Genomic DNA, 53,976 nt, shown 5'->3' with positions numbered 1-53,976 from the left:
CCGTGTGCTCGTCCCAGTGGTCGCCGCTGCGGTTCTGGATCCATTCGTAGTAGCTCACGATCACGCCGCCGGCATTGGCCAGCACGTCGGGCAACACCGCGATGCCGGCTTTTTCCAGGATCGCTTCGGCCTCGCAGGTGACCGGCCCGTTGGCGATTTCGAGGATCAGGTCGGCGCGTACGTCGGCGGCGTTGTCGGTATCGATCTGGTCTTCCAGGGCCGCCAGCACCAGCACGTCGACATCGAGCGCGAGCAGATCGGCGTTGCTGATCGCCTCGATGCCGTCGGCCTCGCAACTGGCCGAGGTCTCGCAATACACCAGCCCCTTGCGCTCGCGGCTCTCGTGCTTGTGCCGCCAGATCGCTTCGGGGTCGAGGCCCTCGGGGCGGTGAATGGCGCCTTGTGAATCGGACACGGCGACGATCCGGTAGCCGGCCTCATGCGCCAGGCGGGCGAAGTGATAGCCCGCGTTGCCGAAGCCCTGGACCGCCACGCGCAGCTTGGCCGGGTCGAGTTCCTGGCGCTTGACCCACAGGTCGAGCACCTGCAGTGCGCCGCGCCCGGTGGCTTCGAGGCGCCCGGGCGAGCCGCCCAGTTCGAGCGGTTTGCCGGTGATGGCAGCGGGCGCGTGTTCGCGCTGGAGGGTGTCGTACTCGTCGGCCATCCAGCCCATGATGGTGGGGTTGGTGTTGACGTCCGGCGCGAGGATGTCCCGGGCGGGGCCGACCACGTCCTCCACGGCGCGCATGTAATTGCGGGAGAGGCGCTCCAACTCGCCGCGCGACAATTGCTTCGGGTCCACCCGCACGCCGCCCTTGCCGCCGCCGAAGGGCAGGTCCGCAATGGCGCATTTGATGGCCATCCAGAAGCTCAGGGTGGCCACTTCGTCCTGGCACACCGCCGGGTGAAAGCGCACCCCGCCCTTGGCCGGGCCGCGCAGGGTGGCGAACTGCACCCGCCAACCGGTGAAGACTTGCAGCCGGCCGTCGTCCATGCGCAGCGGCACCGCCACCTGCAGCGCCAGCCGGGGCTGGGACAGGCGGGCGCGCACGTCGTCGGCGACGTCCAGATGGGAGAAAACCTCGTCGAGGCGTGACAGGGCGCCAGTGAGCTGAGGCCCTTGGTCCAGCGCAAGGTCTGTCATGGAATGTTCCTCACATGCGTCCCCGGCCATGCCGCGCCGGGGGCGGTTCACGCCTCAGGGCTTTTTCTTGTCACCGGCGGCGACATCCTTCTCGGTGTTCTTCCAGGCATCCTGCAGTGCCTGGTAGGCGCCAGCGAAACCGTCCTTGACTTCCTCCCAGGCCTCGACCGACCCGTCGCGCATGCTGCCGAACCAGGTGGCCACTTCGCGGCGCTGTTCGCGCAGGGCTTTCAGGCTGGCGCGCGCCTTGTCGCGGGCGGCCTGGTCCATCTTGTCCCAACGCTGGTCGACCTGGGCTTCGAGGGCCTCGATGCGGCGGTCGATCGCGTCCAGCGCGGCCTGGCTCTTCTCGAGCGCTTCGTCGCGCTGCTTGACGGTATAGGCCTTGAGCGCCTTCATCAGGTCTTCGGACTCCTGGCTGATGCGCTCCACCGAGGCCTTGTCGTCCGCGGGCGGGTTGGCGGCCAGGGTGGGCTGGCCGACGCCCAGCGCGATGGCCAGCAAGACCGGCGGCAGTGGCATGAAGAAGCGTTTGGCGAGCTTCATGGGGACCTCCTGTGCGTGTTGGTTGTCGGTGTGTCGGCCCACCGGGCACGGCCACGCGCAAGGCGTGACACGGCGTCAAAGAGGCGACGCGGGCGGCCTCGGTGGGCACGCCGTGGTTGGACGCGCGATCACTTGAATCGCGAGGTGGCCGACTTGACCGCCACGGCCATCGAATCCCAAGCGTTTTCGATGCCGGCTTTCAGATCCTCCCAAGCATCGTCGCCGGCCGCTTCAAGCTCGGCCAGCTTGGCGGCGGCGCCGTCGCGCATCGATTGCAGCTTGGCGATTTCTTCGTTGTACTGCAGCTGGGCATCCGCCTCGGCGCGCTCGGCCTTGGCCTTGAGCTTGTCGATCTCGGCGTTCCACTCGTCCAGATGGGCCCTGAGTTTCTTTTCGTAAGCCGCTTTCATGCTCATGCTGATCCTCCGTTCTTTCGTGATTGAAATGATCGGTGACGGGCATGTCAGACGTTCGACGACATGACCTCGGCGGGCTGCCGGACAACGCTCGTCAAATGACATAGATATGCCGTCCGCCACGGGTCACGTGTCAGGGTCGACTGCATCGGTCCGGGAGGGTTCCGCCTGTTTTGGTTCAAGACGTCAGCGGCAGCCGGGTGCCGAAGCAGGTGAGAGGCTCCGCGCGCAGACGACGGAAAGCGGTGCAGCAGGGCGCGGCGGGGAAGGGGCATCCCGCGCGAATGGTGGGATGGAGACGGATGGGTCGCCTTGCCAATTTTTGCCAAGCTGACTAATCATGCGCCCATGAGCACGATGAATATTTCCTTGCCCGACAGCCTGAAATCCTTCGTGGACGAGCAGGTGACCGAACGGGGTTACGGCACCAGCAGCGAGTACGTGCGCGCGTTGATTCGCAAGGACCAGGATCGTCAGCGCTTGCGCGGGCTGCTGCTGGCCGGGGCAGCCACGGCGCCGGCGTCTGAGGCCAATGCTGCTTACTTCGACGGTCTGCGCGACCGGATACGCAGGGCGGCCAAGCCGGCTTCTGGCGGGTGAAGGTCAAACCCGTCGTTCCGCGCGAGCAGGCCACGCAGGACGTTGACGACGCGATCGCCGACTATCTCGAAGAGACCCCCGTCGGTTGCGCTCGGCTTCGTCGACGCACTGGAACAGGCCTATGCCCACATCGCCCGCCGTCCTGGCACGGGGTCGCCGCGCCATCGGCGCCCCAATGGGGCGGCTCGCCGTCCATTGTTTCCGTCGGTGGCGAAGGTGGCTCGGCGCTCACGTGGTATCGGCACCAGACGGGCTGAAGCGCAAGGCGCAATAGCCGGTAATGGCAGCGATCATCGAGGCGGCCATGATCGACAGCTTGGCCACTGCCAGTGCCGACGAGGCGGGGTCGAAGGCCAGGTTGGCGATGAAGGTGGACATGGTGAAACCGATGCCGGCCAGCGCGCCGATGCCGAACAGGCGCCGCCAGCTCAACGCCTCGGGGCGCGTCGCCCAGCCGCAGCGCTCGGCGATGAAGATGCCGGTGAGCAGGCCCGCGGGCTTGCCGACGATCAGGGCCACCATCACGCCGAGGCCGACCGGATCGGTGAGGATCTGCGCCAGGTCGTCGGTGTCGACCGGCAGCCCGGCGTTCATGAACACGAACAGCGGCAGCACGATCAGCGCCACCGGCAGTTCCAGCCCGTCTTCCCAGCGGCGCAGCGGGGTGGTGGCCACCTGCGCCAGCGACTCGAGCTTGGCGATCTTGCGGTGCGTTTTGCCTTCGCCGAGTACCGCTTCGGGCGGCGCGTCGTCGGGCACGTCATCGACTGCGCCATGCACCTTGCGCTTGAGCGATTCGGGCGCGATGCGCGGCCGGGCCGGCACGGTGATGGCCACCACCACCCCGGCGATGCTGGCGTGCACGCCCGAGCGCACGATGGCGATCCACAGCATGACACCGGCCAGCGCATAGACGACCGGATGGCGCAGACCGGCGCGGTTGAACGCCATCAGCACCGAAAACAGCAGGGCCGAGGCGGCCAGCGCCGGCAGGGAGACCTGCTCGGTATACACCACGGCGATGATGATGATGGCGCCGATGTCGTCGATGATCGCCACCCCGACCAGGAAGGCCACCGCCGCGCGCGGTACGCGTGCGCCGAGGGCGGCCAGCACGGCAATGGCCAGCGCCGTGTCGGTGGCCATCGGGATGCCCCAGCCTTGCACCTGGTCGCCGCCCATGCCAAGGTGAATCACCACATACAGGCTGGCCGGCACCACCATGCCGCCCAGCGCCGCGGCAAGGAGCAGGCGCACGCGCTGCCGGTCCTTCAACTCGCCGGCGAGCAGTTCGCGCTTGACCTCCAGGCCGAGCAGCACGAAGAAAAAGGCGATCAGACCGTCATTGACCAGGTGCAGCGCAGACCACGACACCTCCTGCGATCCGAACACCATGCCAATGCGGAAATGGCGGATCGCCTCGTAGTGATCGGCCAGCGGCGAATTGGCCAGCGCCATGGCGGCGAACAGCGCCAGCAGCAGGAAGCCGCTGGTCGTGGTCTGCGCCTTGATGAAGCTGGCGAAGGGCTCGCGCAGCTTGTCGATGGTGCGTTCGAGTGCCGGTTTGTCGATCGTCATGAACCTCCCGGAGGTGTCTGTACGGTCTTCCGCGGACGGCACGACCGGGCCACGGATGCGGCCAAGATACGTGATATGGCCGTCGGTCGGCAACGACACCCGCCCCGGTGGCGGCGCCGGAATAGGGGACGGATCGATGCATGGATTCTTGCAGCACTGGCATGAGGCGGCGCTGACCAGCGTCGGATTCTTCTGGATGGCCTTGTGGGCGTTTGCGCTGGGCTACCTGATCAGCAGCCTGATCCAGGTGCTGGTGACGCGTCGCCGCATGCAACGGGCGATGGGGCGCAGCGGCCCCAAAAGCATGGCGCTGGGCACCTTCTTCGGCTTCATCTCCAGCTCCTGCAGCTTCGCCGCGCTGGCCACCACCCGCGCCCTGTTTCGCAAGGGCGCGGGGCTGGCGCCGTCGCTGGCTTTTCTGCTCGCGTCGACCAACCTCGTGATCGAGCTGGGCATCGTCATCGCGCTGTTTCTCGGCTGGCAATTCGTGGTCGGCGAGTATGTCGGCGGGCTGTTGCTGATCCTGTTCGCCTGGGCCTTCGTGCGGCTGACCCGCCCGACGCAGCTGATCGAGGAAGCACGCCAACGCGCCGGTGGCGACGACGCGGACGATGACGGCGAGACGCAGGACTGGCGCCGCATGTTGTGCAGCCACGAGGGTTGGCGGCGCATTGGCCGGACCTATGTCATGGAATGGCAGATGGTGTGGAAGGACGTGCTGATCGGCTTCACCGTGGCCGGCATCATCGCCGCCTTCGTGCCGACCGCATTCTTCGCGGCGCTGTTCGTCGGCTCGGGCGGCGCCGACGCGGCCAACCCCGGTCTGCTGGCGGTGCTGGCGCAGACGCTGGTCGGGCCGGTGGCGGCCTTCTTCACCTTCATCGGCTCGATGGGCAACATCCCGCTCGCCGCGCTGCTCTATGAGCGCGGCGTGAGCTTTGCCGGGGTGATGGCCTTCATCTTTTCCGACCTGGTGGTGCTGCCGGTGCTGCGCATCAACGCCGCCTACTACGGCTGGAAAATGGCGCTCTACATCCTCGCCGTGCTGCTCAGCGGCCTGGTTGTGGTGTCGCTGGCGCTGCACTACGGCCTGCTGGCCCTCGATCTGCTGCCCAGCGGCGGCGCCGGCCAGCTGCCGGGCGAGCGCGAGTTCTTTGCCCTCAACACCGGTTTCGTCCTCAACCTGGTGTTTCTCGCCGTCTCGGCGCTCCTCGGCGTGCTGTGGTGGCGCGGCAAGGCGGCGGACGATGGCCACGACCATCACCATCATGAGGGCGGGGATGCGTCGGTGGCCGAGTGGATCCTGCGCGGGGTGACGGTCGCCGCGGCGCTGTGGCTGATCGGCGGGCTGGTGCTGGCACCGGCGCTGGCAGCCGGCTGACATGCGCCTAATGCGCGCCGCCGTCGGGACGCCGATCCAGGCTGAGAAAGAGCTGGCCGCCGTGCTGCGGCGCATGAGGGTCGAAATAGGTGGCCGCGGGCGTGAAGCCGGCCGGGGGCGCGAGCGCATCGTCGGGCATCAGGGTGTCGCCGGTGCCGCCGAGCACCCGATGCGCGACCGTCAGATAGAGCCGGTCGAGCGCATCGCCGGCGAGCAGCGTGTGCAGCATGCGCGGGCCGGCGATCGAGTAGATGCAGCGGTGCCCTTCGCCGTCGAGGCCGGCGAGGATCTCGGCGGCCGTGAGGCGGGCCGTGGCGCCGACCTGTCGGACATTGGCGCCTTCCAGGGTCAGCGCCATGACACGCGCCGAGGGCGCCCCCCGGTGGGTGAGCACCAGCAACGGCCCGACCACACGGCGCAGCGCGGCGGCCGGCACCTTGAGCTCGGCGCTGGCGATGGCCACGGTCGGCGCCGGTGCCAGCCCGCGCGCTTCACGCCAGGCGGCCAGTCCGGCGGCCTCGGGGCCGGTCAGCCCCGGCAGCGGTCGCTCGCGCCCGGCGGCAATGGCGCGCAGGTGGCGGGCGGTGGTGAGCACCACGTCGGCTTGCGCCATCAGTTCGAGGTAGAGGCGCCAGTCGCGGGCGTTGGCAATGGCCTCGGGCACGCGCCGCCGACCGCTCGCGTCGCGTTCGCTGATGCGTCCGTCCAGGCTGGTGATGAAGTTGGTGTAGACGAAGGGCCGGCCGGGCGTGCCGCGCGCGCGCAGCTCGTGGGCCAGATACAGGCCGGCGAGCGGCCGGGGGCCGGACGGTGGTGGGTACAGTTGGGTGACCGGGTCGTCAGCGAAGGGCATCGGTGCCGTCCGGGGCGGGGCGATGGGGCGGTGGGGTCATGCGGTCTCCTTCTGGGCGCGGCGCCGCGTCACTCGGCGGCTTGCTTGAGCCAGGCCAGCGCGGGCGCCTTGTCGTGAAAGGCAAAGTGGCGCAGTTCGGCGTCGACGAAGTGACGGGCGATTTGCGGGGCGACGGCCAGAAAGCTGTTGTCGGTGACGGCGGCGACGCGCGCGATGCGCTGGTGGTGGTCGCGCACGAAGCGAAAATGCGAGATCAGCGCCGCGAAGTCGCGCCAGCCGGGGAAGGCCTCGGCGCGGATCATCAGGCCGTGCAGGTGGCCGTGGCGTTCGATCCACGGGTCGACCGCTTGCGCCAGTTGCTCGAAATCCCGGGCCTCCAGCGGGCCTTCGGGCGTGACGGTGAGAATGCCGTTCACGTCGTCCAGTTCGTAGTTGAGCATCGGCTTGTCCTCCTCGCGGGGGGCCGCCTGCCGGGCGGCCGTCTGTCTGGTGTGACCGGTGTGCCGGACAGGGGTTCGGTCGGCGTGGCGGGGTCTGGCGATGCAAGCGCGCTGGAACCGGTGCGGGGCGTGACGGGTCGGAATTTCAAGTGCCTGTGCAGCGTGCCCGGCGATCGGCCGGCGCGCCGGGCACGGCAGATGTCGGGCCGATGGCCCGGCAGAGGAGACCCGATGACCGCTTGCCACGCGCCGTTTCGTGCCGCCGCCCCGAGGCCCGGCGAGCTGCCCTTGCCGCCCGAGCCCGAGCGCCCGCCGCATAGCCCCAGCCCACTGCCGCCCGCACCCCCGCCGGCCCCTCCGCAGCCGGGCCCGCCACCCGTGCCGCCCGACGAGCCCCAGCCCGTCCCGCCGGTCCCCGAGCCACCGGTGCCCGAACCGATCAAGCGTCGGCCCCATGTCGCGTGACGGAAAAACGGCTTCTGGCATGTTCGAACGCGCAAGACAAGGCTGGCGCGCGTTGAAGCGCAGCGAACCGGGAGAACGTTTTCAGGACCGTTACCACCGGTATCAGTCGCAGCGCGCAGGGCGCCCTGGTCCGGCGGTGGTGGTCCGCATGGTGGGTGGCGTGGGGATGGCGCTGCTGGGGTTCATGATGCTGTTCACGCCGGGCCCTGGCCTGGTGTTCCTGGCAGCCGGTGGGGCCTTGCTCGGATCGGAGTCGCGGCGCGTTGCCCGCGGCCTCGACCGCCTGGAGATTCTCGTGCGCCAAGCGGCGGCGCGCTTCAGCGCTTGGCGGTCGTGATACCGGACGGACAGCGACAAAAGCAGCGGGGGCCGGTGTGTCCGGCCCCCGGCAGACGGGGTGAGGTACTGCGGGTGCTTACTTCGTCTTGGCCTTGCCCTGCGCTTCGTCGATGGCCGGATTCAGCTGCGCGGCTGGCAGGAAGCCGCCGATGCGGCTGCCGTCGGCGAGGAAGATGGTGGGGGTGCCGCTGACGCGCAGCTTCTGGCCGAGGGCGACGTTGCGCTCGATGGCCGCGGTGTCGCAGTCGGCCTTGGCGGCGGGGGCCTTGCCATTGGCGATCCAGTCGAGCCAGGCGGTGCCCTGCTTCTCGCTGCACCAGATGCGCTTGGACTTGTCGAGCGAATCGGGGCTGAGGATCGGGTAGAGGAAGGTGTAGACGGTGACGTTGTCCATGCTCAGCAGCTCGTTGGCCAGACGCTTGCAGAAGCCGCAGTTGGGGTCTTCGAAGGTGGCGATGACGCGCTCGCCCTTGCCGCGCACATGCTTGACCGCGTCCTTGAGCGGCAGGCTGGCGAAGTCGATGGACGACAGGGCGTTGAGGCGGGCCTGGGTGACGTTGCTGCGGGTCTTGGCGTCGATGATGTTGCCGTCGATGATGAAGCTCACCGCTTCATCGGTGTAGACCAGCTCGCCGGATTTGAGCACCACTTCGTACAACTTGCCGTAGGGCGTGGCGGTGACGCTGCTGACGGCGGGTGCGCCGATGAAGGCTTCGACTTTCTTCTGTACATCGGCCTCGCCGGCATGGGCGACGCCTGCGGCCAGGGTGAGGGTGGCCAGCATGGCGCGCAGTCGGGGGTGGTTCATCCGGTTCTCCAGGGGTCAAAAATGTCCGCTGATGGCATATCGCACCAGCGCGTTGCGTACGACAGGGATTTGGTTGGTGAGGTTCAGTCCGAGGTTGCGCAGGCCCGACAAAAGGCCGTTGTCGGGCTTGAACAGGCGGTTGAGCGCATGGGTGGTGGACTGCAGCAGCCGGGTTTCTTCGGCGCGGGCGCGGGCGTAGCTGGCCAGCAGGGCGGCCTCGCCGGGCTCGCGCCAGACGGGCAGGGGGCCGATCAGCTCGGCCAGGGCCTTGGCGTCTTGATAGCCGAGGTTGATGCCGTGGCCCGACAGCGGATGGATGGCATGGGCGGCATCGCCGATCAGCGCCACGCGCGGGGCGGTCGGCTGCGGTACGCGCATCAGGCGCAGCGGGAAGGCGGCGGCCGGCGTCTCCAGCGTGAGCGCGCCCAGGGTGTACTCGCCGGCTTCGGCGACGCGGGCGCACAGTGCCTCGGGCGGCAGGGCGACGAGCTCGTCGGCCAGCGCATCGGGGGCCGACCAGACGATGGAGATCCGGTTCTCAGGCAGCGGCAGCCAGGCCAGGATGCCGTCGTGGCGGAACCACTGGGTGGCGATGTTGCGGTGCGGTTTCTCGCAGCGGAAGTTGGCCACCACGCCTTTTTCTTCGTAGGGTGTGGTGGCGGCGGCGATGCCGACCTGCTCGCGCACCCATGAGCGCGCGCCGTCGGCGGCGACCACCAGCGAGGCGGTGAGCGTCTTGCCGGTGTCGAGGGTGAGCACCGCGGCTTTCTCATCGACCGCCAGACCGAGAGGATGGGCTGGGCACAGCAGCGTGAGGTTGTGCTGGCGCTTGATGGTCTCCCACAGTTCGCGCTGCATCAGGCCGGATTCGACGATCCAGGCCAGCTCGCGCAGGCCGCAATCGTAGGCCGAGAAGTCGAGCCGACCGCCGGCGTCGCCATGGATGGCCATGTCGTAGACCGGCGTCAGGCGGGCGCTGTCGAGATGTTGCCAGACACCGATATGGGTCAGGAAATCCACATTGGCCGGGCTGATCGCGTAGATGCGGCTGTCCCAGCCCTCGACCCGGGCGGGCGGCTGGGACTCCACGACGGCGATCTTCAGCCGGCTGCCGCGCAGCGCGGCGGCGAGGCTGGCACCGGCGAGTCCGGCACCGACGATGATGAGGTCGAATTTCATGGGCTGGGCCTGAAAAACAGCAGGGTGGGGCACGCGCCCCGGCTGGGGCTGAACGTTACCCCATTGGCGGTTTTCGGCAAAGCGGCGACCTCAAAACCCGGCGCATAGGCAGTGCCTATCGATAAAATTTGGATGTTCAATTGGATCTATGTGCTGCAGGGCAATAACATCCACCCATCGATTTCGCAGCACCCGCTAACCACAAGGAGAGAAACCATGTCGAACCTCATCAACAGCAAGATCAAGCCTTTCAAAGCCACCGCCTACAAGAACGGCGAGTTCAAGGAAGTGACCGAGCAGTCCCTGCTGGGCAAGTGGTCGGTGGTGTTCTTCTACCCGGCCGACTTCACCTTCGTGTGCCCGACCGAACTGGGCGATCTGGCTGACTACTACCCGCAGCTCAAGGACATGGGCGTCGAAGTGTACTCGGTCTCCACCGACACCCACTTCACCCACAAGGCCTGGCATGACGCCTCGGAGACGATCAAGAAGATCAACTACGCCATGATCGGCGACCCGACCGGCACCATCTCGCGCAACTTCGAGGTGATGATCGAGGAAGAAGGCCTGGCCCTGCGCGGCACCTTCGTGATCAACCCGGAAGGCGAGATCAAGGTTGCCGAGATTCACGACCTGGGCATCGGCCGTGACGCCAAAGAGCTGGTCCGCAAGATCCAGGCTGCCCAGTACGTGGCCGCCCACCCGGGTGAAGTGTGCCCGGCCAAGTGGACCCCGGGTGAGCAGACCCTGGCACCGTCGCTGGACCTCGTCGGCAAGATCTGATTGGCCCCCACGGCCACCGAGTGCGGTGGCCTGCCCCCCGAGGGGGCGGAGGAAGCTTGGGGCGGCCCGGCGCTTCCTCGGCTCCCACGGCCGCCGCTTGCGCGGCGGTCGTCGCCCCTCTTCGAGGCGGCGACGGAAAAGCGTTGGACCGCCCGAACGCCTTTCCGACACCGCTTCACCCCATGCCCGGGGCAAAGGCCCGGGCATTTTTACGCCCAAATTTCGATCCAGGAGACCTGCCATGCTCGATGCCAATCTCAAACAACAGCTTGCGACCTACCTGCAGAACGTCACCCAGCCGATCGAGATCACGGCCAATGTCGATGGCAGCGCCAAATCCGTCGAGATGGTGGCCCTGCTCGAGGACATCGCCGGCCTGAGCGACAAGATCACCGTGGTCGAGACCCGCGATGCGGCCGTGCGGGCGCCGTCGTTCGCCCTGAACCGCAGCGGTGCCGACATGGGCGTGCGCTTCGCCGGCATCCCGATGGGCCATGAATTCACCTCGCTGGTGCTGGCGCTGCTGCAGGTCGGCGGCCATCCGCCCAAGGTCGAGGCCGATGTGATCGCGCAGATTCAGGCCATCGAGGGCCGCTTCGAATTCGTCACCTACATCTCGCTGTCCTGCCAGAACTGCCCGGAGGTGGTGCAGGCGCTGAACCTGATGGCGGTGCTCAACCCCAATATCCGCCACACCATGGTCGATGGCGCGCTGTTTCAGGACGAGGTCGAGGCTCGCAAGATCCTCGCCGTGCCCAGCGTCTATCTGAACGGCGAGGTCTTCGGCCAGGGCCGCACCAGCCTCAAGGAAATCCTTGCCAAGCTCGACACCGGCGCCGCCGCCCGTGACGCGGCGAAGATCGCCGACAAGGATCCGTTCGACGTGCTCATCGTCGGTGGCGGCCCGGCCGGCGCGGCCGCGGCCATCTACGCGGCGCGCAAGGGCGTGCGCACCGGCGTGGTGTCGGAGCGTTTCGGCGGCCAGGTGATGGACACCATGGCCATCGAGAACTTCATCTCGTTGAAGGAAACCGAGGGGCCCAAGCTGGCCGCCGCGCTCGAACAGCATGTGAAGCAGTACGAAGTGGACGTGATGGACGGCCAGCGGGCCGAAGCGCTGATCCCCGGCGAACTCGCCGAGATCCGTCTGGCCAGCGGCGCCACGGTCAAGGCTAAGGCTGTCATCCTCGCCACCGGCGCACGCTGGCGCGAGATGAACGTGCCCGGCGAGCGCGAATACCGCGGCCGCGGCGTGGCCTACTGCCCGCACTGCGACGGCCCGCTCTTCAAGGGCAAGCGCGTGGCGGTGATCGGCGGCGGCAACTCGGGTGTCGAGGCGGCCATCGACCTGGCCGGCATCGTGGCGCATGTGACGCTGCTCGAATTCGGCAGCGAGCTGCGCGCCGACGCGGTGCTGCAGGCCAAGCTCAAGAGCCTGCCGAATGTCACCATCCACACCGATGCGCATACCACCGAAGTGACCGGCGCCGACGGCAAGGTCAATGGCCTGGTCTATACCGACCGCAAGACGGGCGAGTCGCATACCGTGGCGCTCGAAGGCGTGTTCGTGCAGATCGGCCTGCTGCCCAACACCGACTGGCTCAAGGGCGTGGTCGATTTGAGCAAGCATGGCGAGATCGAAGTGAATGCGCGCGGCGAAACCAGCGTGCCTGGCGTGTTCGCGGCGGGGGATGCGACCACCGTGCCTTACAAGCAGATCATCATCGCCATGGGCGAGGGCTCGAAGGCGGCGCTGTCGGCCTTCGATCACCTGATCCGCAGTTCGGTGAACGAGGCAGCGACGGTGTAACGGCGCATCGGCGCCAGTCGTGAGAACGGGCCCCGCGGGGCCCGTTTTTCATGTGCCCGGCGCCAGCTCGGGGCGGCCCCAGGCCAGCCGGGGCGAGGGGTCGTCTGCCTCGTGGTGGGTGCCGGCGCGCAGTGCCCGGAGGACGGTGCGCATGCGTTCGGCGTCGTCGTCCATGAAGCCGCATTTGAAATCGGTGAGGAGCAGCCGGGCGCGGGTCGGCCAGTTGCCGGGGGCGTCGTCGATGGCCAGCCAGGGCGCATCGGCCGCCTGCCGCTGGGCCAGCCACTGGCGGGCCTCGGCTTCGCGCAGGCCATAGAAATCGGCCCCGTGCGTCGGCAAGAGCAGCGGCGTGGTGCCGATCACGCGCTCGCGGATGTCGTCGGAAAAATGCGTCTGCAGGCGCCGCAGCGAGAACAGCGTGCGCCAGTCGGAGGTGATCACCACCCGGCATTCGTCGAACTCGCGCAGCACCGCCTCGATGCGCGGCAGGCAGCGGAAATCTTCGACCTCCCGCAGGGGGTGGGTCACGCCGTCGAAGTCCAGAAAGACGTAGATCTCGGATCGATGCATCGGGGGCTCCTGTTGCTGCCATTTTAGCCCGGGCATGACGCAGCGCAATAAAACTGAACGATGCTGCGGCCACAATGGCTGCCAAGTACTACGGCACGACAGAACCGGAACTGAAATGTCAGATGCGCGTCTGGTCTTGTGCAAAGCAAAATCCAGCATCCCACAGGAGCGAACAACATGGCAGCAATCGTCGATCTCAGCGGTAAAGTCGGCCTGGTGACGGGCATCGCCAACGAAAAGTCGATCTCGACCGGCGTGGCGGAGTCCTGCGTCGAGGCCGGCGCCAAGCTCATCGTCACCTATCAGAATGACAAGACGCGCGCCTTCATCGAGCCGGTGGTCCACCGCCTGGGCATCGAGCATGTGTACGCGCTCGACGTCACCCGGCCGGAGACCATGGCCGAGGTGCAGGCGAAGATCGGCGAGCACTTCGGCAAGCTCGATTTCGCCATCCACAGCATGGCCTTCGCCAAGCGCGACGATCTGCACGGCCGGGTGGTCGATACCTCGGCCGACGGCTTTGCCATGGCCATGGATGTGTCGACCCACTCCTTCGTGCGCCTGGCCAAGATGGTCGAGCCCTTGATGGAGAAGGCCGGTGGCGGCTCGCTGGTGACCATGACCTACCTGGGCTCGGAAAAGGTCATCGCCAACTACGGCGTGATGGGCTTGTGCAAGGCCGCGCTCGAGGCCGCCACCCGCTACATGGCCTGCGAACTGGGCCCCAAGAACATCCGTGTCAACGCGATCTCGCCGGGCCCGCTGATGACCCGCGCCGCCTCGGGCATCGCCCGTTTCGACGACCTGATGGCCTCGGCCATCGAGCGCGCGCCGATGCATTCGCTGGTGACGCCCGAAGACATCGGCGCCCTGACCGCCTTCCTGGTGTCGGACGCCGGGCGTCTGGTCACCGGCGGCATCCACTTCGTGGACGCGGGCTACAACATCGTCGGCTAGACTGCGCTCATGCGCACGGCCCGTTTTCTTCCTCCGCGTCGCTGCCGCGCGTCGGTCCCGGCATGGCGCTTGCCATGAACGCCGCGCTCAGCGATACCGGCTCCCGGGCACGCTTCGGGCGTGCCGAGCTGCTGTTTGCCGATCCGGTGCCGCCGCACCCCTTGCTCGACGGTCTCGCCGAGATCGGGCGCGGCGAATACAGCGTCGTGCTCGACCGGGGCGATGGCGAGCGGGTGTTCAAGCTGATCAGCTCGCCGGCGGACTACTTCTACTACACCGCCGACGATCGCCCCCGCGGGCCGCATTTCCCGCGTGTCTTTGCCGACATGGGCGTGATCGGCCGCGCCTCGAGCGGCCATCTGCTGCATCTGCTCGACATGGAGCGGCTCCATCCATTGCGCCCGGGTTCGCCCGCCGCGGTGGCGGCCGACGCGCTGGCCGACGCCTATTGGGCGGCGTGCCAGCGCTGGGTCAACCTCGGCCCCGAAATGGGGCGGATGGCGCTGTTCGATCTCGTCCAGGTGCCGCCGGCCGGTGTCGACGGCAGCCTGCTCGACGCCCTGCGCGCGCTGGCCGCCTTCATCGAGGCCTACCAAGTCCTGCCCGATATTCTCAGCGACGGCAATCTGCTCGCGCGGGGCGATGGCACGCTGGTGTTTTCCGATCCGGTGTTTCTCGGCTGAGCGGCGCGCAGCGTATGGCGCCGGGCATGAGCGGCCCGCCCGGTGCGCGCTCGCCCGCTTTTTCGTCACCCTGCTAAAGTAGGGTCCTGCACACCCTAGCCCGCGCCATGCGGGGGCAATCCCAGCATGCAGCTGTCCATCACAAAGCGCCTCTACGCCCTGGTTGCCCTCAGCGTCTGCCTGTTCGTCGGGCTGGCCGGCTACGGTTTCATGCTCAGTGTCGAGCGTGAAATCGAGCAGGCCAAGGGGACCTACCACACCCTGGCAGAGGTGGTGGCGAGCAACTTGCGGGATTTCGCGCGTGGTGCCGAGGTCTTGCTCGGTGCGCTGGCGCAGCGTCCGGGCGTGCGTGCGCTCGATCCCGACGCCTGCGATCCGCTGACGCACGAGTTTCTCGCCGTCCATCATGACTATCTCGACATGGCGACCTTCGACGCCAAGGGCCGTTTCGTGTGCTCGGCGCTGCTCGATGCTGGCGACGCGCGCCCGTCGCTGGGCGACACCGAGTGGTTCAAGAGCATGGCGGCCAACCCGCGCCCGATGTTCGGCAAGCCCTACATGGGGCGGGTCGTCCGCCAGTTGCTGGTGATGGCCGCGACCCCCATCCGTGACGAGAGCGGCGCGTTCATCGGCGCGCTCGGCCTGCCGGTCGGCCTCGGCCACCTGCAGGAGGTCTATGCCCGGCTCGACCTGCCGGACGATGCCGATATCGCGATCATCGACGGCAGCGGCGGGGCGCTCGTCGCCGGCACCCGCACGGCGGCGCTGCTTGAGCCGGCGCTCATCGCTTCGCTGCGCCAGGCGCCGCACGGTGCGCGCCTCTTGGTCGGGCCGGACGGGCGCGAGCGTGTCGTCGGCTGGGAGCTGGTGGAGAACCTCGACTGGCTGGTCATTGCCACGATTCCGGTCGAGGCCGTGGTGGCGCCGCTGCATGCGCGGCTGGCGCGTGACGGGCTGTTGCTGCTGGCGGTCGCGGCGTTGGCGCTGGCCGCCGCCTGGGCGCTGGGGCGCAGCATCATCCGCCCGGTGCAGGGCATGACCCGCGCCCTGGCGGCTGTCGGTGCCGGCGATGTCGATGCCCGCCTCGACACCGCCGGGCCGCGCGAGATCGCCACGCTCGGGCGGGCCTTCAATACCATGGTCGATGCGCGCGCCGAGGCCGAGCGGGCGCTGGCCAAGAGTGAGGCCTTGTTCCGCGGCCTGCTCGAATCCTCGGCCGACGCGGTGGTGATCTGCGCTGCCGACGGCCAGATCCTGATCGTCAATGCCGAGTGCGAGCGCCTCTTCGGCCACTCGCGCGAGGCGCTGGTGGGCCGTCCGGTGGAGATGCTGGTGGCCGGGGACGCAAGCCTCCACCTGGCCGATCGCCAGCGCTACATGGTCTCGCCGGGCGGCCGCCGCGCCATGGGCCTGGGCAAGGAGGTGCGCGGCCTGCGCCGCGACGGTTCGACCTTCCCCGCCGAGGTGCGCCTGAGCCCGCTGCAGACCGACCAGGGGCTGATCGTCTCGGCGGTGGTGACCGACATCACCGAGCGCAAGCTGGCCGAGCGCGCGCTGCGCGACAGCGAAGCCAAGCATCGGCTGTTGCTCGAGAGCCTGCCGCAGCGGGTGTATTACAAGAACCGCGACTCGGTATTCGTGGTGGTCAATCAAAGCTACGCACGCCAGTTCGGGCTGCAGGCGGCCGATTTCCCGGGCCGGCGCGACGACGAGTTCATCGGCGCCGAGCGCGCCGAGCGCGTGCGCCGGCTCGACGGCGAGCTGATCGACAGCGGTCGCGCGCAGGAATTCGACGAGGAGTTCGTCGCCGACGGGGTGTTGTATACGCATCACACCATCAAGGCGCCGGTGCGCGACGGCGAGGGCCGCATCATCGGCCTGCTGGGCATTTCGTGGGACATCAGCGACCGCAAGCGCGCCGAGAAGGCGCTGACCGAGGCCACGCGTGCGGCCGAGGCGGCCAATCGCGCCAAGAGCGATTTCATCGCCAACATGAGCCACGAGATCCGCACGCCGATGAACGCCGTGATCGGCCTCGCCCATCTGCTGGGCCAGACCGCGCTGGACGGCCAGCAGCGCGACTACCTCGACAAGATCCACGGCTCGGCCCGATCGCTGATGGCCATCCTCAACGACGTTCTCGACCTGTCCAAGGTCGAGGCCGGCAAGCTCGAGATCGAGTCGCGCCCCTTCCGGCTCGACCAGATGCTGCGCGATCTGGCCACCATCCTGTCCACCAATGCGCAGGACAAGGACATCGAGGTGCTGTTCCGCATCGCGCCCACCGTGCCGGCCGAGCTGATCGGCGACGCCTTGCGCCTGCAGCAGGTGCTGATCAACCTCGGCGGCAACGCGGTGAAGTTCACCGACCAGGGCGAGGTGGTGGTCGACGTGGCGCCGGTCAAGCATGCCGACGGGCGCATCGTGCTGCGCTTCGCGATCCGCGACACCGGCATCGGCATCACCACCGAGCAGCGCCGCCGCCTGTTCCAGGCCTTCAGCCAGGCCGACAGCTCCACCTCGCGGCGCTATGGCGGCACCGGCCTGGGGCTGGCCATCAGCCATCACCTGGTCGGCCTGATGCATGGCGAGATCGGCGTGACCAGCGAGCCGGGCGTCGGCAGCCAGTTCTTCTTCACCGCCGAATTCGGCGTGCCGGAGCAGCCTGTCGCCAGGGCTCAGCCACCGGCCGGTGTGCCGCGGGACATGCAGGTGCTCATCGTCGACGACAATCCGACCGCGCGCGAAGTGCTGCGGGAGATCGTCGCCGCCTTCGGCTGGCAGGCGGTGCTGGCGGACTCCGGCAAACAGGCGCTGGCGCGGGTGGCCGAGCACGGCCCCTTCGACTTGATGCTGATCGACTGGCGCATGCCGGACATGGACGGCCTCGAAGCCAGCCACCAGATCCGCCAGGCCGACCGCGGCGCTGCGACGGTCATCCTGCTGGTGACCGCCTACGGCCGCGACCTGATGCAGAAGAAGGCCGATACCGACGAACTCGATGGCCTGCTGGTCAAGCCGGTCACCGCCTCGATGGTGCTCGACGCCGTGGCCACCGCCTATGGTGCCGAAGCGCCGGCGCCGCCGCCGGCAGCGGTCGAGCGCGCGCTCGACGGCGTGCGCCTGTTGCTGGCCGAAGACAACGCGATCAATCAGCAGGTGGCGCGCGAGATGCTCTCTCAGGCGGGGGCAAGCGTGTGCATGACGGCCAACGGACGCGAGGCGGTCGACACCTTCCGCCGCACCCCCGAGGCCTTCGACGCGGTGCTGATGGACATCCAGATGCCGCTCATGGACGGCTACACGGCCACCGCGGCGCTGCGCGCGCTGCCGGGCGGCGCAGCGGTGCCCATCATCGCCATGACCGCCAACGCCATGGCCGCCGACCGCGAGCGCTGCCTGGCCGCCGGCATGAACGACCACATCGCCAAGCCGCTCGATCCGCAGGTGCTGGTCGACACCGTGTCGCGCTGGACGCGCGGTGCGCTGCGGGTCGAGGCGCCCGCCGTCGCCGACAGTCCGGTGCCGTTCGAGGTGGCCGGCGTCGATGTGGCCGCGCTGCTGCGGCGCCTGGGCGGGAACGAGGCGCTGGTGCGCCGGCTGCTGCGCGATTTCGCCAGCAGTGCCCCCGACTATGCCGCCGCCTGCGCGCGCGCGGTGCAGGCCCGGGACGCCGAGGCGCTCGATGCCGCGGCCCATGCGCTCAAGGGCATGGCGGCCAATATTTCCGCCGAGGCGGTGCGCCAGGCCGCCGCGGCCCTCGAAGGCGCGCTCGCGGCCGGCGGGCATGATCTCGATGCGCGCGTCGGCGCCTTGTGCGAGGCCACCGCCGCCGTGGCCGAGCATATCGGGCGCGAGGTGGCGCCACCGGCGCCCGTCGCCCCGCCGCAGGCGGCACCGCCGCCAGACGCGCTGTCGCAGGCGATGGCGGCGCTCGATGCCATGCTGGCAGAATCCAATCTGGCCGCGGCCGACACCTTTGCCCGGCTGCGCCCGGCGCTCTTGGCGCAGTGCGCGCCGGCCGATGTCGACGCGCTCGGTGCGGCCATCGACGGGCTCGACTTCGACGCTGCCCGCCAGCACGCCGCCCATCTTTCTTCTTCCCTGTCGAGCTAGGGTCTGTTGGCAATCATTCGGGGGATCGCGTTGTGTCCAAATGGCTTCGCCACTGCGTTGCACTCGTTGCCAAGGGGGCCCACCCTTGGCTGCCTCCTGCGCCTTGTTGCGAAGCCATTTGGACACAACCCTGCGGGCGCGGGCCTGTTTGGCCGCCTGGCGGTCTCAGTTGCCAACATCGGCCTCCTTGGCTGGGGGCCACCCAGACTGCGTCGGCGCGCCTTGCCCTGCGGCCAAGCAGGCCCGCGCGCGACCCCCGAATGATTGTCAACAGACCCTAGAACAGCCATGGACGAGCGCGCCACCATCCTCATCGTCGACGACATCCCGAGCAACATCCAGACCCTGGCGGCGGTGCTCAAGGACGACTACACCCTGTACTTCGCCACCAGCGGCGCCAAGGCCCTCGAGCTGTGCCTGCAGCGCCCGCCCGATCTGGTGCTGCTCGATGTCATGATGCCCGGCATGGACGGTTTCGAACTGTGCCGCCGCATCAAGAGCGAGCCGCTGACCTGCGATGTGCCGGTGATCTTCGTCACCGCGCGCAGCGATGTCGAGGACGAGACCCTCGGCCTGGAGGCGGGCGCCATCGATTTCGTCGGCAAGCCGATCAGCCCGCCGATCGTCCGGGCACGGGTGCGCAACCACCTGCAGCTCAAGCGCCAGGCCGACATGCTGCGCAAGCTGTCCTTCCGCGACGGGCTGACCGGCATCGCCAACCGGCGCGCCTTCGACGAAGCGCTCGACCGGGCGTGGCGGCGCGGCGCGCGCACCGGCACGCCGGTGTCGCTGATCCTGCTCGATGTCGATCACTTCAAGGCCTACAACGATTTCTACGGCCACCAGGGCGGCGACGATTGCCTGCGGGAGATGGCGCAGCTGATGGCCGCCCGGGCCGGCCGCCCCGACGATCTCACCGCGCGCTACGGCGGCGAGGAGTTCGCCTGCCTGCTGCCCGGCACCGATGCCGAGGGCGCGCTCACCGTCGGGCACAGCATCATCGATGCGCTGGCCGAACGGCGGCTGCCGCATGCCGCCTCGCCGACGGCGGGGTGGATCACCGTCAGCGTCGGCATCGCCAGCCGCGTCCCGGACACCGCCGACGCGCCCGCCACGCTGCTTGCCGCCGCCGACGCGGCGCTCTACCAGGCCAAGGCGGGCGGGCGCAACCGGCTGTGCGTCAGCACCCTCTGAGCTCGCGCGCCGGCAGAGAAGGTCGCCTTGGGCCTTTGAAACTGCCTAGCTGAAACCCGCCGTCAGCAGCGCCTGGGCGGCCAGGTCGAAGTGCTTGTCCAGTGCCGCGCAGGCGGCGTCCGGGTCGCCGGCGGCGATGGCGCGGGCGATGTCTTCGTGGACACGCACCACGTCGAGCCGAGCTTCGTCGTCGCGGCGGTGGCGCCACACCATGGGGTTGGTTTCGCGCATGGCGCTGGTGAGCGAGGCCACCAGCACGGGGAAGAGCGGGTTGCGGGTGGCATTGGCAATGGCGACATGGAAGGCGATGTCATGCTCGGTCATGCGCGCCAGATCGTGGCGAGCGTCGCGCATCTGCTCGACCAGCGCCAGCAGGTGCGCGGCTTCGGCATCGCTGCGGCGGCTGGCGGCCAGGGCGACGGTGCGTCGCTCCACGGCGCGGCGCGCATCCCACATCTGTTGCGGGCTGATCTGCTCGGTGCGCAGCGCATGGGTCAGCGACAGGGCGATCACCGAACCGTCGAAGCCGCCCACCCGGGCGCGTCGACCGGCCCGCATCTCGATGATGCGTATCGCACTGAGCGACTTGAAGGCTTCGCGGATGACGGTGCGGCTGACGCCCAGCCATTCGGCGAAACGCGCTTCGCTGGGCAGCGAGTCGTCGACTTTGAGGCCTTGGCCGTGGATGTAGTCGGTGATGGCACGGACGGCGTTGTCGACCCGGGTTTCGGCGGGTGCGATGGCGGCCGGGCTCGGCGCGGCGGCAGGCGGGACGGGTGGATGGCGTTTCGACATACTTGATGTTATAAGTTTGATTCAACCTATCATACAAGTTTTATCCTGCACCGGTGTCCAGGATCGGCACATGGCAGGCGAAGGAGAGCGGGAATGAGTGATGTGTTGCAGGCCCTGATCGATGCCTTAGGCGAAGAGGTCGTGATGCATGGCGCGGCGGTCGCCGAGCGTGCGACCAGCTACTGGGATGCGGCCCCGACGCAGGCCCTGGCAGTGCTGCGCCCGCGCACGACGGCGGAGGTGAGCACGGCGCTGGCGGTCTGCCATCGCTTCGATCAGCCGGTGGTCACCCAGGGGGGGCTGACCGGCTGCGTGCAGGGCGCGGTGGCCTCGCAGCGCGAGGTGATCCTGTCGCTGGAGCGGATGAATGCCATCGAGGGCATCGACATGATCGGCGGCACCGCCACGGTGCAGGCCGGCGTGACGCTGCAGGCGTTGCAGGAGGCGGCGCGGGCGCAGGATCTGCTGTTCGCGCTCGACCTCGGTGCGCGCGGCAGCTGCACCATTGGCGGCAACGTGGCGACCAACGCCGGCGGCATCAACGTGCTGCGCTACGGCATGATGCGCAGCCTAGTGCTCGGCCTGGAGGCCGTGCTGGCCGACGGCACGGTGTTGTCGAGCATGAACCAGATGCTCAAGAACAATGCCGGTTACGACCTCAAGCAATTGATGATCGGCACCGAGGGCACGCTGGGCATCGTCACCCGCGTGGTGGTGCGCTTGCATCCGCTGCCGACCAGCTGCAACGCAGCGCTGGTGGCGCTGGAGAGCTTCGACCAGGTGACGACCTTGCTGTCGCGCTTGCAGCGCGATCTGGCCGGTACGCTGAGCGCCTTCGAGGTGATGTGGAACGAGTACTACCAGGCCGCCACCGAGCCGGAAGGCCATCGCCCGCCGATGGAGCGGGACTATCCGTTCTACGTCATGCTGCAGGCCGAAGGCGCCGATGCGGCCGCCGACAGGGTGCGCTTCGAGATCCTGCTCGAAGACGCTTTCGAGACCGGCCTGATCCTCGATGCGGTGGTGCCCCAGTCGGAAACCGAGCGCCGAGCGCTGTGGGAATTGCGCGAGAACTTCGAGGCCATGCTGGCCGGGCGCAAGACCTTTCTCTACGACGTGAGCCTGCCGATCCGCGAGATGCCCGGCTACGTGGCCGAGACGCGCGCCAACATCGCCGCCGAATGGCCCGAGGCGCGCTGCATCGTGTTCGGCCACATGGCCGACGGCAATCTGCATCTGTTCGTGCAACCGGGCACCGACGACGCTGAACATGCGGTGTGCGACGAGGCGGTGTATGCGCCGCTGCGCAGCCGCCACGGCTCGGTGTCGGCCGAGCACGGCATCGGCGCCGAAAAGCGGGCATGGCTGGGGTATTGCCGCAGCGAGGGCGAGATCGGCGTGATGCGTCTGCTCAAGCGGGCGCTCGATCCCAAGCAGTTGCTCAATCCGGGGCGGATCTTCGACCCGGCCTGAGCGCGCTGGCCTCAGGCGGGCAGGCTGTCGAGCAGGCGGCGCATGTCGCGGTCGAGCGTCGGCGCACTGCCCCAGCCGGCGAGCCCGGCTTCGAGCCGCGTGCGTGCCGGCGCGAAGGCGTCTTCGGTCAGATGCTCGAAGGCCTGCTTGTAGCAGCGCAGGGCATGGTCTTTCGGCAGCGCGTCGAGCGCCTGCCAGGTGGCCAACGCGTCTTGGAAGCGGCCGCGGGTGATCTGCAGCAGGCCGAGGTGAAAGCGTGCCACCGGGTGTTCCGGCCCGCTGGCCAGCGCGCGCGCCATCTCGGCTTCGGCGGCGTCGAACAATTCCAGGTGCGCGTATTCGGCCCCCAGGCGGTAGGCGATGGCGGCATCGGTGGGCGCCGCGCTGGCGGCTGCCTTGAGCAGGCGCAGCGCGGTGGTGTGATCGCCGCGTTCGGCGGCGGCTTCGGCTTCGGAGAGAGCGGTCGGTTGGTGAGCCATCAGGCGGTATCCTCGATCAGGGCGCAGGCGTCGTCGCGCCAATGCACCAGGGCGGTAAAGTAGCCTTCCCAGACGCAGCCGTGGCAACCCCGGCCGCAACAGCTGTCGGGCACCGGCGGGGGCGGGCGCAGCACCAGACGGCGCGCGTCGAGCTGCCCGCGCAGGGCGCCCACCAGCGCCTGCGCATCATCGACATGGCGCAGCGGGGCGCTTCGGAAGGCGGCGGTCGATGACACCGGCCGGCCCTCAGTGGCGGGTGATCTTGTCGAGATAGCCCATGGCGAAGGCCGAGGCGACGAAGGTCAGGTGGATGATGACATACCACTTGAGCTGTTCTGGTTCGTACTTGCTCTTGGATGCATCCATGATGCCAGCATTCATGAATACCTTGAGCAGGTGAATCGACGAGATCGCCACGATCGAGGCAGCCACCTTGTTCTTGAGGCTCGACGAGTCCATCTTGCCCAGCCAGTTGAGCTTCTCGGCCGAGTCGCCGATGTCGAGCTGGGAGACGAAGTTCTCGTAGCCGGAGAACATCACCATCACCAGCAGGCCGCCGACCAGCGCCATGTCGATCAGCGACAGCACCAGCAGCACCAGGTCGGTTTCTGCCGTTTCAAAGACATGCGGCAGAACGTGGAGCACTTCCTGAAAGAACTTCAGGCCAAGCGCCAGCAGCGCCAGGCTGAGGCCCAGGTAGATGGGCGCCAGCAGCCAGCGCGAGGCGTACATCGTGCGTTCGACAAACTTTTCCATGCCATGCGTCCAAAGAGGATGTTGGCGCGCATTTTAGGGGGTTTTCGCGCGTTGTGCGCCCGCGTGCGGCGGTCAGTGGGTCGTGCCGCCGGCGGATGCTCCGACGGCCATCTGCAGCCAGTCACCCACAATGGATGCGGCACAGCGCTGCACCGCGGCGGGCAGGCGTGTGTCGCCGGCGATGGCGCGCAACTGGCCGACCACCGCCTCGGCCAGGCGCGGGTTGCCGGTGCTCGAGTAGCGCGTAACCAGTTCGAGCGCGGCCACCAACGCCAGCTCGGGCTGGTGGGTGTAGCCGGGCAGATCGGCGCTCACAGGCGCACCGCGTAGTACTCGACCACGTCCTGCACATTGACCGGGAAGGGCACCTCGTCGCCTTCGGGCAGGCGGGCGACGGTGGCGCTGACGTCCTTGTCGTTCCAGCTCAGCCACTCGGGGCGGGCCAGTGCCGGTTCGGCCAGGCTGGCGACCACCAGATCGATGCGGCGCGCCTTGTCGGTGAGCGTGATGACGTCGCCGATGCGCACGCGGATCGACGGAATGTTCACCGAACGGCCATTGAGCAGCACATGACGATGGCGCACCAGCTGGCGGGCGGCGATGCCGGTGGGGGCGAAGCCGGCGCGGAAGACGGCGTTGTCGAGTCGGCGTTCGAGCAGCTCCAGCAGCTTGTCGCCGGTGGGCCCCTTGTCGCGCTTGGCTTCGCGGAACAGGCGGCGGATCTGGGTCTCGGTCAGGCCGTAGTTGAAGCGCAGCTTCTGCTTTTCGATCAGCTGCAGGCCGAAGTCGGATTTGCGCCGGTTGCTGCGCGCGCCATGCTGGCCGGGCGGGTGCGGGCGGTCGCCGATGGATTTGCGGGACAAGCCGGGCAGCTCGGTGCCCAGGGCGCGCATGACTTTCAGGCGCGGGCCGGTGAATCGTGACATGTGGACTCCTTGGTATCGGGGCCGGCGCGTGCGGCGCTGGCGCGGGGGAGGCGGCGGGTCACGCAGGGGCGGGAACCGAGCCGGTCTCCGGAAACAGGGTGGCTGGCTTCCCGGGCGGATCGGGTGGCGGGCTGGTCCGGTCGGGCAGGGGCCGCGACCGGTTTGGCATGTTAAATCAAATGCGAATCATTCGCAAATGAAGTGCGCTACCACAGGTAGTACATCGTCACCCACGGCAGCACCGCACCGGCGCCTGCCACGGCAAAGGCGCCGAGCGTGGCGGCGGCGCGGCCGAGCGGCAAGGCCATGCGGGCGATCATCCGTCCGGCGAGCACCAGGCTGGCGAGCGAGGCGGTGCCCAGCAGCAGGGCGCGGATCAGGCCCAGCTGGGCAATGTCGACGCCTTCGGCCGCCAGCAGGGTCACGGTCAGCGCCGACAGGCCGAGGAAGACGCCGATGCCGCCGAGCGGGATCAAGGCGTAGGCCAGTTGCAGATGCGCGCCGCGCCGGCCGCTGAGCACACCGGCCAGACGCAGCCACAAGCAGATCCAGCCGCCGATCACCAGCGCCGCCACGCCGATGTAGGCGAGGATCGTCAACCCGTCGAGCCAGGTGAACACATCGCTGGCCTGCGGGTAGTGGGTGAGCAGCCACCAGGGCGCGTCGTCGCCGAGCAGGGCGAAGCTGTCGTGCTCGATCAGCCATTCGGCGGCGGCCAGCTTGGCCTGCACGAACCATGGCGAGGCCGACCACTGGAAGGCGCCGATGGCCGTGCCGATGAGGCCGAACACCAGCAAGCGAACCTCCCAGGGCTGGGCGTCGTCGGCCGTCAGGCGCGCCACTTCGCTGCCCGGTGTGCGGGCGGCCAGCTCGACCGCGTCGCGATGACCGGCGCAGCGACCGCACATGTGACAGCCGGCGCTGCTTTGCATGCGGCGGATGTCGACCAGCGGTGCACAGTTGACCGGGATGACGAGGGCCGGGTCGGTACCCTCCCAGCGCGCGCGGTCGGTCTGGAAATGCACCGGCGCCAGGCGCGAGAGCAGGCCGAACACGCCATTGACCGGGCACAGGTGGCGGCACCACACGCGCTTGCCGCGGCCATACACCAGCCCCACGGCAATCGCCGCCACGGTCGAGCCGCCGAGCACCAGCAAGGCGGCCTTGGGGTATTCGTACACGCTCACCAGCTGGCCGTAGATGGTGGTGCCCAGGAAGGCGACGAAGGGCCAGCCGCCCCACTTGATCCAGCGCGGCACCGGCCGGCCGAGGCCTATGCGGCTGACCTGCTCGGTGACGAAGCCCTCGGGGCACAGCACGCCGCACCAGGCCCGGCCCATCAGCATCATGCTGACCAGCACGAAGGGCCACCACAGCCCCCAGAACACGAACTGGGCGAAGCGGGTGAGGTTGTTCCACACATGCGCCTGACTGTCGGGCAGCGGCAGGAAGGCCGGCGCGGTGACCAGGAAGGTGTAGGCGAACAGCGTGACCCACTGCAGGCCGAGGATCAGCCGGCGATGGCGCTGCATCCAGCGGCCGAACGCGGCCAGGCGCGTCGGTGCCGGCGCGGCGAGGGCTGCGCTCATGCCGGTTTCCGCGGTGAGCGCAACAGCCACAGGGTCGCCATCCAATACAGCGTCCACAGGCTGAGGATACTCAGCGCCGGGCGTGCACGATAGCCAGCGAAGGTGCCGAGCAGGCCGTTGTCGTCGAGCAGGGCGCCGCTGTCCCACACCGGTTCGACCAGCGGCGGCAGCCATTCGAGGTTGAGGAAGCCTTCGAGGCCCGACACCAGCAGGCCCGAGGCGAGCAGCAGGAGCAGCACTTCGCTGATGCGGAAGAACACGCGCTGCGGCAGCAGGCGCGAGCCCTTGAGGAAGAGCGCGGCGGTGACGATGGCCAGCAAGGCGCCCAGCGCCGCGCCGAGCATCAAGCCGCCCCAGCCGCCATCGGCGTTCTCGGCCACGATGCCGTAGAGAAAGAGCACGGTCTCGGCGCCTTCGCGGCCGACCGCGATGGCCGCCAGCAGGGCCGCCGACAGCCCGCCGGTTTCCTCGGCCGCGCGGGCCAGGCCGGATTCCAGCTCGCGCTTGAGGGTGCGCCCGTGGTGGCGCATCCACACCACCATGTGGGTCACCAGCAGCGCGGCGACGATCATGATGCCGGCCTGGAAGGCCTCCAGCGTGGTGCCGGCCAGTTGCGAATGGAAGCCGAGCATGGCCAGGGCCAGCGCCACGGCCAGGCCGAGGCCGCCCGCCACGCCCAGCCACAGGTGGCGCAGGCGGATGCGGCCGTCGCCGCGGGCCTGGATCCAGGCATACAGGATGGCGATCACCAGAATCGCCTCGACGCTTTCACGCCAGACGATGAACAGTGCATTGCCCATGTGTGCGCTCCTTACTTGGCGACGATTTCGCCCTTGGCGGTGTCGGGGTGGAACTCCCCGAAGAAGGGGTAGCGGCCGGCCTTGAGCGGCGCGAAGACGATGGTGCGCGTGACGCCCGGGGCGAGCACGGTCTCCTTGCGCAACTCCAGGCTTTCGAATTCCTCGGGGCCGGCGTTCTTGTTGGTGATTTCGAGGCGGAAACGGGTATTGGCCGGCACTTCGATCACGTCGGGCGTGAAGCGGCCGTTCTCGGCGGTGAGCGTGAAGGTCGGGGGGGCGGCCGAGGCGGCGCCGGCGAGGACGCTCAGACAGAGGGCGAGGGCGGTGTGACGCATGGATATCTCCCCAAATAACGTGGCCCCATCGCCCGAAAGCCGGGAGACGGGGCCGAACTTCAAGGTTCTTGCTTAGAACGCATACAGGGCGCGGACCCCTGCGGCGGTGACCAGATCGGCATCGCCATCGGCCCCGGCACGGCGGATGAACTGCAGGTCCGGCGTGAGGGCGAGATGGTCGTTGAGTTGGTAGCGGTAGTAGATCTCCGCCACCTGTTCGGCGCCGCTGGCGTCATACCCCCAGTCGGCCAGTCCGGCCGAGCTGGCGCGGAAGCCCTTGGCGCTGCGCAACCAGGCCCAGGCAAAGCCCAGCCCGTCGCTGCCGCGCTTCCAGGCATTGCCGGTCAGCTCGCCACCGACCGTCAGCGCCCGGTCGAAGGCGGCGCGGCCGCGCATGCCGTGGCCGTAGCGGGTGAACAGCGTGAGCGACTCGCTCACCTGCTGGTCGGCGCTGATGCCCCAGCCGGCGTGGCTGCGTTCGATGCCGTCGTAGCCTTCGGCCTGCGGGTTGTTCCAGGCGTAGAGACGGTAGCTGCCGTCGAAGCCACCGAAGGCGCGCACCGTCTTTTCGAGCTGGGCGATCACGAAGGGTTGCGTGAAGCTCTTGCCGAAGGTGCTCGAATCGCCCGCGCCGAACAGGCCGACCGAGGCACCCCAGCCGTTTTCCTCGCTCACATAGGCCACCCGCAGGCCCGGCGTGAAGCCGTAGCCGTCGGCGCCGACCTGGCCGCCCGAGTCGAGCAGCGGGTTGTGCACGAAGACGTTGTTCAGGAAGCGGCTCGATTCGTCGTCTGCCGCACCGTTCTGGTCGAAGAAGACGAAGGGGTCCATCTTGCCGACCGTGACCTCCAGCCGGGCCGGTGCGCCGTCCAGTGTGCTGGCGCCGATCGGCGTGTCGAGCTGATACCAGGCCTGGGCGAGCACGGCATTGGTGTTCTCGCTCGGTACCCCGTCCTGCGCGAAGGCCATGCTGTTGGTGGCGCCGGTGAAGAACGGGCGGGTGTCGGTGTGGCTGCCGTCCTGGCCGAAGCGGGCCTGGAAGAAGAACTGGCCTTCGCCCTCGCCGATGCGGCCGCCCGGCAGGGTCAGGCCGACGTCGCCGCGCCAGCCGAGGCGGGTCTCGCCCTTGCCGTCGGTGCGCCCGTCTTTCGACAGATGCTGCGCCACGGCGCCGATGCTGACTTCGGCCGAGACGCCGTCGAGCGCTTCGGCCAGCGCATTGGCCGGCCCGGTGGCGACGGTTTTCTGCTCCACCGCCTTGAGGCGGGTGGCCAGGGCCGGTTCGCTGTCGCTGATCCGGTCGCTGTCGAGCGCGGCGGCCAGGCTGCGGTTCTCGGCTTCGAGCGCCTTGACGCGGGCTTCGAGCGCGCTCGACGGGCTGTTTTGCTTGAGCTGGTCTTCGAGGCTGGCGTTACGCGCCTCGAGCTTGGCGATGCGTTGGGCCAACTGCTTGACGATGGCACGCAGGCCCGGGTCGTCGGCTGCCTGCGCCGGCGCGATGCCCACCAGCACGGTGAGCGCCGCGGCGCTCAGGGGCAGGGCGAGTCGGCGCATCAATAGCCCCCTTTCTTGCCGATGCCGGCATAGGTGAACTCATATTCGACGGTGAAGGGCGCGAACCACGGACGCACGCCGGTCTCGCGGTCGGTGTGCCGGCCGAAGTGCGCATGGGCGTTGGCGCCCGGCGGCGCGATGTTGTATTTGACGGTGTATTTGCCCGGGCCCATCAGCTTGATGTTGTTGCCGTAGTGGGGGCCGTCGCTGGCGACCATGGGCATGAAGTCGCCCTTGAGCACTTCGGTGCTGCCCTTCTTGCTGATCTCGTAGTTGATGACGAGGTAGGGGATCCAATCGCCCTCGGCAAAGCCGTTGGGGTTGCTGGCCAGGGCACGGATGTCGGCCTCCATGTGCACATCGCTCTGGGCGGCGGGCGTCATCATGCCTGCGGGCTCCATTTCCACCGGCTGCAGATAGACCGCGGCGATCTCCATGCCATAGAGGTGCTGCGGGGTGCCGATGGGGTATTCGAGGGCCTGGCTGGCCAGTGGCGTGGCGAGCAATGCAAGGGCGATGGCGTGGCGGGCGAATGACATTCAATGCACTCCGATGATTTGAAAAGTAGGTAAATGATAGTGCGAATGAGAACGGATCGTATTGCCATGGATCAAAAAAAGCGCGCCAACGGCTCTGGAGATCGTTGGTGGGAGCCTGCCGTTCGTCGACTGGTGCGGCGTGCGGGGCGCCCTCGAACTGGCCGGCGCTTTCGCCAGTAGGGTAGGTCGTCGTTTTTGGCCGTGATTAATGAACCAAGGGCTTGCGTACGAGTGTCGGCGCCGTTGCCGGCATCTTGGCGCGGAGCCGCAAGCGCCATGGCGACGGCCCGGGCGTTGCGTGCCGCCGCGGCCTTTGCAGGAATTGGCCGGCAGCGCGCCAAACCGCCCTGCCTACGCTGACCGCCCAACAAGGCCGGTCAGCGTCTTGCTTTGCTGACGGCCAACGATTGGCGATGTGGGGCACATGCGGTCAGAGCGACACGCTCAAAGGTGGATACCGGTGCGAGCGGGGCGGGCGGTGGGGCGTCGAGCGCGAGTTCGAGGACAGGTCGTCGGCGTGTCGGGCGCCAGGCTGCGCCCGGTGCCGGCTCACCCGCCTGGGCGGCGGGTGAGTGCGGTGCGGGGTGTTACTCGTCGGCCGGAAGCGTGACGAAGCCGAGCTTCTGGACCCCAGCCTGGCGGGCGGCCGCCATCAGTTCGGCGATGGCCGCGTAGCGGGTCTCCTGGTCGGCCCGCAGATGCAACTCCGGCTGGGGCTGCTGGGTGGCCGCATCGGCGAGGCGCAGATCGAGGGTGGCCTTGTCGATGGGGTCGTTGTTCCAGAACAGTTGGCCTTCGGCATTGAGCGAGACGGTGATGGTGTCGGGGGTTTCGACCGTCGGTGCGCTGCTGGCCGTGGGCAGGTCGATCTTGACCGAGTGGGTCAGCAAGGGCGCGGTGATCATGAAGATGATGAGCAGCACCAGCATCACGTCCACCAGCGGCGTGGTGTTGATTTCGCTCATCGGGGCGTTCTGCCCCGAGTTATCGAATCCGCCGAAGGCCATCATGCCACCTCGGCGGGGCGGATCGGTTTGATGGCGTTGGCGCGCCGCTCGTCGGCCGGCGCCCCGACCGCCACCCGTGCGCCGGTGGCGAAGTAGGCATGCAGGTCATGGGCGAAGCCGTCGAGTTCGGACAGTTCGACCCGGTTGGCGCGATTGAAACCGTTGTAGGCGAGCACCGCGGGGATGGCGACGAACAGGCCGAAGGCGGTCATGATCAGCGCTTCGCCGACCGGCCCGGCGACCTTGTCGAGAGAGGCCATACCGCTGACGCTGATGCTGGTGAGCGCGTGGTAGATGCCCCACACGGTGCCGAACAGACCGACGAAGGGCGCCGTCGAGCCGATCGAGGCGAGGATGGTGAGCCCGCTTTCGAGCCGCGCCGTGGCGTCGGCGATGGCCCGGCGCAGCGCGCGGGTGACGAATTCGCCGGCGTCGAGCGTGCTGCCCAGCGTGGTGTTGGCGGCATGGCGGGTGCAGTGGGCATGGGCGGCGGCGGCCTGGTGGGCGAGGCTGGTACTGGGTGCATCGGGTGCCCGGGTGTTGAGCAGGCGCAGGCCTTCGTCGAGCGAGGCGGCGTGCCAGAAGGCTTCGACCACGTCGCCGTGGCGGCGGGTGCCGAGCAGGCGCAGGCCCTTGCTGAGAATCAGATACCAGCTGACCACGGACATGAGGATCAGCAGGATCGCGACGGCTTGGATGATGATGTCGGCTTGGGCCCACAGCTGGCTCAGGCCAAAGGCGTTGGGGGTATCCATCTCAGGTGTTCTCCAGTTTGAATTCGATGGGCACGATCACCCAGTTGGCCACCGGCCGGTCGCCCTGGCGGGCGGGCTCGAAGCGCCATTGGCTGACGGCGTTGCGCGCGGCCTCGTCGAGGCGCGAGTGGCCGGAAGACTGCTGCAGGCGTACTTCGCCGGCCGTGCCCTCGGCGGTGACCAGCACGCGAAGCAGCACCTTGCCTTGTTCGCCGATGCGGCGTGACAGGCGCGGATAGCGCGGGCTGGGGTTGTCCAGATAGGCCGCATCGAAGCGCGCCGCGATGATCGGGGCGGGCGCGGCGACGGTGGGGCCGGGGGCCGCCTTGACCGGCGCGACAGGCGGTGCCGCCTCGGCCACGGGAGCCGCAGGAGCTTCGGCCGGAGGTGGCGCCTCTTCCTTTGGTTCGCTGATGGCGGTGGGCGAAGGCGCGGGAGCCGGGCGGGGGGCGGGTTTGGCCACGGGCTTGGGCGGCGTCGGGCGGACGACCGGCTTGGGCGGGGGCGGTTTCGGGGCCGGCGGTGGTGGTTTGGGGGGCTCGATGGGCTCGGGCGGGCTGACGGGCTTGGGGGCCGGCGGGGTGATCAGCGCCACTTCGATGGTGGTGACAGGGGCCAGCGGCGGCACATCGACGGCGCGCAGGATCAAGGCCAGGGCCAGCGCATGAAGGCCGATGACGACCAGCAGGCGCGCGCAGGCGGCCAGGCGCGCGCGCGCAGATGCGCGCCGCGGCGCGACCGAGGCCGGTGCGGGAGTGGCGTTGTTGGGGGCCATAGGCGCCCATTTTAGCGCGGGGGACGGATCGGCAAACGCGACACCCGGTCGCATCGATGTACTGAAATTCATGAATCAGACGGGCGTGGCGGTGGCGGCGGTGATCAGGAAATCGAGCAGGGCGCCGATGCCGACCAGGATCGCAGCCGTGGTCCAGCCGCGCAGCGGTGGTCGTGCGGTGAGGGTGTCGTGACGGTTCATGCGGATCTCCAGGCAATGGATGTTCGGCTGGCTGGTCCCGCAGGAACTGGCTGGCCGGGCGCCACAGGGGCGCCCGCGGCGGTTGGTCAGCTGGACGGGTGCCCCGGGTCCATCTGCGATTGCAGGTAGTTGGGCAGACCGACCTTGTCGACCAGTTCGATTTGGGTTTCCAGGTAATCGATATGCTCTTCGGTGTCTTCCAGGATCGCTTCGAGCACCTCCCGGGAGACGTAGTCCTTACAGGACTCGCATTGTTCGATGGCCTCGATCAGGTCCTTGCGGGCGGTGCTCTCCAGCGTCAGATCGCCTTTCAGGCACTCGGGCACGTTCTCGCCGATCAGGAGCTTGCCGAGGTTCTGCAGATTGGGCAGGCCTTCGAGAAACAGGATGCGCTCGATCAGGACGTCGGCGTGCTTCATCTCCTCGATCGACTCGTCGTACTCATGCTTGCCGAGCTTGGCCAGGCCCCAGTTCTTGTACATGCGAGCATGCAGGAAGTACTGGTTGATGGCCGTCAGCTCATGGGTGAGTTGGCGGTTGAGCAGTTTGATGATGTTCTTGTCGCCTTTCATGCGGTGGTCTCCAGGAGTCGGGGCGGGCTCGACGCCAAGCCGTGGGCCGACATGGATGCCGACGCCACTGCCCGGTCGAGACAACACTTTGCCGCACCCGCACAGCGAGAGCAATCCGCCGTCACGCCGAGGTGGACACGCAAGTCGCGCACGCGGCGAGCGCCTTGGGCGGCGGCATGGTGAATGTCGCTTTCGGTGACGGCGTTGCAGACGCAGACATACATGCGGGCGGCTCCTTTCGATATAGCTTATTTGGTCAGGATTAGCTTGCCGGCGCGGGTTTCCTGCAGCCGGTAGCTGATGCCCTTGTGTTCGATGGTGACCACGCTGCGCCCCTTGAGCAGCGATTCGCTGGCGATGGCCGGCGACGCACGGTCGTCGGTACGGAGCGGTTCCGTGGTGACGGCGGACGGGGCGGGCTGGCGGGGCAATGTCATGGTCCAAGCAATGCAAACAAGAACGATTCGCATTTCATCATCTTCGGCCGGCGCCGTCAAGCGTCGTCGGTGTTGTTCATCCTCGTCCGCCGACGGTCGGCGCCGGGGGTGTGCGGCGTCATGGGGTGGACAGGTATAGTCCGAATTCTTTCCCGTCCCCTGTCAGGAACCGCCATGTCCTTTGTGATTCCCGCCCCAGCTCAGGCCAGCCTTCCGGTGGCCGGCACGACCGACCGTTTTCCGGTGCGGCGCATCTACTGTATCGGCCGCAACTATGCCGACCATGCCCGCGAGATGGGCGGCTCGCCCGATCGCGAACCGCCGTTCTTCTTCTGCAAGCCGGCCGATGCCGCGTTTGCGGTGAGCGGCGAGACACCGACCGAGTGGCCGTATCCGACCATGACGGACGATCTGCATCACGAGATCGAACTGGTGGCAGCCATCGGCCGTGGCGGTCGCGACATCGCCGTGGCCGACGCGCTCGATCATGTGTGGGGCTACGGGGTGGGGCTGGACATGACGCGCCGCGACCTGCAGGCGCAGATGAAGGCCCAGGGGCGCAGCTGGGAGATCGGCAAGGCCTTCGACCATGCGGCGCCCATCTCAGCGCTGCGCCCGGCCTGCGACACCGGGCATCTGGCGCTCGGCGCGATCTGGCTGGAGGTGAACGGCCAGCGCCGCCAGAGCGGCGACCTGTCGGACATGATCTGGTCGGTGGCGGAGGCGGTGGCCGGGCTGTCGCGTTATTTCGAGCTGGCGCCCGGCGATCTGCTGATGACCGGCACGCCGGCGGGGGTCGGCGCCGTCACGCGCGGCGACGTGCTCAAGGGCGGCGTCGAGGGGATCGGGACGCTGGCCTTGAAGATCGTCTGAGGCCTTGGCGGGGCGCGCGGCCCCGCCGGTTCAGCCCTTGGCCAGGCGTTTGATCGGCCCCGAGGCGGCGATCGTGCCGTCGGCCACGAAGGCTTCGACATTGGCCTCGATGCGATCGGGGTCGTACAGGTAATTGACCATCAGCCCGAAGGACTGGGCCATGCCCTTGGCCGCGGTGTCGCCCATCCAGTTCAGGCGTTCGATGCACGCGCCGTTGCCGAGGTGGAAGCGGGCCACCGGGTCGAAGGGCGCGCCGCGCGACTTGGCATGACACAGATAGCGTGCGGCCAATCGGGTCAGCGGGGTGCCGAGGGCGGCGGGCAGGCCGGGTTGCTCCAGCCACGGGCAGGTGTCGTCGAGCAGGGCCTTGAAGCCGGCCGCGTCCGGCCCGTCGATGCCGAAGGGCGCGAGCTTTTTCCAGTCCGCCTCGGTGAAGGCCTCGGCCAGCGCCTCCGGGTGGGCGCGCACCCAGTCCTTGAGCCGCGGGATCGGCGACAGCGTGGCGAACTGCTTGAGACTGGGCAGATCGCGCTTGAGGTCGTCGACCACCCGCTTGAGCAGGAAGTTGCCGAAGGACACCCCGCGCAAACCCACTTGGGTGTTGCTGATCGAATAGAAGATGGCGGTATTGGCGCGGCTGGTGTCGGACACTGGCGCCATCTCGTCGAGCAGCTTCTGGACGTTGTCGGCCAGGTCGTCGACCAGCGCCACCTCGACGAAGATCAGCGGCTCCAGCGGCATGCGTGGATGGAAGAAGGCGTAGCAGCGCCGGTCGGTATCGAGCCGGTTCTTGAGATCCTTCCAGGAGCGGATCTCGTGCACCGCTTCGTATTGCACCAGCTTTTCGAGTAGCGCGGCGGGGCTCTCCCAGGTGATGCGGCGCAGCTCCAGGAAGCCGACGTCGAACCACGCGTTGAGCCGCGCTTCGAGCTCGCGGTCGAGGGCCTTGAGTTCGGGGTCGTCCTTGAGAAAGCGCAGCAGGTCGGCGCGCAGGTCGACCAGGAACTTGACCCCGGCGGGGATCGCGTTGAACTGCGTGAGGATGCGGATGCGCCGCGAGCGCATGGCGCCGCGCAGCTTGGCTTCGGCATCCCATTGCTCGGGCGTGCCCACCTTGTCCTGGTAGGCGGCATGGGCTTCGGCCACGCGATTCGGGTCCGGCCCGAACTCCAGCGCGATCATGCGCAGGAAGGCATGGCGTGCGTCGTCGTCCAGCTCCAGATAGGTCTGCGCCAGGCGCGCTGCGCGCTGGCGGGTGGACACCTCGCCGCCGGTGCCCTCGGCGCACTCGCGCATCTGCGCGCGCAGGCGGTCGAGGTCATGGGCTTCGAGATGCGCCTGGGACTTGCCGCCCCAGGAAATGATGTCGCGCATTCGTTCCAGACTGCGCGTGACGATGTTGGAAACCATGCGGGCCTCTCGTGCTTGGCGGCGATCGAAGCGTTGTGACCGGCGTCCGGTGCGGCAGTTCAGGACGCCGGTCGGCGGTAGGCGTGCAGCATCAGCGCCACACCGGCCAGGACCATCGGCACGCACAGCCACTGCGCGGTCGACAGCCCCAGGCTGAGAGTGCCGAAAATGCCCGGATCCGGGGTGCGGAAAAACTCCATGGCGAAGCGCAGCACGCCATAACCGATCAGGAACACGGCCGAGGTCGCGCGCAGCGGGCGCGGCGCGCGGGCGAACCACCACAGCAGCGCGAACAGCAGCAAGCCTTCGCCAGCCGCCTGGTAGAGCTGCGAGGGGTGGCGCGGCAGGGTGTCGACCTGCGGAAAGACCATCGCCCACGGCAGCGAGGGGTCGGCCACCCGGCCCCACAGCTCGCCGTTGATGAAGTTGCCGATGCGCCCGGCGGCCAGGCCGGTGGGCACCAGCGGCGCGATGAAATCGGTGATCTGCCAGAAGCCCTTGCCATGCTTGCGGCCATACAGCCACATGGCCAGCAGCACGCCGAGGAAACCACCATGGAAGCTCATGCCGCCTTTCCAGGTGGCGAGGATCTCGAGCGGATGGCTGAAGTAATACCCCGGCTGGAAAAACAGCACCTCGCCGAGGCGCCCGCCGACGACCACGCCGATCACGCCGTAGAACAGCAAGTCGTCGAGCTGCTGCGCGGTCCAGCCCAACTCGGGCCGGCGCTTGAGGTGGATACGCCCGAGCACGATGAACAGCACGAAGGCGACCAGGTACATCAGGCCGTACCAATGGATCGAAAGCGGACCGAGCTTGAGCGCGATCGGGTTGAATTGCGGGTGGGTCAGCATCGGCTCAGTCGGCTTCGCCCAGGTTGATCTTGAGCTGATGCAACTCGGCGCGCAGCGCGGCGACTTCGGCCTCGAGCGTTTCGACCCGCGCGGCCAGCCCGCCCGGCGCGGACGGCGCTGCGGCGGCCATGGCGCTGGCCACGTCCACCTCGCCGCACATCAGGTGGGCATAGCGGGTTTCCTTGGTGCCCGGCGCGCGCGGCAGGGCGAGCACCATGGGCGGGTATTTTTCGCCCAGGTGTTCGAGCGCGGCCTGCACGGTGGGGATGTCGTCGAAGCGGTGCATGCGCTCGGCGCGGCTGCGCAGCTCGCCGGCAGTCTGCGGGCCGCGCAGCATCAGCAGCGCCATGATGGCCTGCTCGGCCGGCGGCAGCGAATGGCGCAGGCGGATGCGGTGCTCGTACTTGACCACCCGGGCCCCTTCGTAGCGGCCGACCAGACCACGCGCCAGCAGGCTGCTGATCGCTTCGCTGACCTCGGATTCGTCCAGTTGCATGACCGGCTCTCGCCCGGTGAGCTGATTGCAGCCGGTGGTGATGGCGTTGAGGCTGAGCGGGTACTGGTCGGGGGTGGTGAAGCCTTTTTCGATCAGTACGGCGAGCACGCGGGCTTCGTTCGGGCTGAGGTCGAAACCTTCGGTCGATTCGGTGGTGTCGGTCATGGGGCGATCCCGGCTATGGCGCAGCCTGCGATGATAGCGGATCGCCCGCCTCTAGCGCGTCGTGCCGTCGTCGCGTTCGTGCAGGGCGGCGCGCGCCAGGGCGATCAAGCGGCAGGTGGAGCTGTCGGCGCCGGCCGGCATGACGCCGCTCTCGAAGGCAGCCTCGATGCGCCGGGCCAGCTGCTTGCCCAGCTCCACGCCCCATTGGTCGAAGCTGTTCACATGCCACAGCACGCCCTGGACGAACACCTTGTGCTCGTACATCGCCAGCAGGGCCCCGAGAGTGCGCGGCGTGAGCGCGTCGAGCAGGATCAGGTTGGTGGGGCGGTTGCCGGCGAAAACACGGTGCGGCAGCAACTCGGCGATGCGCTCGGGGGGCAGGCCTTCGGCCACCATCTCGGCGCGTGCCTCGTCGGCGGTGCGCCCCATCATCAGCGCCTGGGCCTGGGCGATGCAGTTGGCCAGCACGATGTCGTGGTGTGGGCGGGTATTGTCGGGGCTGTGCAGGCTGGCGACGAAGTCGGCCGGCACCAGTTGCGAGCCCTGATGCAGCAGCTGGTAGAAGGCGTGCTGGCCGTTGATGCCGCTGTTGCCCCACACCACCGGCCCGGTGGCCCGGCCGACCGGCTGGCCGTCGCGGGTGGTCTGCTTGCCGTTGCTCTCCATGTCGAGCTGCTGCAGGAAGCTGGGCAGTTGGCGCAGGCCGTGGTCGTAGGGGGCGATCATGTGGGTGGCGGCGCCGAAGCCGTTCACATACCACACGCCGATCAACGCCAGCAGCACCGGCAGATTCTCCGACCATGGCGCGGTGCGGAAGTGGGTGTCCATGGCATGGGCGCCGGCGAGCAGCTCGCGGAAGGCGGCCGGGCCGATCTGCAGCATGATGCTCAGGCCGACGGCCGACCACAGCGAATAGCGCCCGCCCACCCAGTCCCAGAAGCCGAACATGTTGGCCGGATCGATGCCGAAGTCGGAGACCGCCTCGGCATTGGTCGACACCGCGACGAAATGGCGGCCGATGTCGGCCTCGGTGGGGCCTCCGCGCAGAAACCAGGCACGCGCGCTGCGGGCGTTGGTCAGCGTCTCTTGAGTGGAGAAGCTCTTGGAGCAGACCACGAACAAGGTGGTGGCGCGGTCGAGCTGGCGCAGCAGGCCGTTGAGGCGGCCGGCGTCGACATTGGCGACGAAATGCGTGCGCAGGCCCGTCGGCGCCAGCGGGCGCAGGGCGTCGCACACCAGGCGCGGGCCGAGGTCGGAGCCGCCGATGCCGATATTGACGATGTCGGTGATGGCCTCGCCGGTATGGCCGCGCCAGGCGCCGCTGCGCACCTGCTCGGCAAACTCGGTCATATGAGTGAGCTCGGCGTGCACGTCGGGGACCACATTGTGGCCATCGACACGGATGTCGGCGTCGGCCGGCGCGCGCAGCGCGGTGTGCAGCACGGCGCGGTGCTCGGTGCTGTTGATGCGCTCGCCGCCGAACATGGCGTCGATCGCGCCGCGCAGATCGCTGGCATCGGCCAGCGCGAACAGCAGCCCGAGGGCGTCGTCGTCGATGCGGTTCTTGCTGTAGTCGAGGAAGAGGCCGGCGCTGCGCGCGCTCATCCGCTCGGCCCGGCCCGGGTCGGCGGCGAACTGGTCGCGCAGATGCACGCCGGCCTGGTGCGAGGCAGCCTGGCGCAGGCGGGACCACAGGTCGGCTGGGGAATCGGACATCGTGTTGGGGGTGTGCCCGTCGGGGGCGTGAAAATCTGTGAGTCGGTTCATGCTGGGTCAACAGTGTAGTGGAGCGATGTTACAGCGTCACCCGCGAACACCGGCCAAGGAGGGAAAACTGCCTATTATGACGCCTGAATTGTCATTTTGCAGCTATCGTTCAAGGGGCGCCCGGGCGCCCGAAGCGCTCGGCTCGCGCTACAATGTTCAGTTCGCAGGCAGCCCCAGGTTTCAGGAGACCAACCCCATGCCCCAGTACCGTTCACGCACTTCCACCGCCGGCCGCAACATGGCAGGCGCCCGCGCCCTGTGGCGGGCGACCGGCATGAAGGACGGCGACTTCGAAAAACCGATCATCGCCGTGGTCAACAGCTTCACGCAGTTCGTGCCGGGTCATGTCCACCTCAAGGACATGGGCCAGCTGGTGGCGCGCGAGATCGAAGCGGCCGGCGGCGTGGCCAAGGAATTCAACACCATCGCCATCGACGACGGCATCGCCATGGGCCACGGCGGCATGCTCTACAGCCTGCCCTCGCGTGACCTCATCGCCGACTCGGTCGAGTACATGGTCAACGGCCACACCGCCGACGCCATGGTGTGCATCTCCAACTGCGACAAGATCACCCCGGGCATGCTGATGGCCGCGCTGCGCCTCAACATCCCGGTGATCTTCGTCTCCGGCGGGCCGATGGAGGCCGGCAAAGTCAAGTGGGAGAACAAGGTCATCGCCCTGGATCTGGTCGACGCCATGGTCAAGGCCGCCGATTCGAGCTGCTCGGACGAAGAAGTGGCTGCCGTCGAGCGCTCCGCCTGCCCGACCTGCGGTTCCTGTTCCGGCATGTTCACCGCCAACTCCATGAACTGCCTGACCGAGGCGTTGGGCCTGTCGCTGCCGGGCAACGGCACGGTGGTGGCCACCCATGCCGACCGCAAACAGCTGTTCCTCACCGCCGGGCGCAAGATCGTCGAGCTGGCGCGTCGCTACTACGAGCAGGACGACGCCACGGTGCTACCGCGCAGCATCGCCAGCTTCGAGGCCTTCGAAAACGCCATCACCCTCGACGTGGCCATGGGCGGCTCGACCAACACCGTGCTGCATCTGCTGGCCGCGGCGCGCGAGGCGGGCGTCGACTTCACCATGGCCGATATCGACCGCATCTCGCGCAAGGTGCCGTGCCTGTCCAAGGTGGCGCCGGCGGTGCCGGACGTGCATATCGAAGACGTGCATCGTGCCGGCGGCATCATGGGCATTCTCGGCGAGCTCGATCGCGCCGGGCTGCTTCACCGCAACGCCCATACCGTGCACAGCAAGACGCTGGCCGAGGCCCTGTCGCGCTGGGATGTGATGCAGGCGCACGACAACAAGGTGTTCGACTTCTTCCGCGCCGCGCCCGGCGGGGTGCCCACCCAGGTCGCCTTCAGCCAGGATCGCCGCTGGAACGAACTCGACATGGACCGCAGCCACGGCGTGATCCGTGACCGCGCCAACGCCTTCACCCAGGAAGGCGGTCTGGCCGTGCTCTACGGCAACATCGCCGAGAAGGGCTGTATCGTCAAAACGGCCGGCGTGGACGAGTCGATCTGGACCTTCACCGGTCGCGCCCGGGTGTTCGAAAGCCAGGACGCTGCGGTCGAGGGCATTCTGGCCGACAAGATCGTCGCCGGCGACGTGGTCGTCATCCGCTACGAGGGTCCGAAGGGCGGGCCGGGCATGCAGGAGATGCTCTATCCGACCAGCTATCTCAAGTCCAAGGGCCTGGGCAAGGCCTGCGCGCTGCTCACCGACGGGCGCTTCTCGGGCGGCACCTCCGGCCTGTCGATTGGCCATGCTTCGCCCGAGGCGGCCTGCGGCGGTGCGATCGGCCTGATCGAAGAGGGCGACACTATCGAGATCGATATCCCCAACCGGCGCATCAACCTGCTCATCGACGAGGCCGCCCTGGCCAAACGCCGCGCTGCCATGGACGCCAAGGGCGCCGACGCCTGGAAGCCGATCGGCCGCCAGCGCGTGGTGTCGGCCGCCCTGCAGGCCTACGCCGCGCTGACCACCAGCGCCGACACCGGCGCGGTGCGCGATGTGACGCAAGTGCAGCGCTGAACGCCAGCGCTCGCACGCGTGCCAAGGGCCGCCTCGGGGCGGCCCTTTTTTGCGCCCGCCTGCCGTGGGCGCCGGGAACCTCGCGCGGGTGGGCGTCTCTCAGGAGTATGAGTCGTCGTTGCGGAGAGAGCCGATGCGCCCTTCCGACCTACCCCCCGAAGTCCTGCTGGAAAAAGTCTGGCCGCTGGTCATTGTTGCGATGGGCGGGGTGGCGGTGCTCAATTTTCTCGCCGCCTTGGTAATTGCCGTGTTCGGCGGCGCCTTGCACCCGGCCTTCGCCGACAGTCACGCGTGGGTCTTGTTTGCCGTGGCTGGCGTGGCGATGTCGGTGCAGGCGGTGCTGATGACGGTGATGTATGTACAGCTGTGGCGCCGGCTGCATCCGGCGCTGGCCTTGCCGTCCGGGCTTCGGGGTGGCCTGCGTCTGCCGGTGACCCAGGCGCTCGCGCAGCCCGTGTTGCGCCGGCGCCTGCGGGTGGTGCGCCATGCCGCGCGACGGCGTCGAAGCGGCGTGCCGGTGTTCACGGAGGGGGGCGTGCGATCCGTTGTAAGCTGACGGCGGACCCTGAATCATGAGGCGTGTCGATGGCGAACCGGATACTGCGCGGCATCGGTCGTTTGCTGGCGAGCTACCTGAATGCCGAACTGCCGAGCTACACGCCGCTGGCCACGCATTCTGCCGAACGCCTGCAGCGCGCGCTTCTGCCCGGCGACATCCTGTTGGTCGAGGGCAACCGCCGCATCAGTGCTGCCATCAAGTACCTCACCCAGTCCACCTGGTCGCACGCGGCCCTGTATATCGGCCCGGGGGTCGTGTCGGGGCCGACCAGCGAGCCGCTGGTGCTGATCGAAGCCGATACCGAAAATGGCGTCGAGGCGGTGTCGCTGTCCAAATACGACGGCATGCACACGCGCATCTGCCGGCCGGTCGGGCTGAGCATCAAGGACCGCCAGGCGGTGATCGCCTACGCCGTATCACGTATCGGCTACCAGTACGACCTGAAGAACATCGTCGATCTGGCGCGCTACCTGCTGCCGACGCCGCCGGTGCCGACGCGCTTCCGGCGTCGCCTGTTGTCGCTCGGCAGCGGTGAGCCGACACGGGCGATCTGCTCGACGCTGATTGCGCAGGCCTTCCAGAGCATCGGCTATCCGATCCTGCCGGAGGTGATCCGGCGCCCGTCGCGGCCGGGCGATCCGCGTCACTGCAATAGCTGCGAAACCGAGGTGCTGCGCGTGCGGCATCACAGCCTGTTTACGCCGCGAGACTTCGACATCTCGCCTTATTTCGCGATCATCAAGCCGAGCATCGATGGCGGGCTGGACTACCGGTCGCTGGTGTGGGACGCGCCGCGCGTGGGCGACGCCTCAGCTACGGGCGGCAATGACTACGCCGGTGCCGACCAGCACCCCGCCTGAGACCCGGTTCATGGCGCGGACTGCCCGCCGGTCGCGCAGCAGGCGGCGCGCCCGGGCGGCCAGCAGGGCGTAGCCGGCCAGCACCACGAAGACCATCGAGCAGGCGATGGCACACACCAGCAGGAAGTCGACAAAGGTGATGCTCGCCAGATCGATGAAGGTCGGGAAGAAGGCGGCGTAGAAGAGAATCGCCTTGGGGTTGCCGAGCGTGGTCAGGAGGCCGGTGAGCGCATCCTTGAAATAGCCGGCCGAGGGGCCGGGCGGCAACTCCGCCGGGGGCGTGTCGTCGCCGCGCAAGGCGCCGATGCCCAGCCAGATCAGGTAGGCGGCGCCGAGCCACTTCACCGCCAGAAACACCTCGCCGTAGTTCTGCGCCAGCGTGGTCATGCCCAGGCAGGCCAGGGCGATCAGCACGATGTCGCCCAGCGCGATGCCGGCCACATGCCACAAGGCCGCGCCGAGCCCCGAGCCGAGCGTGCGGGCGGTGATGCTGGCCACGGCCGGGCCGGGCGTCACGGCCAGCACGAAGACGGCGCCGGCGAGTGCCAGGGCGGAGGTGAGTGTCATGATTGTTGCTCCTTTTCGGCCGCTTCGCGGGTGAGGGCGCGTTGCAGGGACGGGCGGGCCCAGTTGCGTTCAAGATAGCTTGGCAGCACCGCGCCTTCCAGGGACACTTTGGCGGATTTGGCCCATGCCAGGCAGTGGCTGGCGAAGATGTCGGCGAGGCTGAAGCGATCGCCGGCCAGCCAGGGCGTTGCTTCGAGATGCCGGGCGAGCAACGCGGCGGCGGTGTTGAATTCCCAGCGGGCGGTGTCTTCGATCGCCGGCAGGCGACGCTTCTCCGGCAGGGCGAAGCGATGCTTGGCGATGGTCCACAGGGGCTGTTCCAGCTCCGTGAGGCAGAAGCACAGCCAGCGCAGCGCTTGCGTCCGGGCGCTGGCTTCGGTGGGCAGGAGGTCGGCATCCGGAAAGTGTTCGGCGATCCATAGGCCGATGGCGCCGGTTTCGGTGATCACCGAACCGTCGTCCAGCCTGAGGGCCGGCACCTTGCCGGCCGGGTTGATGGCCAGGAAGGCGGGCTGGCGGCCTGCGCCCTTGAAGAGGTCCACGAACACATAGTCGTAGTCGGCGCCGGCTTCTTCCAGCGCCCAGACGGTGCGCAGCGAGCGGCTGTTGGGGCAGCCAAAAACGGTCAGCATCTTGTTCTCCGGCGGTGTTGACGGCATGGTATGACACATTCTGAGCGCCCCCGAAGGGGCCAGGACGCCGGGGCGGCCCGGTCGTTTCCTTGAGGAGCATGACACATGGATGGACATCTCTGGCTGGCCTTTCTGGCGGCATCGATCATCATCTCGCTGACGCCCGGGCCCGGTGCGGTGATGACCCTGAGCGTGGGCGCGCAGCATGGCTTTGCCGCGGCGGCGCGCGCCATTGCCGGCCTGCAACTGGCCTTGCTGATCCAGCTGGCGATCATCGGTGCGGGGCTGGGGGCGGTGCTTGCCGCTTCGGCAACCGCGTTTCTGGTGCTCAAGGTTGTCGGTGCGTTGTATCTGGTGTGGCTGGGCATCCAGAAGTGGCGCGCGGTTCCGCACGGGCTCGGCAGTGCGCCGCTGGCGCGCCGGCAACGGCTCTTCACCTCGGGCGTGCTGGTCAATCTCACCAACCCCAAGGCCATCGTCTTCATCGCCGCGCTGGTGCCCCAGTTCATCCGGCCGGGCGGTTCGGAGTGGCTGCAGTTCACCATCATCGGCGCGACCATGGTGGCGGTGGATGTGGTGGTCATGTCCTGCTATGCGGGGCTCGCCGCCCGGATACGCCCGTGGCTGGCCAGTGTGCGGGTGCAGCGGATGCAGAACCGACTGTTCGGCGGCCTGTTCATCGGTGCCGGTGCGGCACTGGCGGCCTCATCGAATCGCTGAAAATTGATATGTATCAAAAAAACCGGGAGTCAGGTTTCCGGTTTTTGTCCGATGTTCCATGTGGAAAGGCGGTGTGTTTATGCAACTAATTGATATATATCAAAAATAAACGATGTCGCAGCGATGATTTGGCTGGTAATCAAGTTTCCTTTTTCGGCCGCCGGGTGTTCAGGCCGCGGCCGACCGTCTGCGCGGCGGCGTTAGCCAAGCCAATGAAATAAAACGACTTTTGTGCCACCGTCCGGGTGGCACGCTTCTTGGTAGTGACTCCTCCCAACGGTGCCGCGGAGCACCGGCATCTGGCACAGGGGGGAGACATGGTTCCCAGTTCGAACGACCACGCGGGTGTCGCCACGACGGCGCGCCCGATCGAGAAGCGCCTCGAGATGAGCCGGCGCAGTTTCATGCAGTTCTGCGCCACGCTGGCCACCACGCTGGGCTTGCCCAAGGGCGCCGAGGCGGCGGTGCAGCAGGCCATGGAGGCGGCCAAAAGGCCGTCGGTGATCTGGCTGCATTTTCAGGAATGCACCGGCTGTACCGAGTCGATGCTGCGCGCCGAGCACCCCACGCTCGAAAAGCTGATCCTCGACGTCATCTCCCTCGACTACCACGAGACCCTGTTCGCCGCCGCCGGCCACCAGGTGGAGGCCGCGCGCAATGCGGCCATGGCGGCCAACAAGGGCAAGTACCTGCTGGTGGTCGAAGGGGCGATTCCGACGCGCGACGGCGGGGTGTATTGCAAGGTGGGCAACAAGACGGCGATCGAGCTGACCCGCGAGTGCGCCGAGCATGCCGCGGCGGTGATCGCCATCGGCTCCTGTGCGTCGTGGGGCGGCATGCCCTCGACCGATCCGAACCCGACCGGCGCGGTGGGGGTGAACAAGATCATCGACAAGCCGGTGGTCACCATCCCCGGCTGCCCGCCCAACCCCTACAACTTCCTGGCCACGGTGGTGCACTTCCTCACCTTCGGTAGCCTGCCGCCGGTCGATCACCTCAACCGCCCGCTGTTCGCCTACTCGCGCCTGGTGCATGAGAACTGCGAGCGCCGCGCGCACTTCGACGCCGGCCGCTTCGCGCTGCAGTTCGGCGACGACGGCCATCGCAAGGGCTACTGCCTCTACAAGCTCGGCTGCAAGGGGCCCGAGACCTACGCCAACTGCCCGACCGTGCTGTTCGGCGATGCCGGCGCCGGCACCTGGCCGGTGGGCTGCGGCCACCCCTGTATTGGCTGCACCGAGGAAGGCGTGGGCTTTACCAAGCCGATCCACATGCTCGCCAAGGTGAAGAACGTCGAGCCGCCGGCGATGTATCCGGGCCTGCACGAATCGCAGGGGCAGGGCGCCACGCTGGGTTCGGCGGCGGTACTGGCCGGGGTGGCCGGCGCGGCGGCCGGCGCCGGCGCGGTGCTGGCGCGCAATCTCGGCAAGCAGCACGCCGAGGCCGAGGCGAACACCGACAAGAGCGAGGTGTGACATGGCCAGCCGGCGCGACTTTCTGAAGCGCGCCCTGGCCGGCAGTGCAGCGGTGGCGGGCGCCGCCACCTGCACCGACGCCAGTGCGCGCGGCAATGCCCAGATCTCACCCGACGCGGTGGGCCTGCTCTTCGATTCGACCCTGTGCATCGGCTGCAAGGCCTGCGTGGCCGCCTGCAAGGACGCCAACGGCCTGCCGCTGGACTACGCCACGCCGATCGAGGCGGCCTGGGATGTGCCGGTCGACACCACCGCCAAGACCTTCAACGTGATCAAGGCCTATGTCGACGGCAGCGGCATGCACAAGGATCAGGTGCAGGACGGCTACGCCTTCATGAAGAGTTCCTGCCTGCACTGCGTGGATCCGAGCTGCGTGTCGGCCTGCCCGGTGTCGGCGATGACCAAGGACCCGGTGACCGGCATCGTCGGCTACGACCCCGACGCCTGCATCGGCTGCCGCTACTGCGTGGCGGCCTGCCCGTTCGGCATCCCCAAGTACGACTACGACTCGCCCACCGGCAAGATCGGCAAGTGCGAGCTGTGCCGCCATCGCCTGCCCGAGGGCAAGTACGCCGCCTGTGCCGAGGTGTGCCCGACCGGTGCGACGCTGTTCGGCAAGGTCAGTGAGCTCAAGGCCGAGGCGAAGCGCCGGCTGGCCCTCACCCCAGGCGCCGAGACCACCTGGCCGCGCGGCAACCTCACGACTGGCGACCAGCCGTCGTGGAACGGCCCGGCGCCGGTCTATGTGCAGCACATCTACGGCGAGAAAGAAGTCGGCGGCACGCAGATGCTCAAGCTGGCGGCGGTGCCATTCGACAAACTCGGCCACCGGCCGCTGCCCGAGCGCTCGTTCTCCTCGCAGTCCGAGACCTTGCAGCACACGCTGTACGGCGGCCTGGTGCTGCCGTTGGCGGTGCTCGGCGCGATGACCTGGGTGGCCAAGCGCAATGTGAAGCATGACGACGAAGGAGGCGATCATGACTAAGCACGCACACGCTGCGCCGGCACCGGTCGGCGGGCGGCTGTTGTCGCCGGTCACCTTCGTGCTCGGCGTGCTGATTCTGGCCGCGCTGGCGATCCTCGCCGTGCGCTTCGTCTATGGCCTGGGGACAGTGACGAATCTCAACGACGGCTACCCCTGGGGCATCTGGGTGGTGGCCGACGTGGTGATCGGCTCGGCCTTCGCCTGCGGCGGCTTCTCGGTGGCCATGCTGGTGTACATCTTCAACAAGGGCGAGTACCACCCGCTGGTGCGCCCGGCGCTGCTGGCCAGCCTCTTCGGCTACACGCTGGCCGGCGTCGGCGTGCTGTTCGACCTCGGCCGCTGGTGGAACTTCTGGCACATCCTCGCGCCCGGCTATGCCTCGCCCAACTCGGTGATGTTCGAGGTGGCCGCCTGCATCTCGCTCTACATCGTGGTGATGTGGATCGAGTTCTCGCCGACTTTCTTCGAGAAGTGGGGCATGAAGGACGCCAGGCGCAAGGTGAACAAGGCGATGTTCTTCTTCATCGCCCTGGGCACCGTACTGCCGATGATGCACCAGAGCTCGCTCGGCTCCTTGCTGGTGGTTTTCGGCACGCAGATCCACCCGCTGTGGCAGAGCATCGTGCTGCCGCTGATCTTCCTGATCTCGGCCATCACCATGGGCTACGCCGTGGTGCTGTTCGAGTCCTGCCTGGCGGCGGCCGGCTACCGGCGCACGATCGAGATGCACCTGCTCACGCCGCTCTCCAAGATCATGCTCGGCATGCTCGGCGTGTTCCTGGCGGTGCGCTTCGGCGATCTCATCGTCCGCGGCGCGCTCGGCTATGCCTTCGAGGGCAGCGTGCAGGCGGCCATGTTCTGGCTCGAGACAGCCTGCTTCGTCGCGCCCTTCGTGCTGCTGCGCGCCCAGGCCGCGCGGCGCAACCCGGCGCGGCTCTTCGTGGCCGGCGCGCTGCTGATGCTCGGCGGCGTGCTGCTGCGCATCAACGCCTTCCTGGTCGGCTACGACACCGGCGAGGGCTGGAGTTACTTCCCGTCCGTGCCCGAGATGCTGGTCACCTTCGGCATGTTCGCCATCGAGATTCTTGCCTACATCGTCATTACCCGCCGCTTCCCGGTGCTGCCGCGCGAAGACGCGGTGCACGGTGCCCATTGAGGAGAACCCAGTCATGAGCCAACGCATCACCATCGACCCCGTCACCCGCATCGAAGGCCATCTGCGTGTCGACGTGGAAGTGAATGACGGCCGCGTCTCCAAGGCCTGGGCCTCGGGCCAGATGTGGCGCGGGGTGGAGAACATCCTCACCGGGCGCGACCCGCGCGATGCCTGGGCCATCACCCAGCGCATCTGCGGGGTGTGCACCACGGTGCATGCCATCGCCTCGGTGCGCGCGGTGGAAAACGCGCTGAACCTGGAGATCCCGGTCAACGCCAACAGCATCCGCAACCTGATCATCCTGGCGCACGCGATCCACGATCACATCGTGCATTTCTACCACCTGTCCGCGCTCGACTGGGTGGACGTCACCAGCGCCCTCAAGGCCGACCCGGCCAAGACCAGCGCCCTCGCCGAGAGCCTGTCGAACTGGTCGGGTAACTCGAAGCATGAGTTCGCCAAGGTCAAGGAGCGGCTCACAGGTTTCGTCGGCACCGGCCAGCTGGGCATCTTCACCAACGGCTACTGGGGCCACCCGGCGATGAAGCTCACGCCCGAGGTGAACCTGCTCGCCGTGTCGCACTATCTGCAGGCGCTCGAAGTGCAGCGCTACGCCAGCAAGATCGTGTCGGTGCTCGGTTCGAAGTCCCCGCACATCCAGAACGTGGCGGTGGGCGGTGTGGCCAACCCGCTGGCGCTCGATGCGCAGTCGGTGCTCACCATGGAGCGCCTGCTCGCGGTGAAGGAGTGGATCGGCAAGCTCGACGACTTCGTGAAGAACGTCTACCTCGTGGATGTAGCCGCCATCGGCGCCTTCTACCCCGAGTGGACCCAGGTCGGCCGCGGCATCACCGACTACCTGTGCGTGCCCGACATCCCGCTCGACGGCAAAGGCGAGACATTCGCCATCCCGGGCGGTCATATCGCGGGCGGGGACCTGTCGACCTTCAAGGCGATCAACACCTTCCACGACAAGTACTTCCTCGACGGCGTGAGCGAGGCGGTCAAGCACTCGTGGTACGACTACAAGGGCGGCAACGACAAGAGCCTGCACCCCTACGAGGGCGAAACCACCCCGAACTACACCGACTTCCAGGACGAGGGCAAATACTCCTGGCTCAAGTCGCCCACCTTCTACGGCAAGCCCATGCAGGTCGGCCCGCTGGCGCGCGTGCTCGCCGGCCTCGCCGCCGGCCACGAACCGACCGCGCGCTACGCCACCGCCACGCTCGAGCGCGTCTCGTCCATTGCCGGCATCAAGGTCGGGCTCGACGCCATGCACTCCACCATCGGCCGCCATGCCGCACGCGCCGTCGCCTGCGCGGTGCAGGTGGACGAGCTCGCCGCGCAGTGGGACCGCCTGGTCGACAACATGGGCAAGGGCGACCTCACCACCTTCAACCCGCCCACCTTCCCCAAGGGCGAGCAGCGCGGCGTGGGCTTTCACGAAGCGCCGCGCGGCGTGCTCTCGCACTGGGTGGTGATCAAGGACGGCAAGATCGACAACTACCAGTGCGTGGTGCCCACCACCTGGAACGCCGCTCCGCGCAACGAGCACGACGCGCCGGGCGCGTACGAAGCCTGCCTGCTCGACAACCCGGTGGCCGACCCCGAGCAGCCGCTCGAAGTGCTGCGCACGGTGCATTCCTTCGACCCCTGTCTGGCCTGCGCGGTGCACATCCTCGACACCGAGCACACCGAAGTGGTCACCGTGAAGGCCGCCTGACATGCACACCGCCTCCCGCCCGGATGCCCCGCGCCGAGTCGCCCTGCTCGGCGTGGGTAACATCCTCCTCTCGGACGAAGGCGTGGGCGTGCGCCTCGTTGAGCGCATCGAGGCCGGCTACCGCCTGCCCGAGTGGGTCACCGTGCTCGACGGCGGCACCTGCGCCATGGAGATGCTCGAAGACCTCGAAAATCTCGATCTGCTGGTGATTGCCGACTGCGTGCGCACCGGCCGTCCGCCGGCCAGCGTGGTGGTGCTCCAGGACGACGACGTGCCCGCCTTCTTCCGCACCAAGCTCTCGCCGCACCAGGTCGGCCTCTCCGACGTGCTCGCCACGCTGCACTTCACCGACCGCGCGCCGCGCCGGGTGGTGGTGGTCGGCGTGCAGCCGGTCAGCGTCGACACCGGCATGACACTCACCCAGGCCGTCGCCGCCGCGCTGCCCGAGGCCGAGGCCGCCATCGTCAGCGCGCTGCACAGTGCCGGCGTGCCCTGCACACCACGCCGCGCCGAGGCCGCCTGATGTGCCTGTCCATCCCCATGCAGGTGGTCGAACTCGAAGCCGGCGGTCACGTCGCCATCGTCGCCCGCGGTGAGCGCCGCGAGCGGGTCAACATGCTCTTCGTCGGCCCGCAGCCCGTCGACACCTGGGTGCTGGTGCAACTCGGCTTCGCCAAGGAAGTGGTCGAAGCCGAACAGCTCGCCCTCATCGAAGAAGCCCTCGAAGCGCTCGCCGCCTCGCTCGACGGCGACTACGACCCCCAGCGCTACTTCACCGACCTGACCGGCCACGCCCGCCCCTGAGCGCCCGCATGCGCATCCCGGCCTGGACCCCACCGCCGCCCGTCGTCGCCACGCCGTGGGCCGCCTCGCCGCAAGACGCCGTGCAAGCCCACTTCGACACCGTCTGGCGCACCGCCATGCAAGGCCTGCCCTTCGTGAACGACGCCCTGCAAGTGCGCGCCCTGCGCTTCGCACGCATCGACGGCGACTGGCTCGGCGGCCTCGTCACCCCCTGGTGCGTGCAACTCATGCTCCTGCCCGGCGGTGGCACGCTGTGGGCCGACGTCTCCGCTGGTACCCGCAGCCCGGTCGCGCTGCCCGTCGGCACGTTGCCGTTCATTGCTGACAGCAGCGACGGCCTGCTCCCGGCGTTCCAGTACTTTCCCCTCGTGAATAGCGTTTCCGGGCTGGCGGACATGGCCACCGCCGAAGCCGTTGTGCGCGACGCTCTCCGCACCGCGCTGACCGCGCCGGAGACTCCGGAGTCGCCCCCGAAACCGGCGGTCGATCGAGGACGACGGGAATTCCTGCGGCTGTCGGGAGGACGGTAGGAGAGGCCGGAACGGGCCGCGTAGCCAGACACCATAGGCCACGGGATCAACCATTCGATGCCTACAGACCGTCTTCGATTGCTCCGGTATTCGCGCGCGAGACCAGGTTACGCTGGTGGCAAATATGGCAGATTCGACTGGACGGGCGCTTGGCACGCCCTTTTTTCCGGCAACTGCCAGACTGGCACGGACAATACCCAGCCCCTCAAGGTGCGTAGTATTTGTCGGCCGCATGGCTCCGCAAGGAGGTCCGCCCGCTCGGTTCGCTGCTCGTTCCCGAAGCGGTACCGCGCCGAGATCTGACTCAAAGTACTTGGTGCAAGATGACGAGTGGCATCGGCGACAAATAGATCGATGGCCTTTGCCAGCAAGTTCTCTGTTGTCGTTTTCAAACGATGGCCGTCATTTTCGAGCCAGTACATGCTAACTGCGTCGTCCTCGGCGAGGATCGGGTCAGAAATGACTCGCACTTTGTGGACGAATGCGAACTCATCATCCTGTCCTGCCATTTGATCGATTCTGGCAACAAGGTCAACAATCAATGCTCGCTGGCTTTGCGCCATGATTGCATGAGCAGCCAGGTGTACCTGCAGAGATGAAGCCGAAGTAGCGTCGGCTGACATGGAAATCTCAGCCTGTGATTGGCGCATGCGCAATGCTTCATGGAAAACACCATGGGTATCCAATTTCCCAATGGCATTTACATATGGCGCGAGAACGCGATCGGACTGTCGGGATTGAGCTGTGGCACGTGCATCGTTTGCCGCACTTTGCAGTGCCGCGTGGGTTGCGACCCCTGCAATGAAGGCTGCCATGTTGGGTGCCGGATAGAGCATTTGATACGCGTTGGTGGAGCCGTTGTCGCGGTACTCACCCAAAAATGGGAAGGGCCGATTCTCCCCGACCACTGCGACCCATGGCCCCTCCAGCCTCGCGGCGGCTGCAGCATCCACCAGCCTCACCTGAGGTTTGACTGGTGGTGTCACGCATCCGGCCAGGATCGTCGTGCAGACAATCGCCAGCCCAAGCATGCCTTGCAGACGGCTCGAAAGCTCGCGCCGCATCATTTGGCCTGAACGGTCGCTGTTGCCACCCGCTTCGCGCTCGATGCGTCACTCTTATTTGAGAGTTCGCCCGCGAGGTAATCTGTCGATTCAGCCAGGACCTGATAGTACGCGTTGGTCAAGCCCGGGAAGTTCGGCGGTTCGTTCCAAGCGCCTTCCGCCTTGCGGCTCCGATTGAGCGGTGCGTACCAGACATACGTATTGGATTTCAGGTCCACCATGTAGCTAACACCCCAGAAAAATGCCTCTGGGACATCAACCGGCACGTATTGGGAATATTTGCGAAGCACACCTGAATTGTATGTGGTGATGACAAGAAGTTTGTCGGCACCAAGACGTTCCGACAAAGGCCGGAAGTCCTTTTCCGTTTGACGGCTGTCGTCGCCTTTCCCGGAGTTGCTGGACAGCGCTTCGAGATCCACCGGCTCCTTGAGTATCGAAACCTCCGCCCCCTGAGCGCGCAGTGTGTCTGCCAGACGTTGTGGCAACGAAGCCAATTCGTCTGGCTTGAGAGAATGGACATGCGAACTCAGGTCGGAATGCGCCGCCATTGCAATCCCGACGCATAGAAGACATCCGGCACCCGGAAAAGTCGTAATGGCTTCCGGTACGGCACCCATCTGGATGGCAATCCGGTTGCTTTCGCCTTTGATGGTTTCTGCATTGAAGGCAATCGGCTGTTTCGGCGCCGAGGAGCAGGCAGCCATGAGGAGTGCGGTCGCTACGATGATGAATTGCTTGACTCGGTCCAAGTGAAGTCTCCTTAACGATCTGGATTCCATGCGGGCAGGGCTGTGACCCGAGGATGGAAACATATGCTTACAAACGGTGGGATTCTATCGCTTGGAAGTAATTCGGCATACCCCATGTGAAAAATTTTTGATGCCATGTGGGCGTGTGTAGGTGGTTGGCCTATCCGACGCGATGTTCGAACGCGGCAATGCACGCTGAGTCGCTGACGGCGATGATCAGGGGATCGAGCAACTAACCTGATGCTCAACGACGGACGTTGGTTTTTGGCGTCTAAAGCCTTGTCAGTGCGCGTAGCTTGGGCTGAATGAAATGAAGCCCAACAATCACCGATCCAGCGCCAAACGCTGATGCGCAACCGCAGACCACTCATCGGCGGCGGCACTTCCTCCTTTGCCCTAAATCTTGCGGACGAGGTAGGCAATCTGCCTGCCGCGGATCTCGACTTGTGATGTGCGCTGATGCGGCGCGTCGAGCCCTACGGGCTGAGGTTGTTCAGGCAGGCCGGGCCGTGCTGGGTGAAAGCGCGGTGAACCTGCACGGCCGAGGCGCCGGCGTCGAGGGCTGCGCGGGCGTCGTGGGCGTTGCGGATGCCGCCGACGGCGACGAGGGCGGGGCCGGTGGGGAGGTGGCGGGCGAGGGCGGCGAGGCGGGTGAGTTGGTCGGTGCGGTTGGCGGGCGGGTCGGCGAGGACGAGGGTGAGGCTGTCGATGCCGGCGTGGGCGGCGGCGTCGGCGATGGCGGGTAGGGGGGTGTGGTGCTCGCCGAGCGGCAGTTTGAGGGCCAGGGCGACGCGTCGGGGCAGGCGGTCGCGCTCGCGGGCCAGGACGCGCAGGGTGATGGCCAGCATGGTGTGGTGTTCGGGCGCCAGCAGCGGGCGGTGGGCGCGGGCGCTGAGGTTGAAGCTGAGGTAGTCGGCCGCCTGCCAGGCGCCATGCAGGCCGTCGAGCCATTGCCCCGGCACGGCGGTGGCGGGCGCGCCGGGGGACAGGCCGATGCCGATACCGATGGCGCTGCTGCCGGGGTTGCGTGATGGCAGGGCGGAGAGGCGGGCGACCAGCGGGGCGAGCGGGTTGGGGGCTTGCGGGTGGGCGGCGACGGTGCCGAACTCGACGCTGCCGAAGCCCAGTTGTAGCAATTCGCCGGCTCGGCTGCCGTCGGTGTCGATGCCGCCGGCGAGGCCGGGGCGGTCGTGCCAGGGCAGGCGGAGGCGGGTCATTGGATGCCTCTGCCGTCGCTGTGCGTGTGGCTTGCCGCTGGCGTGGGTGTGTGGGCGCGACCGGCGGCGCTTCCTCGCAACGCGGGTGCGAGCGCATGTCGGAACGACCGGGGCGGGCTCATCCGTACCGCCGGGCAAAATCGCTCATGAACTCCGCCAGCGCATTGGCGCCGGCTTCAGGCATGGCGTTGTAGAGGCTGGCGCGCAGGCCGCCGATGCGGGGGTGGCCGCGCAGGTGATGCAGGCCGTGGGCCTCGGCCTCGGCGATGAAGCGTTCGGTGAGGGCGGTGTCGGCGAGGTGGAAGCGGATATTGGTGACCGAGCGGTGGGCGGGCACCACCGGGGCGGTGTAGACGCCGCCGCTGCCGTCGATGACACGGTAGATCCGCTCGGCCTTGCGCCGGTTGGCGGCGGCCAGGGTGGTGAGGCCGCCGTTGTCGGCGATCCAGTCGAAGACCATGG

The 53,976-nt window shown here is 67.8% G+C and carries 59 protein-coding genes (2 of these 59 running past the window's edge); 22 read left to right on the top strand and 37 right to left on the bottom strand.

The genetic code is table 11. The features are described from left to right. The 3 genes from I8J34_RS01610 to I8J34_RS01600 all read right to left on the bottom strand — a co-directional run. Window positions 1–1,144: the 5' portion of a Glu/Leu/Phe/Val family dehydrogenase gene (locus I8J34_RS01610; protein ID WP_214359602.1), read on the bottom strand. 167 nt of this gene lie to the left of the window's left edge; only the first 1,144 of its 1,311 coding nucleotides appear in the window; the start codon lies at window positions 1,142–1,144; its stop codon lies beyond the left edge, outside the window. A gap of 54 nt (window positions 1,145–1,198) precedes the next feature. Further along, the gene (locus I8J34_RS01605) at window positions 1,199–1,690 is read right to left on the bottom strand and encodes a sll1863 family stress response protein (protein ID WP_214359601.1); all 492 of its coding nucleotides are present in this window, start codon (window positions 1,688–1,690) and stop codon (window positions 1,199–1,201) included. 128 nt (window positions 1,691–1,818) lie between these two features. Further along, a complete protein-coding gene (locus I8J34_RS01600) occupies window positions 1,819–2,106 on the bottom strand; it encodes a sll1863 family stress response protein (protein WP_214359600.1) in 288 nt (95 codons plus the stop codon). 348 nt (window positions 2,107–2,454) lie between these two features. On the opposite strand from I8J34_RS01600, the gene I8J34_RS01595 reads away from it, so the two are divergent. Continuing rightward, the gene (locus I8J34_RS01595) at window positions 2,455–2,706 is read left to right on the top strand and encodes a type II toxin-antitoxin system ParD family antitoxin (RefSeq protein ID WP_214359599.1); all 252 of its coding nucleotides are present in this window, start codon (window positions 2,455–2,457) and stop codon (window positions 2,704–2,706) included. Between the two features lie 228 nt (window positions 2,707–2,934). Here the strand turns inward: I8J34_RS01595 and nhaA are convergent, their stop codons facing one another. Next, entirely contained in the window at window positions 2,935–4,284 is a 1,350-nt protein-coding gene (gene nhaA / locus I8J34_RS01590; protein ID WP_214359598.1) for a Na+/H+ antiporter NhaA, read from the bottom strand. Between the two features lie 136 nt (window positions 4,285–4,420). On the opposite strand from nhaA, the gene I8J34_RS01585 reads away from it, so the two are divergent. Continuing rightward, window positions 4,421–5,665 (top strand): permease, encoded by a 1,245-nt coding sequence (locus I8J34_RS01585; RefSeq protein ID WP_214359597.1) that lies wholly within the window; start codon window positions 4,421–4,423, stop codon window positions 5,663–5,665. Window positions 5,666–5,672: 7 nt separating this feature from the next. Here the strand turns inward: I8J34_RS01585 and I8J34_RS01580 are convergent, their stop codons facing one another. Both I8J34_RS01580 and I8J34_RS01575 read right to left on the bottom strand, forming a co-directional pair. Continuing rightward, window positions 5,673–6,518 (bottom strand): RibD family protein, encoded by an 846-nt coding sequence (locus I8J34_RS01580; protein ID WP_214359596.1) that lies wholly within the window; start codon window positions 6,516–6,518, stop codon window positions 5,673–5,675. 68 nt (window positions 6,519–6,586) lie between these two features. After that, window positions 6,587–6,958, bottom strand: a complete 372-nt coding sequence (locus I8J34_RS01575; protein WP_214359595.1) for a SpoIIAA family protein — start codon at window positions 6,956–6,958, stop codon at window positions 6,587–6,589. Between the two features lie 484 nt (window positions 6,959–7,442). Here I8J34_RS01575 and I8J34_RS01570 point away from each other — a divergent pair, with 484 nt between their 5' ends. Further along, window positions 7,443–7,760 carry a hypothetical protein gene (locus I8J34_RS01570; protein ID WP_214359594.1) on the top strand — a complete coding sequence of 106 codons (318 nt, stop codon included), beginning with the start codon at window positions 7,443–7,445 and terminating at the stop codon, window positions 7,758–7,760. A 78-nt stretch (window positions 7,761–7,838) separates the two neighbouring features. Here I8J34_RS01570 and I8J34_RS01565 read toward each other — a convergent pair whose 3' ends face one another. Further along, on the bottom strand, window positions 7,839–8,570 hold the full coding sequence (locus I8J34_RS01565; protein ID WP_214359593.1) for a DsbC family protein: 732 nt from the start codon (window positions 8,568–8,570) through the stop codon (window positions 7,839–7,841). A 15-nt stretch (window positions 8,571–8,585) separates the two neighbouring features. Continuing rightward, window positions 8,586–9,749 (bottom strand): UbiH/UbiF family hydroxylase, encoded by a 1,164-nt coding sequence (locus I8J34_RS01560; protein WP_214359592.1) that lies wholly within the window; start codon window positions 9,747–9,749, stop codon window positions 8,586–8,588. Window positions 9,750–9,965: 216 nt separating this feature from the next. On the opposite strand from I8J34_RS01560, the gene ahpC reads away from it, so the two are divergent. Together ahpC and ahpF are read left to right on the top strand one after the other, a co-directional pair. Beyond that, window positions 9,966–10,532 carry an alkyl hydroperoxide reductase subunit C gene (ahpC, locus tag I8J34_RS01555; RefSeq protein WP_214359591.1) on the top strand — a complete coding sequence of 189 codons (567 nt, stop codon included), beginning with the start codon at window positions 9,966–9,968 and terminating at the stop codon, window positions 10,530–10,532. A 241-nt stretch (window positions 10,533–10,773) separates the two neighbouring features. After that, window positions 10,774–12,342 (top strand): alkyl hydroperoxide reductase subunit F, encoded by a 1,569-nt coding sequence (ahpF, locus tag I8J34_RS01550; protein WP_214359590.1) that lies wholly within the window; start codon window positions 10,774–10,776, stop codon window positions 12,340–12,342. Between the two features lie 48 nt (window positions 12,343–12,390). Here the strand turns inward: ahpF and I8J34_RS01545 are convergent, their stop codons facing one another. Further along, complete coding sequence (locus I8J34_RS01545) at window positions 12,391–12,912, bottom strand: HAD domain-containing protein (protein WP_214359589.1); 522 nt, start codon at window positions 12,910–12,912, stop codon at window positions 12,391–12,393. A 177-nt stretch (window positions 12,913–13,089) separates the two neighbouring features. On the opposite strand from I8J34_RS01545, the gene fabI reads away from it, so the two are divergent. The 4 genes from fabI to I8J34_RS01525 all read left to right on the top strand — a co-directional run bounded on the left by fabI (window position 13,090) and on the right by I8J34_RS01525 (window position 19,862). Beyond that, entirely contained in the window at window positions 13,090–13,869 is a 780-nt protein-coding gene (gene fabI, locus I8J34_RS01540; protein ID WP_214359588.1) for an enoyl-ACP reductase FabI, read from the top strand. Window positions 13,870–13,943: 74 nt separating this feature from the next. Next, window positions 13,944–14,552 carry a hypothetical protein gene (locus I8J34_RS01535; protein ID WP_214359587.1) on the top strand — a complete coding sequence of 203 codons (609 nt, stop codon included), beginning with the start codon at window positions 13,944–13,946 and terminating at the stop codon, window positions 14,550–14,552. 126 nt (window positions 14,553–14,678) lie between these two features. Further along, entirely contained in the window at window positions 14,679–18,668 is a 3,990-nt protein-coding gene (locus tag I8J34_RS01530) for a response regulator (RefSeq protein ID WP_214359586.1), read from the top strand. Window positions 18,669–18,956: 288 nt separating this feature from the next. Continuing rightward, window positions 18,957–19,862, top strand: coding sequence for a diguanylate cyclase (locus I8J34_RS01525; protein WP_214359585.1), 906 nt, complete (start codon window positions 18,957–18,959; stop codon window positions 19,860–19,862). A 45-nt stretch (window positions 19,863–19,907) separates the two neighbouring features. On the opposite strand, the gene I8J34_RS01520 is transcribed toward I8J34_RS01525, so the two are convergent. After that, entirely contained in the window at window positions 19,908–20,657 is a 750-nt protein-coding gene (locus I8J34_RS01520) for a FadR/GntR family transcriptional regulator (RefSeq protein WP_214359584.1), read from the bottom strand. 93 nt (window positions 20,658–20,750) lie between these two features. Here I8J34_RS01520 and I8J34_RS01515 point away from each other — a divergent pair, with 93 nt between their 5' ends. After that, window positions 20,751–22,130 carry an FAD-binding oxidoreductase gene (locus tag I8J34_RS01515; RefSeq protein WP_214359583.1) on the top strand — a complete coding sequence of 460 codons (1,380 nt, stop codon included), beginning with the start codon at window positions 20,751–20,753 and terminating at the stop codon, window positions 22,128–22,130. Window positions 22,131–22,141: 11 nt separating this feature from the next. On the opposite strand, the gene I8J34_RS01510 is transcribed toward I8J34_RS01515, so the two are convergent. The 17 genes from I8J34_RS01510 to hemP all read right to left on the bottom strand — a co-directional run bounded on the left by I8J34_RS01510 (window position 22,142) and on the right by hemP (window position 32,855). Next, on the bottom strand, window positions 22,142–22,609 hold the full coding sequence (locus I8J34_RS01510) for a tetratricopeptide repeat protein (protein ID WP_214359582.1): 468 nt from the start codon (window positions 22,607–22,609) through the stop codon (window positions 22,142–22,144). Further along, a complete protein-coding gene (locus I8J34_RS01505; RefSeq protein WP_214359581.1) occupies window positions 22,609–22,845 on the bottom strand; it encodes an oxidoreductase-like domain-containing protein in 237 nt (78 codons plus the stop codon). The genes I8J34_RS01510 and I8J34_RS01505 overlap by 1 nt, the downstream gene beginning before the upstream one ends. A gap of 10 nt (window positions 22,846–22,855) precedes the next feature. Then, window positions 22,856–23,365, bottom strand: coding sequence for a TIGR00645 family protein (locus I8J34_RS01500; protein ID WP_214359580.1), 510 nt, complete (start codon window positions 23,363–23,365; stop codon window positions 22,856–22,858). Window positions 23,366–23,437: 72 nt separating this feature from the next. Continuing rightward, window positions 23,438–23,680 carry a hypothetical protein gene (locus I8J34_RS01495; RefSeq protein ID WP_214359579.1) on the bottom strand — a complete coding sequence of 81 codons (243 nt, stop codon included), beginning with the start codon at window positions 23,678–23,680 and terminating at the stop codon, window positions 23,438–23,440. Continuing rightward, window positions 23,677–24,291, bottom strand: coding sequence for a 30S ribosomal protein S4 (rpsD, locus tag I8J34_RS01490; RefSeq protein ID WP_214359578.1), 615 nt, complete (start codon window positions 24,289–24,291; stop codon window positions 23,677–23,679). Before rpsD ends, I8J34_RS01495 begins: the two co-directional genes overlap by 4 nt. 206 nt (window positions 24,292–24,497) lie before the next feature. Then, window positions 24,498–25,880, bottom strand: coding sequence for a 4Fe-4S binding protein (locus I8J34_RS01485; protein WP_214359577.1), 1,383 nt, complete (start codon window positions 25,878–25,880; stop codon window positions 24,498–24,500). Beyond that, on the bottom strand, window positions 25,877–26,680 hold the full coding sequence (locus tag I8J34_RS01480) for an FTR1 family iron permease (RefSeq protein WP_214359576.1): 804 nt from the start codon (window positions 26,678–26,680) through the stop codon (window positions 25,877–25,879). The genes I8J34_RS01485 and I8J34_RS01480 overlap by 4 nt, the downstream gene beginning before the upstream one ends. Window positions 26,681–26,691: 11 nt before the next feature. Then, window positions 26,692–27,015 (bottom strand): cupredoxin domain-containing protein, encoded by a 324-nt coding sequence (locus I8J34_RS01475; RefSeq protein WP_214359575.1) that lies wholly within the window; start codon window positions 27,013–27,015, stop codon window positions 26,692–26,694. 72 nt (window positions 27,016–27,087) lie between these two features. Beyond that, entirely contained in the window at window positions 27,088–28,569 is a 1,482-nt protein-coding gene (locus tag I8J34_RS01470; RefSeq protein ID WP_214359574.1) for a carbohydrate porin, read from the bottom strand. After that, on the bottom strand, window positions 28,569–29,108 hold the full coding sequence (locus tag I8J34_RS01465) for an iron transporter (protein WP_214359573.1): 540 nt from the start codon (window positions 29,106–29,108) through the stop codon (window positions 28,569–28,571). The genes I8J34_RS01470 and I8J34_RS01465 overlap by 1 nt, the downstream gene beginning before the upstream one ends. A 587-nt stretch (window positions 29,109–29,695) precedes the next feature. Beyond that, the gene (locus I8J34_RS01460; RefSeq protein ID WP_214359638.1) at window positions 29,696–30,115 is read right to left on the bottom strand and encodes an ExbD/TolR family protein; all 420 of its coding nucleotides are present in this window, start codon (window positions 30,113–30,115) and stop codon (window positions 29,696–29,698) included. Next, window positions 30,115–30,870: a MotA/TolQ/ExbB proton channel family protein gene (locus tag I8J34_RS01455; RefSeq protein ID WP_214359572.1), complete on the bottom strand. Its 756-nt coding sequence runs from the start codon at window positions 30,868–30,870 to the stop codon at window positions 30,115–30,117. The genes I8J34_RS01460 and I8J34_RS01455 overlap by 1 nt, the downstream gene beginning before the upstream one ends. Before the next feature lies 1 nt (window position 30,871). Beyond that, on the bottom strand, window positions 30,872–31,645 hold the full coding sequence (locus tag I8J34_RS01450) for an energy transducer TonB (RefSeq protein ID WP_214359571.1): 774 nt from the start codon (window positions 31,643–31,645) through the stop codon (window positions 30,872–30,874). Window positions 31,646–31,720: 75 nt separating this feature from the next. Next, on the bottom strand, window positions 31,721–31,846 hold the full coding sequence (locus I8J34_RS24795) for a hypothetical protein (protein WP_255553105.1): 126 nt from the start codon (window positions 31,844–31,846) through the stop codon (window positions 31,721–31,723). Window positions 31,847–31,932: 86 nt separating this feature from the next. Continuing rightward, on the bottom strand, window positions 31,933–32,418 hold the full coding sequence (bfr, locus tag I8J34_RS01445; protein ID WP_214359570.1) for a bacterioferritin: 486 nt from the start codon (window positions 32,416–32,418) through the stop codon (window positions 31,933–31,935). Beyond that, window positions 32,415–32,642 (bottom strand): (2Fe-2S)-binding protein, encoded by a 228-nt coding sequence (locus tag I8J34_RS01440; protein WP_214359569.1) that lies wholly within the window; start codon window positions 32,640–32,642, stop codon window positions 32,415–32,417. Before I8J34_RS01440 ends, bfr begins: the two co-directional genes overlap by 4 nt. A gap of 24 nt (window positions 32,643–32,666) precedes the next feature. Beyond that, entirely contained in the window at window positions 32,667–32,855 is a 189-nt protein-coding gene (gene hemP, locus I8J34_RS01435) for a hemin uptake protein HemP (RefSeq protein ID WP_214359568.1), read from the bottom strand. A 174-nt stretch (window positions 32,856–33,029) separates the two neighbouring features. Between hemP and I8J34_RS01430 the strand changes: the two genes are divergently transcribed. Next, the gene (locus I8J34_RS01430; protein WP_214359567.1) at window positions 33,030–33,728 is read left to right on the top strand and encodes a fumarylacetoacetate hydrolase family protein; all 699 of its coding nucleotides are present in this window, start codon (window positions 33,030–33,032) and stop codon (window positions 33,726–33,728) included. A 30-nt stretch (window positions 33,729–33,758) separates the two neighbouring features. On the opposite strand, the gene I8J34_RS01425 is transcribed toward I8J34_RS01430, so the two are convergent. From I8J34_RS01425 to pgi, 4 genes are read right to left on the bottom strand one after another with little or no spacing between them, the layout of a single operon-like run. Next, window positions 33,759–35,138 (bottom strand): malonyl-CoA decarboxylase, encoded by a 1,380-nt coding sequence (locus I8J34_RS01425; RefSeq protein WP_214359566.1) that lies wholly within the window; start codon window positions 35,136–35,138, stop codon window positions 33,759–33,761. A 59-nt stretch (window positions 35,139–35,197) separates the two neighbouring features. Further along, a complete protein-coding gene (gene lgt / locus I8J34_RS01420; protein ID WP_214359565.1) occupies window positions 35,198–35,992 on the bottom strand; it encodes a prolipoprotein diacylglyceryl transferase in 795 nt (264 codons plus the stop codon). Between the two features lie 4 nt (window positions 35,993–35,996). Beyond that, window positions 35,997–36,653 carry a YceH family protein gene (locus I8J34_RS01415; RefSeq protein ID WP_214359564.1) on the bottom strand — a complete coding sequence of 219 codons (657 nt, stop codon included), beginning with the start codon at window positions 36,651–36,653 and terminating at the stop codon, window positions 35,997–35,999. A gap of 51 nt (window positions 36,654–36,704) precedes the next feature. Further along, window positions 36,705–38,420, bottom strand: coding sequence for a glucose-6-phosphate isomerase (pgi, locus tag I8J34_RS01410; protein ID WP_230411661.1), 1,716 nt, complete (start codon window positions 38,418–38,420; stop codon window positions 36,705–36,707). A gap of 196 nt (window positions 38,421–38,616) precedes the next feature. Between pgi and ilvD the strand changes: the two genes are divergently transcribed. From ilvD to I8J34_RS01395, 3 genes are all read left to right on the top strand, one after another. Next, a complete protein-coding gene (ilvD, locus tag I8J34_RS01405) occupies window positions 38,617–40,467 on the top strand; it encodes a dihydroxy-acid dehydratase (protein ID WP_214359563.1) in 1,851 nt (616 codons plus the stop codon). 133 nt (window positions 40,468–40,600) lie between these two features. Further along, window positions 40,601–41,023 (top strand): hypothetical protein, encoded by a 423-nt coding sequence (locus I8J34_RS01400; protein WP_214359562.1) that lies wholly within the window; start codon window positions 40,601–40,603, stop codon window positions 41,021–41,023. 29 nt (window positions 41,024–41,052) lie between these two features. Further along, complete coding sequence (locus I8J34_RS01395; protein ID WP_214359561.1) at window positions 41,053–41,886, top strand: YiiX/YebB-like N1pC/P60 family cysteine hydrolase; 834 nt, start codon at window positions 41,053–41,055, stop codon at window positions 41,884–41,886. On the opposite strand, the gene I8J34_RS01390 is transcribed toward I8J34_RS01395, so the two are convergent. After that, on the bottom strand, window positions 41,836–42,453 hold the full coding sequence (locus I8J34_RS01390; protein ID WP_214359560.1) for a LysE family translocator: 618 nt from the start codon (window positions 42,451–42,453) through the stop codon (window positions 41,836–41,838). The two genes, I8J34_RS01395 and I8J34_RS01390, sit on opposite strands and share 51 nt — an antisense overlap. Continuing rightward, a complete protein-coding gene (locus I8J34_RS01385; RefSeq protein ID WP_214359559.1) occupies window positions 42,450–43,085 on the bottom strand; it encodes a glutathione S-transferase family protein in 636 nt (211 codons plus the stop codon). Before I8J34_RS01385 ends, I8J34_RS01390 begins: the two co-directional genes overlap by 4 nt. A gap of 105 nt (window positions 43,086–43,190) precedes the next feature. Between I8J34_RS01385 and rhtB the strand changes: the two genes are divergently transcribed. From rhtB to hybE, 8 genes are all read left to right on the top strand, one after another. Further along, window positions 43,191–43,805 carry a homoserine/homoserine lactone efflux protein gene (gene rhtB / locus I8J34_RS01380; RefSeq protein ID WP_214359558.1) on the top strand — a complete coding sequence of 205 codons (615 nt, stop codon included), beginning with the start codon at window positions 43,191–43,193 and terminating at the stop codon, window positions 43,803–43,805. Between the two features lie 317 nt (window positions 43,806–44,122). After that, window positions 44,123–45,280 (top strand): hydrogenase small subunit, encoded by a 1,158-nt coding sequence (locus I8J34_RS01375; RefSeq protein WP_214359557.1) that lies wholly within the window; start codon window positions 44,123–44,125, stop codon window positions 45,278–45,280. A 1-nt stretch (window position 45,281) separates the two neighbouring features. Then, window positions 45,282–46,265 carry a hydrogenase 2 operon protein HybA gene (gene hybA / locus I8J34_RS01370; RefSeq protein WP_214359556.1) on the top strand — a complete coding sequence of 328 codons (984 nt, stop codon included), beginning with the start codon at window positions 45,282–45,284 and terminating at the stop codon, window positions 46,263–46,265. Continuing rightward, window positions 46,258–47,421 carry a Ni/Fe-hydrogenase cytochrome b subunit gene (hybB, locus tag I8J34_RS01365; protein ID WP_214359555.1) on the top strand — a complete coding sequence of 388 codons (1,164 nt, stop codon included), beginning with the start codon at window positions 46,258–46,260 and terminating at the stop codon, window positions 47,419–47,421. Before hybA ends, hybB begins: the two co-directional genes overlap by 8 nt. Before the next feature lie 13 nt (window positions 47,422–47,434). Continuing rightward, complete coding sequence (locus tag I8J34_RS01360; RefSeq protein WP_214359554.1) at window positions 47,435–49,147, top strand: nickel-dependent hydrogenase large subunit; 1,713 nt, start codon at window positions 47,435–47,437, stop codon at window positions 49,145–49,147. Window position 49,148: 1 nt separating this feature from the next. After that, window positions 49,149–49,670, top strand: coding sequence for a HyaD/HybD family hydrogenase maturation endopeptidase (hybD, locus tag I8J34_RS01355; protein ID WP_214359553.1), 522 nt, complete (start codon window positions 49,149–49,151; stop codon window positions 49,668–49,670). After that, a complete protein-coding gene (locus I8J34_RS01350; RefSeq protein ID WP_214359552.1) occupies window positions 49,670–49,951 on the top strand; it encodes a HypC/HybG/HupF family hydrogenase formation chaperone in 282 nt (93 codons plus the stop codon). The genes hybD and I8J34_RS01350 overlap by 1 nt, the downstream gene beginning before the upstream one ends. An 8-nt stretch (window positions 49,952–49,959) precedes the next feature. Further along, complete coding sequence (gene hybE, locus I8J34_RS01345) at window positions 49,960–50,481, top strand: [NiFe]-hydrogenase assembly chaperone HybE (protein ID WP_214359551.1); 522 nt, start codon at window positions 49,960–49,962, stop codon at window positions 50,479–50,481. 107 nt (window positions 50,482–50,588) lie between these two features. Here the strand turns inward: hybE and I8J34_RS01340 are convergent, their stop codons facing one another. From I8J34_RS01340 to serC, 4 genes are all read right to left on the bottom strand, one after another. Beyond that, a complete protein-coding gene (locus I8J34_RS01340) occupies window positions 50,589–51,434 on the bottom strand; it encodes a hypothetical protein (protein ID WP_214359550.1) in 846 nt (281 codons plus the stop codon). Window positions 51,435–51,544: 110 nt separating this feature from the next. After that, complete coding sequence (locus I8J34_RS01335) at window positions 51,545–52,297, bottom strand: hypothetical protein (RefSeq protein ID WP_214359549.1); 753 nt, start codon at window positions 52,295–52,297, stop codon at window positions 51,545–51,547. Between the two features lie 476 nt (window positions 52,298–52,773). Next, on the bottom strand, window positions 52,774–53,514 hold the full coding sequence (locus tag I8J34_RS01330; protein ID WP_214359548.1) for a dihydroorotate dehydrogenase: 741 nt from the start codon (window positions 53,512–53,514) through the stop codon (window positions 52,774–52,776). Between the two features lie 118 nt (window positions 53,515–53,632). Then, window positions 53,633–53,976 carry the 3' portion of a 3-phosphoserine/phosphohydroxythreonine transaminase gene (gene serC / locus I8J34_RS01325; RefSeq protein ID WP_214359547.1) on the bottom strand. The gene runs 739 nt beyond the window's last position, so 344 of the gene's 1,083 nt are visible here — the last part of the coding sequence; its start codon lies beyond the right edge, outside the window — the gene reads right to left on this strand; its stop codon occupies window positions 53,633–53,635.

This window comes from Denitromonas iodatirespirans (genome assembly GCF_018524365.1).
GTDB classification, from domain to species: Bacteria; Pseudomonadota; Gammaproteobacteria; order Burkholderiales; family Rhodocyclaceae; genus Nitrogeniibacter; species Nitrogeniibacter iodatirespirans.
This window is presented reverse-complemented; position numbering and strand designations above follow the sequence as displayed.

Excerpts from the sequence above, each read along its gene's own strand:
- I8J34_RS01525 (WP_214359585.1), top strand. The coding sequence starts at position 18,957 with ATGGACGAGCGCGCCACCATCCTCATCGTCGACGACATCCCGAGCAAC.
- I8J34_RS01425 (WP_214359566.1), bottom strand. The coding sequence starts at position 35,138 with ATGGTTTCCAACATCGTCACGCGCAGTCTGGAACGAATGCGCGACATC.
- I8J34_RS01390 (WP_214359560.1), bottom strand. The coding sequence starts at position 42,453 with ATGACACTCACCTCCGCCCTGGCACTCGCCGGCGCCGTCTTCGTGCTG.
- I8J34_RS01430 (WP_214359567.1), top strand. The coding sequence starts at position 33,030 with ATGTCCTTTGTGATTCCCGCCCCAGCTCAGGCCAGCCTTCCGGTGGCC.
- I8J34_RS01455 (WP_214359572.1), bottom strand. The coding sequence starts at position 30,870 with ATGGATACCCCCAACGCCTTTGGCCTGAGCCAGCTGTGGGCCCAAGCC.
- rpsD (WP_214359578.1), bottom strand. The coding sequence starts at position 24,291 with ATGTCACGATTCACCGGCCCGCGCCTGAAAGTCATGCGCGCCCTGGGC.
- I8J34_RS01470 (WP_214359574.1), bottom strand. The coding sequence starts at position 28,569 with ATGCGCCGACTCGCCCTGCCCCTGAGCGCCGCGGCGCTCACCGTGCTG.
- I8J34_RS01570 (WP_214359594.1), top strand. The coding sequence starts at position 7,443 with ATGTTCGAACGCGCAAGACAAGGCTGGCGCGCGTTGAAGCGCAGCGAA.
- I8J34_RS01565 (WP_214359593.1), bottom strand. The coding sequence starts at position 8,570 with ATGAACCACCCCCGACTGCGCGCCATGCTGGCCACCCTCACCCTGGCC.
- I8J34_RS01530 (WP_214359586.1), top strand. The coding sequence starts at position 14,679 with ATGCAGCTGTCCATCACAAAGCGCCTCTACGCCCTGGTTGCCCTCAGC.
- I8J34_RS01515 (WP_214359583.1), top strand. The coding sequence starts at position 20,751 with ATGAGTGATGTGTTGCAGGCCCTGATCGATGCCTTAGGCGAAGAGGTC.
- I8J34_RS01385 (WP_214359559.1), bottom strand. The coding sequence starts at position 43,085 with ATGCTGACCGTTTTTGGCTGCCCCAACAGCCGCTCGCTGCGCACCGTC.
- I8J34_RS01395 (WP_214359561.1), top strand. The coding sequence starts at position 41,053 with ATGGCGAACCGGATACTGCGCGGCATCGGTCGTTTGCTGGCGAGCTAC.
- rhtB (WP_214359558.1), top strand. The coding sequence starts at position 43,191 with ATGGATGGACATCTCTGGCTGGCCTTTCTGGCGGCATCGATCATCATC.
- I8J34_RS01485 (WP_214359577.1), bottom strand. The coding sequence starts at position 25,880 with ATGAGCGCAGCCCTCGCCGCGCCGGCACCGACGCGCCTGGCCGCGTTC.
- I8J34_RS01465 (WP_214359573.1), bottom strand. The coding sequence starts at position 29,108 with ATGTCATTCGCCCGCCACGCCATCGCCCTTGCATTGCTCGCCACGCCA.
- I8J34_RS01480 (WP_214359576.1), bottom strand. The coding sequence starts at position 26,680 with ATGGGCAATGCACTGTTCATCGTCTGGCGTGAAAGCGTCGAGGCGATT.
- I8J34_RS01600 (WP_214359600.1), bottom strand. The coding sequence starts at position 2,106 with ATGAGCATGAAAGCGGCTTACGAAAAGAAACTCAGGGCCCATCTGGAC.
- I8J34_RS01330 (WP_214359548.1), bottom strand. The coding sequence starts at position 53,514 with ATGACCCGCCTCCGCCTGCCCTGGCACGACCGCCCCGGCCTCGCCGGC.
- I8J34_RS01545 (WP_214359589.1), bottom strand. The coding sequence starts at position 12,912 with ATGCATCGATCCGAGATCTACGTCTTTCTGGACTTCGACGGCGTGACC.
- I8J34_RS01360 (WP_214359554.1), top strand. The coding sequence starts at position 47,435 with ATGAGCCAACGCATCACCATCGACCCCGTCACCCGCATCGAAGGCCAT.
- nhaA (WP_214359598.1), bottom strand. The coding sequence starts at position 4,284 with ATGACGATCGACAAACCGGCACTCGAACGCACCATCGACAAGCTGCGC.
- I8J34_RS01605 (WP_214359601.1), bottom strand. The coding sequence starts at position 1,690 with ATGAAGCTCGCCAAACGCTTCTTCATGCCACTGCCGCCGGTCTTGCTG.
- I8J34_RS01595 (WP_214359599.1), top strand. The coding sequence starts at position 2,455 with ATGAGCACGATGAATATTTCCTTGCCCGACAGCCTGAAATCCTTCGTG.
- I8J34_RS01375 (WP_214359557.1), top strand. The coding sequence starts at position 44,123 with ATGGTTCCCAGTTCGAACGACCACGCGGGTGTCGCCACGACGGCGCGC.
- hemP (WP_214359568.1), bottom strand. The coding sequence starts at position 32,855 with ATGACATTGCCCCGCCAGCCCGCCCCGTCCGCCGTCACCACGGAACCG.
- I8J34_RS01510 (WP_214359582.1), bottom strand. The coding sequence starts at position 22,609 with ATGGCTCACCAACCGACCGCTCTCTCCGAAGCCGAAGCCGCCGCCGAA.
- I8J34_RS01575 (WP_214359595.1), bottom strand. The coding sequence starts at position 6,958 with ATGCTCAACTACGAACTGGACGACGTGAACGGCATTCTCACCGTCACG.
- I8J34_RS01520 (WP_214359584.1), bottom strand. The coding sequence starts at position 20,657 with ATGTCGAAACGCCATCCACCCGTCCCGCCTGCCGCCGCGCCGAGCCCG.
- ilvD (WP_214359563.1), top strand. The coding sequence starts at position 38,617 with ATGCCCCAGTACCGTTCACGCACTTCCACCGCCGGCCGCAACATGGCA.
- I8J34_RS01475 (WP_214359575.1), bottom strand. The coding sequence starts at position 27,015 with ATGCGTCACACCGCCCTCGCCCTCTGTCTGAGCGTCCTCGCCGGCGCC.
- ahpF (WP_214359590.1), top strand. The coding sequence starts at position 10,774 with ATGCTCGATGCCAATCTCAAACAACAGCTTGCGACCTACCTGCAGAAC.
- hybA (WP_214359556.1), top strand. The coding sequence starts at position 45,282 with ATGGCCAGCCGGCGCGACTTTCTGAAGCGCGCCCTGGCCGGCAGTGCA.
- ahpC (WP_214359591.1), top strand. The coding sequence starts at position 9,966 with ATGTCGAACCTCATCAACAGCAAGATCAAGCCTTTCAAAGCCACCGCC.
- I8J34_RS01580 (WP_214359596.1), bottom strand. The coding sequence starts at position 6,518 with ATGCCCTTCGCTGACGACCCGGTCACCCAACTGTACCCACCACCGTCC.
- lgt (WP_214359565.1), bottom strand. The coding sequence starts at position 35,992 with ATGCTGACCCACCCGCAATTCAACCCGATCGCGCTCAAGCTCGGTCCG.
- I8J34_RS01415 (WP_214359564.1), bottom strand. The coding sequence starts at position 36,653 with ATGACCGACACCACCGAATCGACCGAAGGTTTCGACCTCAGCCCGAAC.
- bfr (WP_214359570.1), bottom strand. The coding sequence starts at position 32,418 with ATGAAAGGCGACAAGAACATCATCAAACTGCTCAACCGCCAACTCACC.
- hybB (WP_214359555.1), top strand. The coding sequence starts at position 46,258 with ATGACTAAGCACGCACACGCTGCGCCGGCACCGGTCGGCGGGCGGCTG.
- hybD (WP_214359553.1), top strand. The coding sequence starts at position 49,149 with ATGCACACCGCCTCCCGCCCGGATGCCCCGCGCCGAGTCGCCCTGCTC.
- I8J34_RS01585 (WP_214359597.1), top strand. The coding sequence starts at position 4,421 with ATGCATGGATTCTTGCAGCACTGGCATGAGGCGGCGCTGACCAGCGTC.
- I8J34_RS01535 (WP_214359587.1), top strand. The coding sequence starts at position 13,944 with ATGAACGCCGCGCTCAGCGATACCGGCTCCCGGGCACGCTTCGGGCGT.
- I8J34_RS01350 (WP_214359552.1), top strand. The coding sequence starts at position 49,670 with ATGTGCCTGTCCATCCCCATGCAGGTGGTCGAACTCGAAGCCGGCGGT.
- pgi (WP_230411661.1), bottom strand. The coding sequence starts at position 38,420 with ATGAACCGACTCACAGATTTTCACGCCCCCGACGGGCACACCCCCAAC.
- I8J34_RS01450 (WP_214359571.1), bottom strand. The coding sequence starts at position 31,645 with ATGGCCCCCAACAACGCCACTCCCGCACCGGCCTCGGTCGCGCCGCGG.
- fabI (WP_214359588.1), top strand. The coding sequence starts at position 13,090 with ATGGCAGCAATCGTCGATCTCAGCGGTAAAGTCGGCCTGGTGACGGGC.
- I8J34_RS01560 (WP_214359592.1), bottom strand. The coding sequence starts at position 9,749 with ATGAAATTCGACCTCATCATCGTCGGTGCCGGACTCGCCGGTGCCAGC.
- I8J34_RS01400 (WP_214359562.1), top strand. The coding sequence starts at position 40,601 with ATGCGCCCTTCCGACCTACCCCCCGAAGTCCTGCTGGAAAAAGTCTGG.
- I8J34_RS24795 (WP_255553105.1), bottom strand. The coding sequence starts at position 31,846 with ATGAACCGTCACGACACCCTCACCGCACGACCACCGCTGCGCGGCTGG.
- I8J34_RS01440 (WP_214359569.1), bottom strand. The coding sequence starts at position 32,642 with ATGTATGTCTGCGTCTGCAACGCCGTCACCGAAAGCGACATTCACCAT.
- I8J34_RS01460 (WP_214359638.1), bottom strand. The coding sequence starts at position 30,115 with ATGGCCTTCGGCGGATTCGATAACTCGGGGCAGAACGCCCCGATGAGC.
- hybE (WP_214359551.1), top strand. The coding sequence starts at position 49,960 with ATGCGCATCCCGGCCTGGACCCCACCGCCGCCCGTCGTCGCCACGCCG.
- I8J34_RS01500 (WP_214359580.1), bottom strand. The coding sequence starts at position 23,365 with ATGGAAAAGTTTGTCGAACGCACGATGTACGCCTCGCGCTGGCTGCTG.